This is a genomic window from Micromonospora sp. NPDC047134 (assembly GCF_040643455.1).
Classification (GTDB): domain Bacteria; phylum Actinomycetota; class Actinomycetes; order Mycobacteriales; family Micromonosporaceae; genus Micromonospora.
The window spans coordinates 1-55,948 of record NZ_JBEYUI010000021.1; the positions used below are offsets into that span (position 1 = coordinate 1).

Consider the following 55,948-nt stretch of genomic DNA (forward strand, 5'->3'; position numbering starts at 1 on the left):
ATGCTCGCCGACCGGCCTCGCGGCGACCGGCTGGGCCGTCAGCCCGCGCGCCGTGTTACCCCGAACACCGTGAACGTTTGTGGTCATGGCACTAGCCATGACAATCTGGATGCCCTCGTTCCGCAGGGCGTGCAGGGGGTCTGCGGATCCGCCGAACTGGAACGTCGCGACGATGTCGTTCACGCCGATGAGCACACCCAGCGCCAGCACCGCCATGGCGCCCAGGTGAAGCCCCTGCCAGAGCAGCACGGCGGTGGGCCGGGCCGCAGTGCTGCCGCCGTGCACCCGTAGGCCGCCCCGGATCAGTGCGGCCGCCTGCCGGATGCTGGGCCAGCGGCGGGTGGTCGGTTCGTCGCCGATCAACGTGTCGATCAGTTCGTCGGCACGCTCCCGGCGGTAACCGGCCGGATAGGCCCGCAGCAGCATTCGGTACCGCTTCTCCAGAACATCAGAACTCATGCTGGCCTGGTCCTCACGATAGAAGGTTGATCGGCACTTCCCAGCGGGAAGCCCCGGTGCGGCAGCCGATCCATGACCACCCGGGCGGCCCGGGCGAGCCGGTCGGCCTCCTCGGCGAGTACGCGGTAGCCCTCGTCGGTGAGCCGGTAGTAGCGACGGGCACGCCCGTTGACGATCTCTTCGCCGTCGGCGGTGATGAGTCCCTCGCCGAGCAGCCGGTCGATCACCGAGTACAGCGAACCGGCGGCGAGGGTCACCCGCTCGTCGGACAGCTCGGTCACCCGCTTGATCACGGCATAACCGTGAAGCGGGCCACCGAGCAGAGCCGCAAGGACGAAGTACGACGGTTCCCGCAGCGCGGGACGCGAGGTCGATCGCATAACCTGAATATACAAGCAAGATGAGTATCTAGCCAAGGTGACCATCCAGCGTGGTCACCTCACCTGATCGTCCTCAGCAGACGGCGTCACGAACGGCTGAGCACCTAGCGAGCCGGCGAAGCGCTGCGCCGAGGGCTCGTGGAGCAGTCCCGCGATGCCCGGCGCGACGCGGACGAAGACACCGAACGGCACCTGGATGACCGGCTCGGACATCACCTCACCGACCCGGTCCGCGAACGTGACCATCGGATCGTCCTGCAACGCCTTCAGCGAAAGCTGTACCTGTCCACGGGTGACGTCGAAGTCGAGCACCTCGCAGGTGACCTGCTGCCCGGCGTGCACCACGTCGCCAGGGTCGAAGAAGTACTCCCAGGTCAGCTCCGGAATCCGAATGAACCCAGTGCCGGGCGAGCCGGCCGGTCCCCTCGAGAGGCACGAAGACGCCGAAGTTGTGGATCTCGGAGATGATTCCACGCACCACTGTGCCGCGCTGTGGTCGCTCCTCAGACGCGACAGAACTGTCCTGCCCACTCGAAGATTACGGGATGTCGGCACGCTGACCAGCGGTCCGACCGGTCAGTTTGACGAACGGAGGGGCCTCAGGGATTTCGGTCAAGGACGCTCCGTCGTGCCATGCCTGCGCAGCTCGCACCACCTGGGCGAGTACCACCGTGTCGCCTTCGATCAAGGCCAGACGCTCAGATGAACCACCGTCGCTCCACGCGGCCGGCGGACACCTTCAACGCCTCACGATGCTCGACGATGGTCGGAACGCCGGCGCCATACAACGAATTCGACGCCGTAACCGGCGGCCACCGGTTCGGCGACAGCGGGCCGGCACGCCAGCGGTGTGTCACGATTCTGCCGTGGCAATCATCGAGGTTGTAATGGGTGACATCACGCGAGAGGACGTGGACGCCATCGTCACGGCGGCCAACGAGTCCCTGCTCGGCGGTGGTGGTGTCGACGGCGCGATCCACCGCGCTGCCGGGCCCCGTCTGGCCCGGGCCGGGGGTGCGATCGGCCCCTGCGATCCGGGCGATGCGATGGCTACCCCGGCCTTCGACCTCGACCCACCGGTGCGGCACGTCATCCATGCGGTTGGGCCGATCTGGGAGGGCGGCGGCCACGGTGAGGCCGACGTCCTGGCCTCCTGTTACCGCAGGAGCCTGCAGGTCGCCGACGAACTCGGCGCCCGCAGCGTCGCCTTCCCCGCAATCGCCACCGGCGTGTACGGCTTTCCTGCCGACCAGGCCGCCCGCATCGCCGTAGCAACGATCAGATCAACAGCGACAAACGTCCAACAGGTACGACTCGTCGCGTTCGACGAGGACGCCTGCGAGCATCTGCAAGCCGCGCTGACAGCCACGGGTTGATCCGTCCGGAACTGCCACGGGCAGCGTGACCTGTGCTGTGCTGCAAAGGCTCGCGTAGCCGCGATCTGGTGTGGGCTCAGATGCCGATTCGGATGCTCAGCTGGGCACCGAGCTGGCGAAATCCCAGCGCCTGCGCCACGCGACGCGATGGCTCCGGGCGAGCCCGCCACTGCGGTAACAGGCGGTTCGCCAAGCCGTCTGCGGCTGCCGCGGAGGCGACGGCACGCGCCAGTCCGCGCTCGCGATGATCCGGCCTGGTGAGGACGCACAGGTGAGCCGCCATACCCGGCCAGTGCCGGTAACCTGCCGCCGCGACGACGTGGTCGCCGCGGCGCACCACGAACGCCGCAGAGGTGATGTCGGCCAACCCGCACTCGTCGGCGTCGTCCACGGGAACGGAGGCCAGGAGCCTGACAAGATCGTCATGTGCACGAGGAACCACGTCCACGGTGTCGAGCCCGACCGGCTGGAAGTCACCGTCGTCGAGGTAGGCCAGGCTCGCCGGACCCAGCACCTCGGCGACCGGCAGTATGGCGCGGAGCCGGACCGGGTCGGTCAGTTCCTCGACGGGCACGCTGCGCAGCACCCCACGTACGGTCTCGGCCCGATTGTCTGCCGGCAGGGTGACGATCGCGGCGTCGCCCAAGGCGACGATTCCGACCCAGCCCGGCGGAGACAGCCGCGATTCAGCCGAGACGGCTACGTCGACGCCGCCGTCAGCGGGTAAGGCCATCGGAACACCGGCCAACTCACGCCACACCACCCGAGCCCGAGCGAGCAACACATCAGCGGCCACGAACGCATCCTCACGCCTGGTCCACCGCTCACGCCACCGAGTTCGCAGCTGTCAGCATCTACGATGCTCCACGATGATCCCGGGCGGGTACCTGCGTTGGCTTCCGGTCGTGGCGACTGCGGTGGCTCTCGTCATGGCCGGCCTGGTCGGTACGCGTCACCTCGTGACCTGTTACCGGAGGCGCGGTGTCCCCGCAGGGCTGGCGGTCCGGCGGGCATTGGCCACGACGGTCATGGTGGTCTGGACGCTGCCATGGCTGGTGGTGGTCCTCACCCCACTCGACGCGCCCCGAGAAGTGCGGCTGGTGCCGCTGCGCGACCTGGTGGAGATCCTCGCCGACCATCCGCTGACCGCGTTCTTCCAGATCGTCGGCAATCTGCTGGTGTTCGCGGCGGTGGGGTTCGGTCTGGGTCTGGGGTGGCAGGTCCGGCTCACACATGTGGTCATCGTGGCCGCAGGCATGTCGACCGCAGTGGAAGCACTGCAGTACGCCCTGGCACTCGGACGTGTCTCGTCGATCGACGACGTGCTGTTGAACACGACCGGTGCGGGCCTGGCCGTTCTCGCGGCGCGTCGGCTGCCCACTCCCGATCGCGTGCTGCCCGTACCGCCATCGGAGTAGGCTCCTCCCGGTCACCGGGCCGGTCACCGTACAGCGATCCGCGCGCTGGCGAGCTCACCTGATCGTCCGCGCTTGCGGTGCGGTGCTGAGTTCGTCTCGCGCTTCGATACGGAAGACGGCGCTCACTTATGGTCGAGCGCCTGCCATCCGGGCCACCGCCACCGGTCGACCTCAGGCCAGGTCGCCACGAGAGCGGCGGAGAGAACCCCGCCGAATGCCACCGTTCCCTCGTGGGATGCGTAGGCAATCCAATCGTGCTGCTCGTCGATCCAGCAACCCTCCGGTCCCGTGTACCGCGGGGCGACGATCTCGACATCCAGCAGGTAGTCGGCCCCATACTCGCCCAACTCGACTACCCGCGGTCGGCCCAACTCTCGCAGTACTCGGCGAACCTGATCAACGCCGTCGCCCTCCCACATCGACTCCTCAGCCAGCACCAGCACGTCGTGTGGAACCGAACTACCGAGCATCGGGTGCCACCAGCCGTTCTGCACCCCCCATCGCTGCTGCAGTGACGTCCGCCAGGCCGATGACTCCTCGCGCGTGAGCACGCGCCGATACGGGACCGGGTCGGTGCGGAATTCGGGCTGCGCCGCCCAATGCTGCACCTTCGCAGCGAACAGCCGGCGCTCATCGGTCACGGCCTGTGCTTCGACCTCGTCGTAGGGCGGCTCAGTGAGCGGGAAGTCCCCACCGTCGGCAGCCGCCAGCATCATGCTGACCAGTACGTCGACGGCGGGAAGCCGATCCGGGTCAATTCGCTCAACCGCCATGAGCATGGCTTCCACGACGTTGTAGCGGGGGAAGATCCGCTTCGCTTCGGTGGTGTAGTGGTACCCATCAGCGCGGCGGCCCCCGTCGGGCAGCCGACCGTACTCGCTCTGAAGTTCCTCGTATCGCGTCATCAGATACCGGCGTGACGCCCAGTGCAAGTTCGTGGGATCCACCCATACATTCTCTCCGGTCACTCCACGTCGCCGACCCTGCCAGCCTTGCTGCGTCGTGGTGCATTGCGATTCGTACGCGATCAACTCGTGTGGTGTCGATGGCCCGCGATGCTGGTCGGCGTGGAGGAGGTCGCGGTCGTCGTCGCCCCAGGCCAGGCACTCGGACACGAGGAATATCTCGACGACCTACTCGCCGACTACGGCACCGAGGTCGACCGGGGCGTCCCCTGATGCCGCCGGCAATGCGCGGTTTCCGACGACGCGGCAGTCGGTGCGTGTGTGACGAGTGGTGTGGTCTTCGAGGCGTCGGTCAGCGGGACTTCTTCGTTGCTCGTTTGCGGGGCGGGGTCAACAGGTCGGCGACTGTGGCGATGGCGGACGGCACGAGACGGTAGTACGCCCAGACGCCGCGCTTGTCACGCTCGAGCAGGCCGGCCTCGGTGAGGATCCGCAGGTGATGACTGACGGTCGGCTGGGAGAGCCCGAGAGGCTCGGTGAGGTCACTGACCGAGGCCTCTCCCTCTGGAGCCGACTGGATCAGGCTGAGCAGTCGCAGCCGGGCCGGGTCGGCGAACGCCTTCAGCACCCCCGCGAGGCGTTCGGCATCGGCACGGTCGATCGGCTCGCCGGCGAGGGGCGAGATGGCAGGCGGCGTAGTCTTCACAGTTCCCACGTCTCGCATCGTTGCAGCAAACCCCCCAATCAGCTGATGAACGAGGGCAGGATCACCCGGAGGTCGCGAGGCGGTTGTGCCACCGAAACGGGTCGTCCTCCAGCGCGGAGCGGTCCCAGTGCCCCCGGTCCGCTGCGGCCTTGTAGGTGGTGTGGAGGAACTCGGCGACCGCACGGTCCGGATCCGGTGCGGCGCGGGCGACCTCGTACGGCAGCAGGAACTGCTTGAAGTCGGGACTGAAGTACGCGCCTTCGGGGCCGATCGGCTGCTCGGCGAACCCGTCGGGTTCGGGATAGGCGTAGGAGTAGAAGGCACCTTCCTCGCCGCCTCCGGGCCAGAATCCGCAGCTGGAGAGCTCGCGGGAGTAGCCCTCGGCCATCACCCAGTCCGCGCAGTTCGGCATCCCCCCGGGGTGCGGCGGGGCCGACCGGCCGGAGAAACGGGTGCAGGCGAGGTCCATCCCGCCCCAGAAGAAGTGCACCGGGCTGACCTTGCCCACGAAGTAGGACCGGAATTCGCCGATCACTCGGTTCGCCTGGAGCAGTTGTCGCCAGAACAGGGTGGCCGCCTCGCCGTCGTAGGAGGCGTGCTCGTAGTCCTCGGCGAAGGGGATCGCCGGGTCGACCTCGTTGGGGCGCGGCCGGATCGGCGCCTCGATCCCGAGTTGCTGGAGCATGTCCATGATCCGGGCGTAGAACTCGGCGACCGGCATCGGCCGAAGCGGGAGGCTCCGCGCGTCACCGCTGCTGGTCCGCACGTCGAGCTGGTGACCGAGGAAATCGAACTCGATCTCGAAGGCCCCCGTGCGGTACGGGATGGTCGAGGTCGTCAGCCCGCGCGGGCTGACGTACAGGGTGACCTGCCACCAGTGGTTGAGCATCGGAGCGTGTGCCATGCGGATCTTGCCCACGATCTGGGTCCACATGTGCAGGGTGTCGCGGGTGTCGGTCCAGCCCGAGACCCGCAGGCTCGGCCAGCTCGTCGGTGCCGGGCTTGTCATCGCTACTCACATCCTTGGCGCTGTAACGCGAGGGTGGCTGGTCGTCGTAATCGTGCCCTGCGGGTCGGCACCTACATAGCACCATCGATTCACTGACCGGCCGTGTTGCCCCTTCCAGGCCAGACCCCGGGTAGCGGGACTGCAGCCGGGCGCGTCATGCTCGTCCGGTGATCGTCATCGACGCAGCCTCACCGACGCCGCCGTACGAGCAGCTCCGGGCCCAGCTCGCCCGGCAGATCCAGGACCGCTCGCTGGCCGTCGGCACGAAACTGCCGACGATCCGCAGGCTCGCGGCCGATCTGGGCCTGGCCGCGAACACGGTCGCTCGGGCGTACCGGGAACTGGAGGAGGCCGGGTTGATCGAGACCCACGGGCGGGCCGGCTCGTTCGTCTCGGCTGCCGGCGAGCAGGCCCTCGACCGGGCCCGCAGCGCCGCCCGCGACTACGCGGCGGTCATCACCAGTGTCGGTATCGACCCCGCCGAGGCCGTCCGGATCGTCGAGGCGGCACTGGGCGTGGGACCGTCTCGTTCCTCGTCACCCCACTAGTTCTTGAGCAGCGAAACCCTCGGTCTCCCGCAGAGCCAGCCCCACTCAGCGGCAGGAGATCACGCGGCGGAGATCCTCGCCGCGCTACAGGAGGCGGACTTCCCGGCCCAGGAGGGCACGCTCTATCCGCTGCTGAGCAAGCTCCGGCGAGACGGACTCGTACACCACGAGTGGCGTGAGTCGCCGACGGGACCACCCCGGAAGTACTTCTCCCTCACCGACGCCGGCAGAACCCAGCTCACCGCATTCCGGGAGTACTGGAACGAGCTGACCCGCGCGATCAACACCATTGGACGGTGACCCCATGAGCGATCCGGTATCCATCCGCCTCACCGGGCATGCAGTGGCCTTTCCCGCCACCGCCGGAGCACGCGACGCCCTGCGGCAGTACCTCGATGATGCGCGGCACGCGCTGCGCTCCGACCCGGACGCCGACGAGATCGTCCGAGATCTCGAGTCCGCGATCGGCGACCGGTTGAGCACCCTCGCGGAATCAGGCGACAACCCGGTGACCGGTACGCAGATGGCCGCGATCCTGGCCGACCTCGGGCCGGTCAGCCCGGTACGCCCCGCCCCGCCTCCCGCCGAGGGAGGATCACGCGGGCGGTTCTGGTGCCGGATCCACGAGGGCAAATGGTTCGGCGGTGTCTGCGTCGGCGTCGCGGCGTACGGCGAGTTCCGCGTCGACTGGGTACGAACGGTCGTGCTGCTGCTGAGCATGGTCACCGGTGGTCTACTCGCCGTGGTGTACCTGGTCCTGCTGCTCGTGCTCCCCGTCGTCCCCACGGTCGCCGACTACGAACGCCAACGGGATACGCCCCGCAATGACGTGCGGCTACGCCGATGAGTCGATGGCGACGGTCGCGACTGGTGAGTCGTAGAGGTCTGGTCGGCGTCAGTCATCCTGCCCACTTCAACCGACATCTCTCACCATGGGCCGCCCTATATTCGCCTGGCACCCTACCGGGGGTGGGATGGCGTCAGTGCGAGAACGGCTCCAGGCAGCCGAATTCGACCGCCGAGCCGGTGACCTCGACCATGACTCGGTCAGGCCGTACGTCCCCGATCACACAGCCCACGGTTCCGAACCGCACCGCGTACACCGCACCCGGTGGTGGGGTTTCCTGCCCGGTGGGCGGTCGCATGGTGGTGACCTGGATCGCGTCTGGCTGAATGCCCAGATCGAGCAGCGCTCGCTGGGTGGACGCCGGCGCGAAGTCCCCGGCGGCGCGTAGCGCCTCAAGCGACGGCCGGATCCGCGCGGCGAGTTCCCGCCCGGCGCGCTCATCCGCAGCGGACAGTTCATGCCGCCGCTTCCAGCCGTTGTTGTCGCCATGGTTCGGGGGTGCGTCTGGCTGCCGACCGGTCGGCTCCGCCACCCCTGCGGGTGACGACGACGTTGCCGGCGAGGACGTCTCTGTGGGTATCGCCTGCGCGTCGCCGTCCCGGGTGCCCGGGGCCGCGCAGCCGAGCGCCAGCACGGCGAGCGAGACGGCAACCGCCGGCCCGGTGACCTTTCCTGCCCGCATATCCGACCCCCGTCGCACGTCGGTATCGAGAAGATCTGATGGTACGAGGTGCGGTCGCTCTCCCGGTGTCACCTGTCACGTGTCCCGGTGCGGTCCAGGATCGCCCCACGGTGGGCGGTCGTTCCGTCCTCGCTCAGCGATCGCCGATCATGCCGGTCAGGAGGGTCAGGATGTCGTCGGCGTCGGTGTGCCACTTGTCGGCGGTGAGTTGACCGCTGGCCTCCATCCCGATTATCCCGTGCACGCTGGTGAGCAGCAGCGCCCCGTAGCGATGGGCCTGGTCCTCACCGACCAGATCGCTCAGGACGGCCACGAACGGGCCTTGGCTTCGCGATGCCGCGCGCAGCACCTCGTCACTGGCGGGCGCCTGGTGCATCAGTCGATACAGATGTGGCTGCTCGCGGCCGACGGCAAGGAGCCCGGTGAGCATTTTCTGTAGCTTCTCCTCCGCCGGGGTCAGCGGATCGGCGGCCCATTCCACGGCCCGATCCGCCAACCGGTCCCATGCCTCGGCCGCGACCGCGGTCAGCAGGTCGCCCTTGTCGGAGAAGTGGCGGTAGGGCGCTCCGCGACTCACGCCGGCCCGCGCACCCACCGCCCGCAGCGTCACCGCCTCCGGTCCACCCTCGTCCAGCAGGCCGGCGGCCGCGTCGAGCAGGGAACGACGGGTGGCGGCAGCGGACTCCACGCGACTGATCACCACGCCATGCTATCTAGTTGACAATGTTCACCGGCCGGTTGACATTGTCAGCTCAGCCATCCACACTTCTCTCAGATGACAGCGTCAACAAGATGCGTCTCGATGGTGGAGGGATCTCATGGACGTATTTCTCACAGGTGGCTCCGGTTCTGCCGGCGGTGTGCTCATTCGCAGGCTCGTGGCCGACGGGCACACCGTGCACGCGCTCGCGAGGTCCGCCACTGCGGAGAAGGCGGTCGCGGCCGCCGGTGCGCGACCGGTACGCGGTGACCTGACAGGGGCCCTCCGAAGCCACGCCGGCGCGCCGGCGTGGCTGGACACCCTCCACGGAGTCGACGCGGTGGTCCACGCGGCGGCCTTCATGGAGTTCTGGGGGCCGGACGAACTGTTCGTCGAGCGCAATCTGCTGCCCACCCGCGCCCTGTACCAGGCCGCGGTGGCCGCAGGGGTGAAACGCTTCGTCCTGCTCTCGGCCGCCAGCGTCTCCACCGGCACCAGACACCTGAACATCGTTAACGAAACCTCCGACACCGGCCGGGCGAACATCGCTTACAGCCGAGTCAAGCTGCGCACCGAGCAGGAACTTCTCGCACTCCCCCACGCAGAGACCACGCTGGTGATCCTCCGACCGCCCTTCCTCTGGGGCCACGGCACGGCCGGCAACCTGCAAGGATTCGTCGACTCTGTCGAGGCCGGCCGGTTCGCCTGGATCGACGGCGGGCAGCACACGGTCGACTTCTGCCACTTCGACAACCTTGCCCACGCCGTCGCCTTGGCCATGACACGGGGAAACCACGGCCTCGTCTGCTATGTCACCGACGGCAACCCCCGGCCGGCCCGCACCTTCTTCACCCCCCTGCTCGCCACCCAGGGGCACGACGTGAGCAGCAGCCGCAGCTACCCCCGGGCGATCGCGTCGGCCATCGCCACGATCATGGAGACCGTCGCCAAGGCCCGCCGCAGTACCACGCCGCCACCGCTCACCCAATGGATCGTCACCTTCATGGGCCGCGACCGCGTCTACGACATCACGCGCGCCCGGACCCACCTGGAATACCAGCCGACGATCAGCGTCGACGAGGGCCTTCGTCGGATGGCGACTTTGGGACGGTAGCGGGACCGTCATGCCCGCAGAGCTGGGGTGGCCGACCGGCCCTGCCTGGTATTCAGTGGTCCGGGCATCAGCCGCTCGTTGAAGGCGCCAAGTCGCCCTCCCGCCGTCGGCAGCCGATCAGCGCACCCGGGGCAGTGGGTCGGTGGCCTCCCGCAGGAGATCGAACATGAGCCGGGCGGGTGGCTTCAACACCCCCTTGTTCGAGTAGTCCACCTCGCGGAACAGCAGTTGTCGTTGGCCGGTGCTGATCTCCCGGTCGAGCATCCGCCGCAGCGACCGCTCGACCCGAGCCGTGAGATCGTCTGCCGGCCGGTCGACCAGCAGCGCAAGCGCACGATGCAGAGCGGCCTCGGCGTCTTCAAGGTATAGGTGGTCTGAACCGGTCGGCAGGCGCTGCCTGGTCAGGTCGATGCCGTAGCGGAAGTCCACACCGACCAGGTCGACCCCGGAGAAGTCGTTGCCGTGGAACTTGTTGGACTCTCGCAGGGCAAGCGCGCGATATCCCGGCGGCTCCGCCCGTCCCTGCTTGGCAAGGAACGCCAAGTCGCTCGTAAACCGCTCGGCGGAGCCGGGCGGTGGGGCGCCCCAGAAGGTCGTCGACCTGATCCTGCCGCTAAAGAGGCAGTCGACGAGTTCCAAGTAGCCCGCGGTCAGATCTCGGATCTCCGAGTTCCGGAAGGTGCAGCCGATAAACCGCGAATATCCGGCCGTGCCGGTGAGCACCGCGCCGTCGAAGGAGCACTCGACGTACTGCGACAGATCCATGCCGGAGCCCAGCGCCACGTCCTGGAATCGGAGTCCGTCGAAGCGGCACCGCACGAAGCGGGCACCAACACCGACCAATCCAGTTAATCCATCGGCGGAATAGTCGACTCCGATGACCTCCTCGTGCTCAATGATCAACCGGTTGCCCTGCTCACCTGCCACGATTCATCCATGCCACTTCATCGGTACGTCGCCGGGGCACGGCGCGGCCGGTCTCGCGTAGGCGCTCGTCGGTCAAGACTCCACCTCGGTTTCGTCCGTGTCAGGGCCGTCGGGGCGTCGCGGTGTGGGTCGCAGGCGTATTCGGGTGATGGCCTGGCCTGTCACCTCCACCACCTCGGCGGTCAGACCCGGCAGCTCGACCACTTCGCCGGGCGTCCTGGGAATGTGACCGAGGTGTGCCAGGACAAGTCCCGCCACCGTCGTGTAGTCGCCGGACTCGATAGTGTCCTCGTCCAGGTCGACACCCACGTCCGGTAGGTCGTGCAGCGGGAAACCACCCGTCAACAGCAGCGCCCCGTCCACCTCCCGTACGACCGCCTGCACGTCCCGGTCGGTTTCGTCGTAGATCTCCCCGACGATCTCCTCGACCAGGTCCTCCATCGTCACGATGCCGTCGATAGCGCCACGCTCGTCCACCACAAGGGCGAACTGCTGCCGCTGCGATCGCATCTCCCGAATCGCCTCGGTGACCCGCAGCGTCTCCGGCAGATACAGCGGCGCGCTGACGTACTCGGCGACCGAGCCCTCCTGGTCGAGCAGGTCACGCATGTGCACCACACCGACGGTCTCGTCCAGACCGGCGCGGCCCACGACCGGCGCGCGGGTCTGCCCCGACCGGCCCAACTCCCGCAACGCCTGCGGCGCGGTCAGTGACTCGGACAGGGTGACCACCTCGCGGCGCGGGACGAGGATCTCCCGCAGGATCCGCTCGGCCACCTCGAACGCCCCCGAGATGATCATGCGGTGTTCGGGGGTGAGGTTACGCTGCGAGGCCACGATGTCCCGCAGTTCCTCGGTGGTGACCTCCTGACGGCGGGCCCGTGGGTCCCCGCCGGTCAACCGCACCACCGCGTCGCTGGCCTTACTCAACAGCCACACCGCCGGACGGGAGAACGCCGACAACGCGTCCAACGGACGGGCGACGAGCAGAGCCCACCCCTCCGCCCGCTGCATCGCGATCCGCTTCGGCGCCAGCTCACCCAGCACCAAGGTGACGAAGGTCAGCACGATGGTGACCAGCACGATCGCTACCGGCTCCGCCGCCGATCCCAGGAACCCCAGCGGTCCCACCAGCGGCGCCGCCAGTGACACCGCCGCAGCCGCCGAGGCCAGGAACCCGGCCAGGGTGATGCCGATCTGAATGGTGGCCAGGAATCGGTTGGGATCCCGCGCCAGTCTCGCCAGCACCCGCCCCGCCCGGGAGGTGCGCTCCAGGCGCTGCAGCTGGCTCTCCCGCAGCGACACCAACGCCATCTCGCTGCCCGCGAACACCGCGTTCACCAGGACCAACACCAACACCAACACGACCCGTACGCCATAGCCATCCACGGCCCGTTCGACGCCTCCTTGACCGGACACCGTCCGGAGCCTCGACCGCGGCGGCGGGTCGATACACGGTGCCGACTCCCCCATGTTGCGGGTTCAGCGGGCAGGCTTGCGCCCGTTCTCCCTACGCCACTGCCTCCGGATTGCTATGTCACGGAGAGGACACCTTGCAAGCCGTCCTAGGACAATAGGTCATGACGTGGGGCGACTTCCCTCGGCAGGGAGAGCAATATGCTTCGCCGGCTCGATAAGGCTGCCCAGCTCGCGCAGCAGCTCCACGCCTAGAGGGGGCAGCCGAAAGCCGCTTCGGCCCCGCGTGGACATCGGCCGGACGGCCGCATCGCCGGCGCTACCCTAAGCTGCCGTCCAGGCAAGAATTCCCCCTGGCGGAGGCGCTCACCGCTCTCCGCTGCCGAATGCGCCGGCCTTGATGCCTTCAATAAATCCGATCCACTGACCGGCGCTGAACATGAGCACCGATCCCTGCTGGTCTTTGCTGTCGCGGACCTGCGCAGCGTGGTCTGCGTACCGGGCCTCAACGCATGCGCCGTTGCCGCCGCTGCGACTGCTGGTTCGCCACTGGTTGTCGAGCGCCTTCATGGCGTCCCCTCGTCCCGAATCCCCTTGATCATCGCGGTCGAGGCCGTAGGCGACAGGGCTGCTGCTCGAAGACTGCCGAACACCCGCGCACACCTGTCAACGTCCTCACCTTCAGCGTAGAGGTCGCCGGTCAAGCCCTCGATGTACACCACCCCTGGCCCCTCGTCGAAACTGAGGATGTGGAAGCTCGACACCATTGAGGCGTAAGCCCCTTCTCGGAAGGGGATGACCTGGATGCTCACATTCCATCGCTTCTGCGCGTCGAGCAGCGCCGAGAGTTGATCTCGCATCACGTCGGGTCCACCGATCTGCCGACGCAGCACCGCCTCATCGATCACCGCAACCAGACGCAGCTTCTCCTCGGTGAGCAGCTTCTGCCTTTCCACACGCACCGTCACCCGCTCCTCTGTTGCCTGCGGTGTGGGCTGAGATGCGTCAGCGCTGATGATCGCTCGGGCGTAGTCAACCGTCTGCAACAGGCCCGGCACGACTAGAGTTTCAAAGTTCTCGACCACGGACGCTGCGGACTCAAGACCGATGTACTGCCGATAGGAGTTGGGCAGGTCGCCGTACTTCGCCCACCAGCCGCGCTGCTTGCCCGCTTGAGCCATCGATCGCAACGTCTCGCGCAGCTCGGCATCGGCCACCCCGTACCGGTCGAGTAGCGCGTTCAACGCTGGGCCCTTCAAGCCGACCCTGCCCTGCTCGATCCTCCGCAGGGTGCTCGGCGATACCTCGATGAGTGCGGCTGCCTGCTCGGTGGTCACGCCAGCCTTCTCGCGCGCCTGCTTGAGCTGCGCACCGAGCTGGAACCGAACGAAAGTTGGGCTCTCCACGCTCGCGATTCTCCATCTTCCCGTGAGGTTGGCACCGACCATACGCGCCGACGCTTCCTGGCACCATGTCATTGACTCGGTAAATCTGCGCGCGCAAAATGGGTGCGCATACGCTCGATGCCAGCGCGCAGAGCATGGAAAAGCCCTCACATCGGTCATCCGACCAAAGACGCTCCGATGTGAGGGCTTGCCAGAACCCGAAGGGATCTGAGATGCACCGTACTTCCCCCTGCACCGCGTTAAACGACCGGTGCTGGCGGTTACTGCGACACACCGCACGCCCCGCTGTGTCACTGCTGGTCGTCACCCGCCCGCCCGCCGACTCCGCATGGTCACGAGTCCCCGCGGACTCAGACCCGGCTTCGGCCCCAATGGAAGGTGAGCGGCCGTGACTGTGGAGGTGATGATGATGGTGTTCAGCGGAATACTGCTGGGCTTCCTGGCGGGGTTGTTCGCGTTCAAGGTGAAGTCGCGGTGGTGTCCGCGTTGTGGGGAGCACACCCACACCATGCCGCCCGCCGGGGGCAGCCGATGACCTACCGGCGGGATCACAACTCCGTACCCCTCGGGCGACGGGTGGCCGAGTTACGGACGCATCGGGGTATGACCCAGCAGGCCTTCGCCGATCGGCTCGGCAAGTCGAAAAGCTGGGTCGACAAGGTCGAACGCGGCGTACGCCGACTCGACCGGTACTCCGTCATCCGCGACATCGCCGAGGTGCTGCGCCTCGACCCGGAGATGCTGCTCGGCCCTCGCCAGCCGGCAGCCGTCACCCCCACCCAGACCGGCATCGACACGGTACGCGCCGCCCTCGCCCGCTACCACCGGCCCCGATGCACCGTCACCGCGCAGCAGGCCGGCGACCAGGTCGCGTACGCCTGGATGGCTTATCAGCACGCCCGCTACCCGCAACTGCTCGGTGCCCTGCCCGACCTGCTCGGTGCCCTGCCCGACCTGCTCGATGCCGCCGGTGGCACCCCGGGCCTGCTCGCCTCCGCCTACCGGCTCACCGCAAACGTGCTGATCAAGCTCGACCACCCCGACCTTGCCTGGCTCGCCGCCGACCGGGCCGTCGCCGCCGACGACGATCCCACCCGTACCGCCGCCGCGACCATCGCGGTCGCCCAGGCCCTGCGTGCTCTCGGCCATCACCATCTGGCGCTCACCGCCGCCCTGGCAGCGGCGGACCCCGCAGACGACGACACCGTACGCGGAACTCTCCACCTCCAGGCCGGGTTGGCCGCCGCCGAACACGGCGACCGTCGCAACGCCCACGATCTGCTCGACCATGCCGCCGCCCTCGCCGATCGTCACACCGGCGACACCGACCCGCACCACACCGGCTTCGGGGCGGCTGCCGTCCAGACGGCCCGGTCCCTGGCCGCCCATCGCATCGGCGACACCGCCGAAGCGATCCTGCGCCACGAACACGTCATCCGCAGCGACGGCTGGCGACGCCTGCCGCCCGAGCACCGGGCCGCCCACCTGGTCGACGCCACCCGCACCTACCTCGATACCGGCCGACCCAGTCGGGCCGGACGCGCGCTGCTCGACGCCGACCGCACCGCGCCCGCCGAGGTCCGCAGCCGCCCGGTCGGTCGTACCCTGCTCACCGAGATCATTCGGGGCGGACCGGCGGCAGCGGACGTGGCCCGACTGGCCACGGTCGTCGGCCTGACCCGCTGATCCGACGCGTCAAGCCTCGGGGTGTCCGGTCAGCGAGGGTGTCGGGAGCGGGCCAGGGCCAGCCCACCGAGGGCCAGGCTGGTCAGCCCCACCACCAGGGCTACGACGCCCCCGACAATTCCGTAGCCGGTGCCGGGCCCGCCCTCGGCGGCGGCCACCACGTATCCACCGAGGATCACGCCGATCAGCCCTGCCACCAGGGCGATGGTGGCCCCGGTACGGCCGGTGCCGGTGCCGATGGGACTGCGGGGGCGGGCCAGGGTCAGCCCACCGACGACGACACCGGCCAGCGCCGCCAGTGCTCCCACGAGGCCCACGAGCCGCCCGGTGGTCAGGCCGTACGCATCGAGTGCGGCCCCTGGTCCGTCGGCGGCTGCCGGTCCGCCGAGCCCGGTCCCGCCCAGCAGTACGACAAGGGCGATGCCTCCGACCAGGACGGCAGCGCCGACCGTCAGCACCCGTCGGATTCCTGAAGACTTCATTTCTTCTCCCCTCTTCGCCGACCCTGATGGCGATGATCGTCGCGTCGGTGCCTCGGTGATCGCCTCCGGCGGCGGACGGCAGCGGCTACGCAGTCGGGCGTAGCCGAGCCCGGTGTCGCCACGCCTGTCGTCGTAGGCGGTCGCGCACCTGGACGGAGCATTGTCGATGTCTGGGAGCGGTAGGTTCACGGAATGGAACGCCGAGCCGGGTCGCGGCCCCTGCGCGTGGTGACCTACGACGTGGTGCTCGCGCTCTTCGTCACCGTGATGCAGGTGCAGGGCACGGTCGCCAAGGTCGCCGTCGAGGGCGCGACTCGGCCGCTCACCGACGTCGGAAACCTCGGTTACGCGCTGTTGGTGGTCAGTGGCCTGGTTCTGGTCGTCCGCCGCCGGTGGCCGGTCGCGGTGTTCGTCACCACGGCCCTCGCCAGCCTGGTGTACTACGGTCTCGGCTTCCCGGACGCGCCCGGTTGGCTGGGGTTGTTCGTCGCCCTGTACACGTTGGCCGCCTACGGTGACGGGCGTCGGTCACTGGTGATCGCCGGTGTGGGTATCACGGTGCTCGCCGTGGGGTGGTTGGTCGCGGCGGCGGACATCGAGCCGCGGGCCGCCATCGGGTGGGTGTTCTTCCGCATCGGCGCATCGGTGATGAGCGCGGCGCTCGGCGAATCCGTCCGGTCCCGGCGCGTCATCGCCGCCGACGCCCAGCGGCGTGCGGAACTGGCCGAACGCAGCCGTGAGGAGGCGACGCGGGCACGGGTCGACGCCGAGCGGCTGCGGATCGCCCGGGAGGTGCACGACACCGTGGCGCACGCCATCGCCGTCATCAACGTCCAGTCCGGGGTCTCCGCGCACGTGTGGGACAAGCGACCGGAACAGGCCCGGGAGGCGTTGCGGGCCATCGAGCAGACCAGTGCCCGGGCCTTGCGGGAGATGCGGACCATTCTCGGCGTACTCCGGGATGATCACGACGGTCGGGTGCCGCAGGCGGGCCTGGAGCAGGTCGGCGAGCTTACCGCCAGGGCGCGCGAGGCCGGACTCGACGTCACGGTCGAGGCGGCCTCGCCCGTGACGTCGTTGCCGACTGCGGTGGGCAGCGCCGCCTACCGCATCGTTCAGGAGGCGATCACCAATGTGGTCCGGCATGTCGGTTCGACCCGGGTGACGGTCGCGCTGACCCCGGGGGTCGACGTACTGGAGATCCGGGTGACCGACGACGGCCCCGGCAGCCGGTCCGGCGTCGCGGATCGACCGGCCGGCGACGCCACGGACACCCCCGCCGGACCTGGCTGCGGAATCGTGGGCATGCGCGAACGCTGTCAGCTGCTCGGCGGAGAACTCCGCGCCGGGCCGACCCCGCGCGGAGGTTTCGAGGTCCGGGCCCGGCTGCCCCTAGCGCCGGACAGGGCACGCCGGTGAACCCGGCCGCTGCCGCACGGCCGATCAGGGTGCTGGTCGCCGACGACGAGCGGCTGGTGCGATCCGGGTTCACGCTGCTGCTCGACGTCGAGGACGACATCACTGTGGTCGCGGAGGCGACGAACGGCGTCGAAGCCGTCGAGAGTGCCCGCTCCGCCCGCCCCGACGTCGTCCTCATGGACATCCGCATGCCGAGGATGGACGGCATCCAGGCCACGGCTCAGATCACCCGGATGCGCGGGCTGGAGCGGGTCCGGATTCTCATCCTCACCACCTACGACACCGACGCCAACGTCTTCGAAGCGCTGCAGGCCGGTGCCAGCGGCTTCCTGCTCAAGGACGCCGGACCGGCCGAACTCCTGCACGCCATCCGGGTGGTCGCCGCGGGAGAGGCCCTGCTGGCGCCGCGGATCACCAGACGGCTGATCAGTCAGTTCACGGCACGGCGTACGGCAGCCGCCGCCGGCCAGGAGCGGTTGGCGGTGCTCACCGAACGCGAGCGGCAGGTGCTGGCCCTGGTGGGGCAGGGCCTCAACAACGACGAGATCGGCGGCGAACTGTTCCTCAGCCCGGCCACCGCGCGGACCCATGTCAGCCGTGCGATGGCGAAGCTGGGCGCGCGTGACCGGGCCCAACTGGTGGTCATCGCCTATCAGACCGGACTGGTCAGCCCTGACCCGTGACACTGCGGCACACCCTGCCTCTCGCCCGCTACCACCACTGCGGATGGTCTTGGCGGTAGGGTCCGGGCGTGGATCGGAGGCTGCGGTGAGCTGGGTCGCCAACGTCGCCCCTGGAGGACGAGTTCTGGCCCGTCTAGCGGCAGGGGACCACCTAAGGCCGCAGAGTGTTCCTGATCCGGGCGGCTCCACCGCTGTTGATCGGTGTCTGCGTCGTGGGGAGGCGTACCGTGAAGCGGGCTCCCCGGCCCGGATGGCCCTCGGCCTCGATTCCGCCGTGGTGGCTGGTGACGACCTCCTGGAGCAGGGCCAGTCCCAGGCCGAAGCGGCGGTCTCCGGAGCCCGGGCCGCGGTGGAAGCGGTCGAAGATCCGTCGGGCGTCCGCCTGGTCGAACCCTTCCCCGGTGTCGGCGATCACGATCTCGGCGCAGTTCTCGGCGGCCCGCAGGGTCACGTCGATGCGGCCTCCGGCGGGGGTGTGGGCCAGGGCGTTCGCCAGCAGTTCGCTGACGACCCGACGCAGGGCCGACTCGACACCGGGCACCGGCAGTGGGCCGTCGGGGGTATCCAGGGTGAGGGTGAGCTGGCGTTCGGCGGCGCGTTCGGTCTCGGCGGCGACCGTGGTGGCGACCAGCGAGGTGAGATCGACCGGCGGATCTGGTGCCCGGTTGGTGGGAGTGGCGGCCAGCCGGGCGGAGAGCAGCAGGTCGTCGACGATCTCGCCGAGTCGCCGGGTGGTGCCGATGAGTCGTTCCAGATCCTCCAGGTTGGTGGCGGTGCCGTCGTAGCGGGCCCGTTGGGCGATCAACTGGGCTCGGGTGTGCACCTGGGCGATCGGGGTTCGCAGTTCGTGGCTGGCGTCCGCGACGAAGCGGCGTTGGCGGGTCAGGGCCTCCGCTAGCGGTGCGACGGCTCGACGGCTGACGAGCACACCGGTCAGCACGGCGGCGAGCAGCCCGACCGTCGCCGCCAGGCTGAAGGCGAGCAGCAGGTGCCAGCGGTCGGACAGTTGGAACCGGGCGTCGAAGACCGCCTGGACCACTGTGTCGCCTCGGGCCTCGGTGCGTACGTGGTAGGTCGTGTCGTTGCGCGTGACCGTGGTGACCTCGGTGGTGCGGGTGGCCGCCACGGTTTCCAGCGCGCCGCTGAGGGGGAAGCCCGGGGGCGGCGGGTTGGTGCCGGTGCGCACGGTGGTGCCGTCGTACTGGAAGATCCAACTGCAGGCGGGTGGGCCGGCGATCGTGCCGTGTTCCGTGCCCCACTCAAGCTCACGTTGGATCTGCGCCTCCTGGCTACGGACCAGGACGGCGTACGAGATGCCGCCGGCCAGCAGCAGCAGGGCACCGATGAGCAGGCCGATGAGCAGGCCGATGCGTAATCGGGCCCGTCGGACGATCGTCTGTTCGGCCGCCTCCATCACAGGGTTCCCAGGCGGTAGCCGAAGCCGTGCACGGTGCGGACCACCGCCCGGCCGAGTTTGCGTCGGAGGTAGTAGACGTAGGTGTCCACGATCGACGCCGAGGCGGTCTCGGCGAAGACCCGGCGGCGTAGCGTGGCCCGTGGATGTACGGTGTTCGGCCGGGCCGCCAGTACCCGCAGCAGCTCGAACTCGCGGGCGGACAACGCCACCCGGGTACGGTCGGCCAGTACGACCTCGCGCGACACCAGGTCGAGTAGCCCGGCGCCGATGCGGAGCACCTCGGTCGACTCGGGGGTACGCCGACACAGGGCCCGGACCCGGGCGCTCAGTTCATCGAGGTCGAAGGGTTTGACCAGGTAGTCGTCGGCGCCCGCGTCCAGTCCGGTGATCCGGTCGTCGACCGTGCCGAGCGCGGTGAGCATCAGGGTCCGGGCCGGGATCGCCCGGGCCCGTAGCCGGGCGATCAGGTCGAGACCGTCGAGGGCGGGCAGCATCCGGTCGATGAGCATCACGTCGTAGGTACGGGTCAGCCCGAGATGCAGCCCGCGCTGGCCGTCGGAGGCCCGGTCGACGTGGTGGCCTTCGTGGCCCAGTGTCTCGGTGAGTAACTCCGCGAGTTCCTCGTCGTCCTCGACCAGCAGCAGCCGGTTCGACTCTATGCCCTGCATTCGTTCACGATTGCATAGATCTACGTCGATGCAGTGAACGATACTTGTCTTATCAACTATTTGAATTTATCAGGGCGGGCGTACGTGCGGTACCGGGTCGTCGCGCCTCCCGGCGTTCGATCCAGCTCAGGGTCGGGGTCGTCATCAGGGTGGTGACCAGCGCGACCAGGACCAGCACGGTGAACAGGGCCGGGTTCACGATGCCCGCCTCCAGCCCGACGTTGAGCGCGATGAGCTGCATCAGGCCGCGGGCGTTCATCAGCGCGCCGACCCGCAGCGCGACACCCGAGGGCTCCCGGCGGAGCCGGGCCGCCGCCCAGCAGGCACCGAACTTGCCGACGATCGCCGCCGTCACGCAGGCCACCGTGAAGAGCAGCACCGGCAGGGAGGAGAGCAGCCCGAACTCCGTACGCAAACCGGAGTAGGTGAAGAACAGCGGCAGGAACAGGGTCGCCGCGACCGGGGTCAGGGTGTCCACCACCCTGTCGGTGTTCTCGGTGCGGGGCATCACCACGCCGACCGCGAAGGCGCCGAAGACCGCGTACAGCCCGATCTCATCGGTGTACCAGGCGACCAGGAAGAGCAGGGCGACCGTGCCGAGCAGCCGGGCCCGGTCGTTGAGGCCGCGGTGGGTCATCAGCGCGGTGGCGACCCCACGCCCGCCTAGCCAGAGCAGCAGTCCGAAGATCAGCGCTCCGCCGGCGGTGACGATCGCGGGACCGGCCCGGCCGGAGGCGAAGGCCAGCACGACGGCCAGCATGATCCAGGCGACCATGTCGTCGATCGCGCCACTGGCCAGGGAGAGGGTGCCGTGCCGGGTGCCGGCGTCCCCGCGTTCGGTGATGATCCGGGCCAGCATCGGGAAGGCGGTGATGGCCAGGGCGACCCCGACGAACGCGGCCGAGACCCCGAGGGAGGTGCCGTCGGCCCGGATCGGCACGGCGTCGGCTGTCACCAGGACCAGCAGCACCCCCAGCAGCAGCGGCGCGGTTACCCCGGCCAGTGAGATCACTCCGGCGGTACCGGCCAGCCCGGTGACCCGGTGGGTGCTGAACGCGTACCCGGCCTGGAACATGAACAGCACCAGGCCGACCTGGCCCACGACATAGAGGATCGGCAGCAGGGGGGCCGGGAACAGGGCGTTCTGCACCTCCGGCAGGACCAGCCCGAGCAGCGACGGGCCGAGTAGTACCCCGGCCAGCATCTCGCTGACCACGGCGGGTTGGCCCGCCTTGCCGAGCAGCCAGGCGACCCCTTTGCAGAAAATCAGGATCACGGTGACCGCGATGAAGAACCGTGGCGCCAGCTCCGTTGGGGTCATCGGACCGCCTCCTCGAAGTAGGTGGTGCACAACCGCTTCCGTCGGGCGTCGACGACCATCCAGGTGCCGAACGCCAGTTGCCGGACACTGCGACCCACGTCGGCCCACCGGTCCCGCTGCCGCATGGCGGCCAGCCGAAGCCACCCCGGCCCGGGGAATCCGACCGGGGTCAGATAAGCCGGACCCCGGCTGGGCAGCGACCGGGTGTGTGCGGCCGAGGAGGCCAGGACGTGCCGGCGCAGCACCTCACGGGTCGCGGCGCGCATCATCACCGGCGCGACACCACGGGCCGGACAGGCCCGGTTGGCGGTGACCCCGTACGGGATGAAGTGCACCTCGCCGCGCTTGAGCCTGCGCCACCGGTCGGGGTCGAATCGGTCGTCTCCGGCGGCTCCGCCCCGGTGGAACGCCAGGTAGTTGAAGAGCAGTACCGTTCCGGCGGGCAGCGACACCCCGGTGGGCAGGGTGATCGGTGCCGAGGTGATCCGGTGCGCGATGCCGAAGAGCGGATGCACCCGCAGGGTCTCGTCGATCACCCGGTCCAGGGCGTCGTCATCGTCGAGTCCCCGCTGGATCTCGGGATGGGTGGCCAGGGCCAGCAGCACATGGGCCATCGCCTCGGACATCTGCACGACCGCCGTGGTGAAGAAGGCGCCGTGCAGGTACCAGGCCGTTTCCTGGGTGGTGAACGGCGGTGGCAGGGTCACCGGGCAGGTGCCGGCCTGGATCCGGTCGTGCAGATACCTGGTCAGCCGGTCGCGTCGCCGCATGTGCCGCAGGCTGGTGCACTTCAGTGCACTGGCCACATCGGCGGCGTTGGCCACGATCAACGCCCGGGCGTGCAGGGGACATCTCTCGCCGAAGACGAGTTCGTAGTAGACCTCGGCCCAGATCGGCATCATCAGATCACGCAGCCGTACGTGGCTGATCCGGTCGGTCGGTAACCGGTCGAGCACCCGCCGGGTGGCGGCGGTCGCCAGGTCGTCGCAGCGCTGACGGCGTACGGCTAGCACCCGCCGGGTGGTGGCGGCCACGGTGCGGTAGCGCTCGCCCGGCTCCAGATGCTCCTGGTGCATGTGGGGTCCGGGGGCCAGCCAGTACCAGAACAGGTCCGACAACCCGGCCCCCCGGCTGCGGCCGTCCGCCGCCGGATCCGAGTAGACCCGCTCGAAATGCTCCATGCCGACGGTGGGGCCCGGTACGGCAACGCCTTCGCCGCCGTTGACTGTGACGAACACCCACTCCCGCAGCCGGACCACCGTGGGGGGCAGCCAGTACGGGATCGTCCAGGCCCCACCGATCCCGGCCAGGAGAGTCAGGGCGGTCCGGGCGCTCATCGGCATGCCTCCGTGGCGACCAGGTCACCGCGCAGGTCAGCCGGCCCGGCGGCACCGACCAGCGCCATTGCCCGGTCCAGGTCGGCGTGGAGCAGGTCCAGCACCTGGCGTACCCCGGCGGCACCGCCGACCGCCAGCCCCCAGAGCACCGGGCGGCCGATCAGTACGGCGGTCGCGCCGAGCGCCAGCGCCACCAGGATGTCGGTGCCCCGACGGATGCCGCCGTCGAGCAGCACCGGCAGCCGCCCCGCCACGGCCTCGACGACTGCGGGCAAGGCGTCCAGGGTGGCCAGGGTCCCGTCGAGTTGCCGGCCCCCGTGGTTGGAGACCAGCACACCGTCGACGCCGTGCGAGACGGCCAGGGCCGCATCCGCGGGATGCAGCACTCCCTTCAGCAGGATCGGCAGCGCGGTGACCTCGCGCAGCCAGCCGATCCGTGCCCAGTCCAGCCCGGCGTCCATCTCGATGTCGCGCACCCGGCCGCTGGCGTCGCGCATGTTCTCGCAGGCCAACCCGGGCGGCAGGTCGAGGAAACGGTGCCGCAGGTCGCGATCCCGCCGACCGAACACGGGCGAGTCGACCGTGACGACCAGGGCGGTGCAGCCGGCGGCCTCCGCCCGCCGCACCACGGCGGCGGTGAAGTCGAGGTCCGGCTGCGGGTAGAGCTGGAACCACAGCGGCCCGCCGGCGGCGGCGATCTCCTCGACCGGCCGGGTGGCCGCCATGCTGACCACCATGATCGTGCCGGCCTCGGCGGCGGCGTGTGCGGTGGCCACCTCGCCTGCGGGGTGGGCCAGCCGGTGGAAGGCGGTCGGCGCGATCAGCACCGGCATGGAGATCCGACTGCCGAGCAGCGAGATCCGCAGGTCCCGGCGGCCCACCCCGCGCAGGACGCGGGGCACCACACAGCGCCGGGCGAAGGCCGCCTCGTTGGCGCGGACCGTACGCTCCTGCTCGGCCCCACCGGCGAAGAAGTCCCAGTGCACCGGGTCCAGGCGACGCCGCGCGTCATCGGCCAACTCGGCCAGGTTCAGCGCTGCGCCCTCCAGCAGCGGCATCTCAACCCTCGACACTGCTCAGGCAGCGGTCGAGGAAGGCGACCAGCGGTGCGACATGGATCTCCGGCCGGTCCCACCGGTTCTCCAGGTTCTCCGCCAGGTGGTGGGTGGCGACGACCTGACCCGCCCGGTGGTGGCGGACGACCGGATGCAGGTACGCGGCGTCGTGGGCCTGGCCGACGACATCCTGCGCGACCCGGCTGACGGTGACGTCGAACGGATCCACCTGGTCATGCTCGGGGCCGTACTCCAGCGTGACGACGAAGGCGTGCGGGTAGTCGTGGTCGGCGGTGCGCAGGCCGGTGTGGGTGACGTATTCGACCGGCACCTCCTCGTGGTAGCGCGCGTCGGATCCGGCCACGGTCACCACATCGGCGAGGAAGCCGAACTGCTGCCACAGGGCGGAGGTGCGGTTGACCCGCCCGATGATGGCGTCCGCGATCAACTCAGGGGTGGCGTCCAGCTTCTCCGCCGGCCACGGGGTGTCATGGTGGCGGGCGTGGAGAACCCGGTGCAGGGCCCGCACGGCGTACCGGAAGCCGTGGATGAACCCGCTGGTGGAGCGTTTGAAGTCCCGCTCCTGGGTGATGGTGCCGGCGAAGTAGAGGCCGGGCACGTTCACCGATTCCCACTGCGGGGTCTGCGCCGGAAAGCGGTCCCTGATCGCTAGTGCCGGGCGGCAGGTGTCGTCGAAGATCGAGGCGTCGAAGGCGAACCCGGTGCAGGCCAGCACCCGGTCGTAGAACAGCTCCTTGACCACCTCGTCCGCGCGGGAGAACGAGAAGGTCACCTTGAAACCGGTGCCGTCGCGCTCGATGCGTTTGACGTCGCCGTCCAGGATCGCGTTGGCCGACTTCAGCTGGTACGTGTCCAGGAAGTTGTTGTTCACCGCCCGCAGGTGCCCCACGTAGTGGGTCCGCCAGGCCATCCGGATCGAACTGGGTCCCGCGATGTGGATCAGGGTGGTGGTCTCCATCAGGTTGTCCGCGGTCTCGAAGGCGGAGTTCCCCTTGCCTATGATCAGCACCTTCTGGTCGAGATAGTCGCGCGGGTCGACGGACATCTCCGCGTACTGTTCGGCCAGTTCCAGCCCGGGAATCGGCGGCCGGTACGGCTGGGAGACCCCGGTGGCGACGATGAGCCGGCGCGCCCGGAAGACCTCCTCCCCCGCCCGGACCTCGAACACTGCGTCGGTCTTGCGGACCGAGGTCACCCGGGAGTTGTACCGAACCCGCACCCCCGTCTTGGCGGCGAAGTCCGCCAGGTAGCGGACCATCACCTCGGCGTCCGGGAAGTACCGTTCGGTGTAGCTGGTGAACCGCAGCGCCGGGTCGTCGCTGAGCAGCGAGTTCCAGTCCAGCCGCAGGTTCAGCTCGGGGTCCTCCGAGCCGGTGTGCGGCTTGTTGATGGAGATCAGTTGCCGGTGGCGGGGAAAGGTGGCGAAGAAGGCCCCCGGGATCTCCGCCTGTTCCAGGACCAGATAGTCACGCCGCCCCTCGGCCTCCAGCAGAGCGGCCAGTTGCAGGCCGGCCGGCCCGGCCCCGACGATCAGGTAGTCAAGCGTCATTGCGCCCACCCCTCAAGAAAGACGAACGGAGAAATCCGCGACGACCTCGGCGGCACGCCGCACGTCATCGCTCAACGGCCGGTCCGGATCGATCACCGGTACGGCCGCAGCCAACGCGGTCAGGATCTCGGCGCAACCGGACGCGGTCGGCGTACGCGCACCGACGTGTGCGGCCTGGCGCAGCCCCACCGCCAGCGACCCGACGATGAGGTGCAGCAGCCGGGCCTGGTCCAGCGCCCGCAGCGCGGCCTGGGTGCCGAGCGGAATGACATCCTGGTTGTGCAGGTTGGTCGGCAGGCTCTGCATGCTCGCGGGCATGGCGTCCCGGCGGATCTCGGCGATCAGAGCGGTCGCCGCCAGTTGCACGCCCTGCAGCCCGTGCTGCTGGCCCGGACCGGCGGCCAGCATCGGCGGCAGACCACCGTTGCGGTTCGGGTCGACCAGCAGATCCAGTTGCCGTTCGGCCAGGTTGCCCACCTGGGCCACGACCATCGACAGCAGGTCGGCGGCGAACGCCGCCGGCTGTCCGAAGAAGTTCCCGCCGTGTACGACGAGATCCTCGTCGGGAAAGAACAAGGGATTGTCGGTGACCCCGACGAGGTCGGCCGCGATGACCGAGTCGACGTAGCGCAGGGCGTCCTCGGCCGCGCCGAGCAGCTGCGGTGAACAGCGGATGCTGTACGGCTCCTGAAGTGGGCGTCTGCCGGACGGCACCAGCCCGGCGCTGACCCGCCGCATGTGGACGCCCACAGCGATCGCCCCCGGATGGCCGTACGCCTGCAGCAGCCGGGCATCGAGAAACTGCGGGTCACTGCCCAGCAGGTCGGCCAGCAGGCAGGTGAGCACCTGGACACTGCGGTGCGCGGAGCGGACCTCCTCCAGCGCGAGTGCCGTCGCCGCCGTGGTCAGGGAGGTGCCGTTGACCAGGGCCAAGGCGTCCCTGCCGTCCAGCGGCAGCGGTTCCAGACCGGCCCGGGCGAGCGCCTCGGCCGCGGGCAGCCGTACCCCGTCCAGATAGGCGTGACCCCGACCCCGTAACGCCTGGGCGGCCGCCCCGAGCGGGATCAGGTCACCGCTGGCCCCGACCGAACCCAGCCGGGGCACCGCGGGCACGAAGGTGGTCGCCAGCATCGCCGCCAGCGCGTCGATGACGTGCGGGGACACCCCCGACGCGCCCCGGGCCAGCGACCCGGCCCGCAGCAGCAGGGTCGCCCGGACCACCTCGGCATCCAGTTCCGGGCCCTGACCGGCACCGAGGTGGGCGAGGGTGTTGTCGGCCTGGTCCCGCAGGTCGGCGCGGCCCGCGTACCCCACCAGGGCACCGAAACCGGTGGTGGCGCCGTACACCGCGCGGTCGTCGCCGAGCACCTCGGACAGGAAGGTACGGCCGGCCGCGACCCGGTCCCGAAGGTGCGGCCCGACCACGATGGTGATGGGGTCGCGGGCGGCGCGCAGATCGGCGATCCGCAGCGGGACCGCGAGGTCCACCTTTGTCGTCATGCGAACGCACCCTAGAGACGAATTCTCAGAACCCTCTGAAATCGGATCGCTAAATTGCGCCGCATGACGCTCGATTACCTGATCATTGGAGCCGGACCGGCCGGGCTACAGCTCGCTCACCTGCTCGAGCGCGACGGCCGTGACCATCTGGTCCTGGAGGCCGGCCCGGCACCGGGCACCTTCTTCACCACCTATCCCCGGCACCGACAACTCATCTCCATCAACAAGGTCTGGACCGGTTCCGACGATCCGGAGTTCAACCTGCGCGCCGACTGGAACTCGCTACTCAGCGACGATCCGGCCCTGCTGTTCAAGAACTACAGCGGGCGGTACTTCCCGGACGCCGCGGACCTGGTGCGCTACCTGGCCGACTTCGCCCGCGACCTGCCGGTCAGGTACGACACCCGGGTCACCCGGATCGCGCGCGACGGCGACCTGTTCACCGTCGATGCCGGGGACGACACCCTCACCGCCCGCCGGGTGGTCGTCGCCACCGGCGTGTCCCAGCTGTACGTCCCGTCGATCGAGGGCGCCGAGCTCGCCGAACGGTACGACACCGTCAGCGTCGACCCGGAGGACTTCACCAACCAGCGGGTCCTCATCATCGGCAAGGGCAACTCGGCCTTCGAGACCGCCGACGCCCTCATCGAGACGGCCGCGGTCATCCATGTCGCCGGTCCACACTCGATCAAGCTGGCGTGGCAGTCGCACTACGTCGGGCACCTGCGGGCGGTCAACAACAACTTCCTCGACACGTACCAGCTCAAGTCGCAGAACGCGGTCCTCGACGGCACCGTCGAGCGGATCGCCCGACGCGACGACGGCGGCTACCGGATCGACTTCCGGTACGCCCGCAGCGTCGAGGCGATCCGGCAGATCGACTACGACCGGGTCATTCTCTGCACCGGATTCCGCTTCGACGCCGGCATCTTCGACCCCTCCGCCCGGCCACGGCTGGTCATCAACGACCGCTTCCCCGAGCAGACCTCGGCGTACGAGGCGGTCAACGTACCCGGCCTGTACTTCGCCGGCACCCTAACCCAGCAACGCGACTTCAAGCGCTCCACCAGCGGATTCATCCACGGCTTCCGGTACGGGGTGCGGGCCCTGCACCGGATTCTCCACGCCCGCCACCACGACACCCCCTGGCCGGCCGCGACCCTGGAGGCCACCCCGGAGGCGATCGCCGACGCGGTCATCGCCCGGATCAACCGCACCTCGGCGCTGTGGCAGCAGTTCGCCGTCCTCGGCGATGTCGTCGTCATCTCCGACGAGAACACCGCGCGCTATCACGAGGAGGTACCGGTCGGGTACCTGCACGACGGCGGCCTGGGTCCGCAACCCTTCGCCTTCGTGATCACCCTGGAGTACGGACCGGACCATGACCAGGTCGACCCCTTCGACATCACCGTGCCCCGGATCGCCGAGAACGACGCCGCGCACGCCCACGACGCCAGCTACCTGCACCCGGTCGTACGGGTCCACCGCGACGGCAAGATCGTCGCAGTGCACCACCTGGCGGAGAACCTCGAGAACCACTGGAACCTGCCGGAGGTGCACCACCAGCCGCTGGTGCTCTTCATCAAAGGCGTACTCTCCGATGCCGGTTGACCTCTGGCCGCAGCCGGTGTTGGACCTGCTCGCCGTCGGTGACGACCGGCCGGTCTTCGAAGACGGCGACCGGACCGTCACCGCGGCCCAGATGCACCGTCTGGTCCGTCGCATCGCCGCCGGGCTGCGGGCCGCCGGGGCCGGCCCCGGCGTCGGGGTGGCCCTGCGGCTCGGCGTCACCGCGGAGGCCTTCGCGGCGACCATCGCTGCCTTCGCGGTCGGCGCCCGGGTCTCCGGGATCCGCCCCGACCTGACCCCGGCCCACCGCAGCGGGCAAACCGGCGAGAACGCCCTGCTGGTCGACGACGCCCGGGTCGCCACCCTGGCCCGCACCCCCGACGACGGGGACCCGTTGATCGCCGCCGGACACCCCCACGAGATCGCCCGGATCGTCTGGACCAGCGGCAGCACCGGCAACCCCAAGGGCTGCGCCCAGACGTACGCGGCGATGAGCGCGGCCTGGGCACCGTACCCGGACCGGTGGCCCCCGCCGATCGCCGACCTGGCCCCCCGCCTGGCGCGGTATCTGGTCATCGGTTCGCTCAGCAGCCAGGTGATGCTGGAGTACGCCATCCTCACCCTGGCCGCGGGCGGCACCCTGGTCGCGGCCCGGCCCCCCGGTTTCCCCGGCATGATCGCCCGATATCGGGCGACCGCGAGCGTGATCACCGTGGGCAAGCTGTACCAACTCGTGCACGACCAGCGCACCGATCCGGTCGACCTGAGCAGCCTGCGGGCCCTGGTGGTCTCCGGCTCCCCACTGGCACCGGGCCGACTCGCCGAGGCCCTCGAGGTACTCGGCCCGGTGATCTTCCACGGCTACGGCCAGACCGAAACCGGCATGATCACGATGGTGACGCCGACCGAGATGCTGGCCTCCCCCGCCGCACTCGCCTCGGTCGGCCGCCCACCCCCGGTCACCGAACTGTCCATCCGGGACCCCGACGGCCAACCCGCCGCCGAGGGAGAACTCTTCGTGCGGACACCCGCCCAGGCCACCGCCTACTGGACGGACCCGGTCGAAACCGCCGAGGTCTTCGTCGACGGCTGGGTGCGCACCCGTGACCTGGCCCGACTGGACAGCGACGGCTACCTGCACCTGCTCGGCCGGACCCGGGAGGTCATCATCGTGCAGGCCAACCTGGTGTACGCCGGCCCCATCGAACGAGTTCTCGCCGCTGACCCCACGGTCGCCGAGGCCTACGTCGTCGGCCGTCCCGATGACGCCACCGGAGAAGCGGTGCACGCCTACGTGGTGCCGGCCGCCGGTCACACACCGGACGCCGGACGGCTGCGCGCCCTGGTGGCGGCGGCCCTGGGAGAGCCGTCGGCTCCGCAGACGATCCAGTCGATCGATCGAGTCCCGTTGGGACCCAGCGGTAAGCCGGACAAGCGCGCCCTGGCACGCATGACGCTCAGGTGACCGTGCCCCCACTGTCGCCTCGACCTGCTCACGTCCGGTCAGACGAAAGTGAACAAGCGTGCCTGCGACAGCCGCCGCGCGGGCACCGGCGCGGCGACGAGCCGGTGCATGGCCACCCGGAACCCGGCATCGGCGGGCCCGGTGAAAGCCACCGGCAACACGTCACGCCTGTCACCAAGCCATTCCCTCGCCACCCGGCCATCGTGGCGCACCCCCGGCAACACCGTCGACCACGATCTCGGTGGCGCCCGAACAACATCTGCCGTCTCCAGATCCTTGCCAGTGGCCGCCAGACTGGGTGAATGCGCCGCGGCCATGAACCCGAGGAATTTCCGCTCCGCCAGGCTGCACTGGACCTGGTCGAGGACAGCCCCGAGGGGCGCTCTCTCAGAAGGAAACTCGACGCCTTCGACGAACTCGATGAACCGGCGAAGAAGAAGGCTGCCCAGGACATCCGCGAAGACATCGCCGACATCGTCGCCCGTGCGATCACGGAAGAGCACCACCGCACTCTGATGCTGGATGCCCTCGTCACCTTCCGGAACGACCCCAACCTCTCCCCCTCCGATCCTGCGGAGATAGCGGACCGGCACCCAGTTGTGGCCCAGACCCTGGACATCGCGCAGGACATCCTCGTGGAACTGGGGAAGGAGATGTTGATCGAGGCGTTGTTCCCCGGCGCGCATCTGCTCCTCCCACCCCACGACTTCGTCGAAAGCCTCTTCACGGCCGTGGAGATGCTCGAGGTCGCGGAAGACCCGGCGGAGTCGCTGTGGTGGTGAGGTGGCCGCACACGCTAAATCGGTTGTCACCGATGGCGCGTTTTGCGAGGTTGAGGGCGTGATCGCCGACGCCGTACCCGTGCCGGTTCGCCGCCTCGTTGACGCGGCGCTGGTACGGCGGCTGGTGGCGAGCCAGTTCCCGCAGTGGGCCGATCTGCCCGTTCGGCCAGTGCCGCGCGGCTGGGACAACCAGACCTTCCGGTTGGGTGAGCGACTGTCGGTACGACTGCCCACCGCCCAGGAGTACGCCCTGGCGGTCGACAAGGAACACCGATGGCTGCCGGTGCTCGCGCCGCAACTGCCGCTGCCGGTGCCCAGGCCGGTGACGCGCGGAGTCCCCGCCCACGGGTACCGCTTCGACTGGTCGGTCTACGAGTGGATCGACGGGGAACCCGACAACCTCGACAGCATCGGCGACCTGACCGGGTTCGCGAAAGATCTGGCCGCGTTCCTCGTCGCGCTGCGCCGCGTCGATCCGACCAGGGGGCCGCAGCCCGGACTTCACAACTGGTTTCGTGGCGGGCCGCTGCGCGTCTACGACCCTCAGGTCCGCCGGGCGGTCGAGAAACTGGACCACCGGATACCCCGCGACATCATCACCGAGATCTGGCAGTCGGCACTCACGGCGACCTGGGACGGCCGACCGGTGTGGTTCCACGGCGACGTGGCCCCGGGCAACCTCCTGATCCTCAACGGCGCGCTCGCCGCCGTCATCGACTTCGGCACCTGCGGGGTGGGCGACCCGGCCTGCGATGCGGCGATCGCCTGGACCCTGCTGTCCGGTCCGAGCCGCGAGGCCTTCCGCGCCCGGCTCGATGTCGATGCGGCGACCTGGGCCCGCGGACGGGCCTGGGCCCTGTGGAAGACCCTGATCGCGTACGCCGGCGCACTGCACGACGACCGGGCCGTGACCGCAGCGGCCCACCGCGTCATCGACGACATCGTCTCCGAGTACGCGACGCCAGGGCGCTGACCCGAGCGCCGGTGCAGGTTCTCCCCACCCCACCGGAGGTGCAGACCGCGCACACAGCACCCCCGCAGCGCCGGCGGCTACGGCCCTGGCTGCGGATCCGAACAGTCAGATGAGTCCCTGAACGAGCATGGCTTCGGCGACCCGGAGGAAGCCGTTGATGTTCGCCCCGGCCATGTAGTTGCCGGGCATCCCGTACTCCTCCGCGGTCTCAAAGCAGCGGGCGTGGATGTCCTGCATGATCTGCTGGAGCCGCTGCTCGGAGTAGCTGAACGTCCAGGAGTCGCGGCTGGCATTCTGCTGCATCTCCAAGGCGCTGGCGGCCACGCCGCCGGCATTGGCGGCCTTGCCCGGGGCGAAACGTACTCCGGCCTCGGTGAAGACCCGGATGCCGTCGGGCGTCGTCGGCATGTTCGCGCCCTCCACCACCGCGATGCAGCCGTTAGCGACAAGGGCGGCGGCGTCCGCGCCACTTACCTCGTTCTGCGTGGCGCAGGGTAGGGCGACCTCGCAGGGCACCTCCCACACCCTGCGCCCGGGGACGAAGGTCGCGTGTTGTCGAACCTCGGCGTAGTCGCTGATCCGGCCGCGCTGCACCTCCTTGATCTGCTTGAGCACCTCGACGTCGATGCCCTTCTCGTCCACCACGTAACCGGAGGAGTCCGCGCACGCCACCGCCACACCACCGAGCTGCTGGACCTTCTCGATGGCGTAGATCGCCACATTGCCGGAGCCGGAGACCACCACCCGCTTGCCGTCGAGCCCGCCTCCGGCGGCCCGCAACATCTCCTCGGCGAAGAACACGCAGCCGTACCCGGTGGCCTCCCGACGCACCTGGGCGCCGCCGTACGCGAGCCCCTTGCCGGTCAGCACCCCGGACTCGTACCGGTTGGTGACGCGCTTGTACTGGCCGAACAGGTAACCGATCTCGCGTGCGCCCACCCCGATGTCACCGGCCGGCACGTCGGTGTACTCGCCGATGTGCCGGTACAGCTCGGTCATGAAGCTCTGGCAGAAGCGCATCACCTCGCGATCCGAGCGACCCTTGGGATCGAAGTCCGCGCCGCCCTTGCCCCCACCGATCGGCATACCGGTCAAAGCATTCTTGAAGATCTGCTCGAAGCCGAGGAACTTCACGATGCCCAGATACACCGACGGATGGAACCGCAGGCCACCCTTGTACGGGCCCAGGGCACTGTTGTACTCCACCCGGAACCCGCGGTTGACGTGCACCTCGCCACGGTCGTCCTCCCACGGCACCCGGAAGATCACCTGCCGCTCCGGTTCGCAGATCCGCTCGATGATCTTCGCCTTGGCGTACTCCGGGTGCCGGACGAGCGCTGGACGAATGCTGTCCAGCACCTCGCGGACCGCTTGGTGGAACTCCTCCTCGCCGGGGTTGCGTCGGATCACACCGGTCAGAACGGCCTCGAACTTCTCATGCGTCCACAAATAGCCCTCCAGGCATGCTTCATATACGAATTTCGCGCCAAAGACATCGAACGGGCCAGCGCGGCAGTCGTCCACACGTCGTAGGCCCTGGTCTCGGTGACAGCATATGGGCGTCGAGATCCACAGCGACGCGCATGCCCCTGCATCCTGGCATGTAGAACAGCACCCGACCAGCAGGTCCGCCGGACGATCGAGACACTGGACCACCGAATACCCCGCGACATCATGTGCGGGAAGCGCCCGGCACGACGCAGCAGCAGGCTGACACCGCGGCCGACCCGAGCATGATCACCTCGATCATCAGGACGTCATCGCGGTGTGACGCCGGGGCGTGACCATTGCGCGGTGGGGCGGCCGTTGAGACGCCAGGGGTGCCCGGTGACCCGCGGCCAGTCTTCAGGGGAGTTTTCCCAGTTCTCCTGCCGGCCGTACACCGTGAGGTCCAGGGCGTGGTAGGTGGTCATCAACGCCTCGACGCCCCGCCCGGTGGTCCAGTAGGTCTCGTAGACCTTGTCGCCGTCGCGCAGGTAGCACGCGATGAACCCGAAGCCGCGACCGTCGGCCAGAGCCGGGTCGGAGTCTTTCGCCGAATACCAGGGGAACCGGTAGCCCATGAACTCCGCGAACGGGGCACTTTCGTCGTAGGGACCCTGGCAGAACACGGCGTAGGTGACGTCCCGAGCGTGCAGGTAGTCCAGCATCTGCATGTGACAGGTCGAGAAGGTGCACCCCTCACACTGCTGCTCGTACGGTGTGCCGTCGTGCCACATGTGGAAGTAGGCGATGAGCATCCGGCGGCCCTCGAACACCTTTACCAGCGGGGTGTCCCCGCCAGGGCCCCGCACCGTCACCGTCGGCATCAAGGTCATCGGCAGTTGACGACGAGCGGCGGCGATCGCGTCTCCTTCGCGGGTATGGGCCTTCTCCCGGGCCAGCAGTTCGTCGCGCTCGCGCAGCCAGGTCTCCCGGTCGACGACCGGGGGCGCGGCGGCGCTGGACGCGGGGGTTGCCGTCATGGCTGTCTCCTTCGTGCAGTGGGGATCGGTCGCAGGTACAGACGACCGAGTCGGCGATCGTCATCGGTGACCGATGACGGATGGGCCCGCGGTCGTCAGTACGGTGGTGCGGACCACTCAGCCCCGGAGAAATCACATGTCCGACTCGCCTGATGAGCAGGCGGTCTGGCTGGAGCGCGCCTTCGACGAGCACCGGCGTGAGCTGCACGTGCACTGCTACCGCCTCGCCGGGAACGTCCCCGACGCGGACGACCTGGTGCAGGAGACCTTCCTGCGTGCCTGGCGGGCTCGCGACCGCTTCGAGGGTCGGGCGTCGGCGCGCACCTGGTTCTACCGGATCGCCACGAACGTCTTCCTCGACAGCCGCAAGGCGGCCGGTCACCGGACGGTGCCGTACGGTGATCCGCTGGAGTGGTCCACCGAGCTCGGTCCCTATCCCGACGCCCTGCTGGCCGACGATCCGCAGACCGGTCTCGCCGCCCGGGAGACCGTCGAGCTGGCCGTGATCGCAGCGCTCATGTACCTGCCGCCGCGGCAGCGGGCGGCCTTCGTGCTGCGCGACGTCCACGGCTGGACGCCGCAGGAGATCGCCGCCGCGCTCGACACCGCCGTAGCGGCCGTCAACAGCCTCCTCCAGCGGGCCCGTCACACCCTCCGGCGGCACGCTCCGTCGGACCCGAAGGACTGGCGCCGCCCGCAGCTCACCAGTGAGGACGAGGAGATCCTGCGCCGCTACGCCAACGCGAAGGACCCGGAGACGTTCCGGGCACTGCTCGCCGAGGACGTACGGATCACGATGCCGCCCGAGCCGCCGGTCGTCGGGATCGACGCGGCCGCGGAGTTCCTCGGCCGACCGCTCGACTGGCGTACGTTCCCCACCTCGGCCAACGGGCGCCCGGCACTGATCAACTACCTCCGCCGACCCGGCGGCCCGCGCTACGAGGCGCTGGTCGTCGACGTACTCCGGATCGAGAACGGGAAGATCGTAGCGAGCAACGCCTTCATCGGTGCCCGTCACGTCGCCGCCTTCGGCATGCCCGCCACGCTCGAGCCCTAGACGAGTAGGTCTCAAGCTGAGTGGCCGAGTCTGCGCTGGTAGTGGAATCGTCGGGCGCAGGCTTGGAATGTTCGTCGCCAGATTGACCAGCGCAGGGTGTGCTCTGGCGGTAGCGCCACGGCCGATCTCTGGCCTCTGCCGGTCTGGAACAGCTCCTCGATGCTCCAGGGGGAGCCGGCCACGGTCACGAGGATGTGTAGCGGCCGCCGGTACCCACCGGCGATCACGGCTGGGCATTCAACGTTCGGCTCACTGCCTCGGCCACCGCTTCGCCGTATGTCAGGGCGAGGTCGCGGCACAGGGTAGAGGCCGTCAGGGCGTACTCTTGGCCGCCCGGTTCGGTGATCGCGTACGCCGCGAGCTGGCACCCCAACGCCGCGGCCGTCTGGCTTGGCAGTCCACGCACGACGCCCGCGGCAAATCCGGCCCGGAACGCGTCCCCGCCACCGGTCGGGTCAACCACCCCCGCCACCGAGGCGGCCGGAACGTGTGCCTGAGCGCCGGCTGCCCGTATCAGCACACCGTCAGCGCCGCGGGTCGTCACCACCACGCCGCCCATCCCGTCGAGGTCGGCCTCCTCGATGTCCAGCTTGGTTCTCAGGAGTTCGTATTCGTACTCATTGGTGATCAGGTAGGCCGCCCCGGTCAGGAACTCGGCGATGTCCGTGCCGCTCATGGTGGCGAGTTGCTGCGAGGGATCGGCGATGAACGGGACGCCCCGGTCGCGGCAGGCACTGGCGTGGCGGCGCATGGCGACTGGGTCGTCCGGGCCGACGAGGACTAGGGCGACCGGGGCAGCGCCGAGCACCGCGCGGAGATCGATCGCGGCCGCCTCGGTCATCGCGCCAGGGTAGAAGGAGGCGATCTGGCACAGATCATCGTCGGTGGTACAGACGAACCGGGCTGTGTACGCGCTCTCACTGACCAGCACTGAGCCGCAGTCCACGCCGTGCCGTTCCAGCCACTGGCGGTAGTCGGCGAAGTCCGGGCCAACCGCGCCGACCAGTTCGGGGCGCAGGCCGAGCAGGCCCAATCCGTACGCGATATTGGCGGCCACCCCGCCGCGCCGTACGGTCAGCTCGTCGACGAGGAAGGAGAGTGACACCGTGTGGAGTTGGTCCGCGATGAGCTGGTCGGCGAAGCGACCCGGGAAGCTCATCAGGTGATCGGTGGCGATGGAGCCGGTCACGACGACGCGGGACACGGCGGTCATCCGGCCGCGTTCTTGAGGTCCTGGGCGCGGTCGGTGTTCTCCCACAGCAGCTCCGGCAGTTCGCGGCCGAAGTGGCCGTACGCCGCGGTCTGCTGATAGATCGGACGCAGCAGGTCCAGATCCCGGATGATCGCCGCCGGACGCAGATCGAACACCTCGTGGATGGCCTTCTCGATCCGCTCCACCGGTACGTGCTCCGTACCGAACGTCTCCACGAACAACGACACCGGGTGCGCCTTACCGATCGCATACGCAACCTGCGTTTCACACCGCTCCGCCAACCCCGCCGCGACCACGTTCTTCGCCACCCAACGCATCGCGTACGCCGCTGAGCGGTCGACCTTCGAGGGGTCCTTGCCGGAGAAGGCGCCACCGCCGTGCCGGGCGTACCCGCCGTAGGTGTCGACGATGATCTTCCGCCCGGTCAGGCCGGCATCACCCATCGGGCCACCGATCTCGAAACGACCGGTCGGGTTGACCAGCAGCCGGTAGTCCGCAGTGTCGAGATTCAGACCTTCCAGCACCGGATGGATCACGTAGTCGCGCACGTCGGGAGTCAGCAGCGCCTCAAGTGAGACACCAGCGGCGTGCTGCGAGGACACCACCACCGTGTCGAGCCGCACGGGCCGCAGCCCGTCGTACTCGATGGTGACCTGGGTCTTGCCGTCCGGCCGCAGGTACGGAATCGTGCCGTCCTTACGCGCGGTCGACAGCCTCCAGGCCAGCCGGTGCGCCAGCGCGATCGGCAACGGCATCAGCTCCGGGGTCTCCGAGCAGGCGAAGCCGAACATCATGCCCTGGTCGCCGGCACCCTGGGCGTCGAGCGCATGCTCGGAGTTGCCCTCGCGCAGCTCGACCGCATTGTCCACGCCCTGGGCGATGTCGGGCGACTGCGAGCCGATCGAGACGCTGACGCCGCACGAGACGCCGTCGAAGCCCTTCTTGGACGAGTCGTAACCGATGGCCAGGATCGTCTCGCGCACGATGCTCGGAATGTCCGCGTACGCCTTGGTGGTCACCTCACCGGCCACGTGAACCTGGCCGGTCGTGATCAGGGTCTCCACCGCGACGCGGCTACGGGGGTCCTGCGCCAGCAGGGCGTCGAGAATGCCATCGCTGATCTGGTCGGCGATCTTGTCCGGGTGGCCTTCCGTGACCGACTCGGAGGTGAACAGACGTCCCATGGCTTCTCCTCGCTTCAGTCCTGCAGGCATCATCACTCGCACCGCTCGAGCAACGATGGAGCCCCAGGGGCGCCCGGTAGCGGACGTCGAGCGGTCTTCTAGGACCGCTCTTTAGCGTTCGGGACGATCCGCGACGTCGTTACCGAGACGGCCGTGTGCCGGTGCCTGCTGGCCGCGACCACCACCGCAGGGGGCCTGGCATGGAGATTCTGTACACCGCCGAAGCCACCGCGACCGGGGCCGGCAGGGAAGGCGAGGTCCGCACCTCGGACGGCGTCCTGCACGAGCGGCTGGAACTCCCGGTGAGGATGGGCGGCTCTGGTGGGCTGGCCGTCAATCCCGAGCAGCTCTTCGCCGCGGGATACGCGGCCTGCTTCCACAACGCGGTGCTCTGGTCCGCTCGCTCGGAGCGTATAGAGCCGTACGGCTCCTCGGTGACCGCCCGGGTCGGCATCGGCCGTCAGGGGCCAGGCTTCGGCCTGACCGTCGCCCTCCGAGTCGATCTGCCGGGCGTAGCCCGTGCCGTGGCGGAACGGATCGTCGCCTCCGCGCACCGTGGTTGCCCCTACTCCCGCGCGATCCAGGGCAACGTCGACGTCGACCTCGTCCTCATCGAGCACGACCACCAATCACTGTGACAGCCAAGAATCGGGTACGCCTGTGAACGAAGTGACACGCCGCGGGTTCCTCAGCGCCTCAGCGGCGGCCGGTGGGATGGCTGTCGGTGGGTTATGGCAGCCCGGGTCGGCTGCGGCCGGCGGGTGCGCGCCGTCGTTCGGGCCGGTGACGGTCCGGACCCGGGACCCGCGATACCAGGAGCTGACGACCCGTGCGTACAACGGACGCTTCGTGGGCCGCCCGGACGAGGTTCGCCTGGTCGGCTCGGCCGATCAGATCGTGCGGGCCGTCACCGACGCCGTACGGACCGGGAAACGTCTGGCGGTCCGCAGTGGCGGGCACTGCTTCGAGAACATCCCGGACGCCCCGGACGTTCGGATGGTCATCGATCTGTCGGAGATGAACGAGGTCTCGTTCGACCCCGTGCGGCGGGCGTTCGTCGTCGAAGCGGGCGCGACCCTGGGCCAGATCTACCGGAAGCTGTTCCTCGGCTGGGGGGTGACTCTGCCCGGGGGGACCTGCCCGACCGTGGGCGCGGGAGGCCACGTTGTCGGCGGCGGTTACGGCGCCCTGTCACACCGGTACGGCTCCGTCGTAGACCACCTCTACGCCGTCGAGGTGGTCGTGGTCGACCGCTCGGGCCAGGCGCGGAAAGTGGTGGCGACGCGCGAACCGGACGACCCGCACCGCGATCTGTGGTGGGCTCACACCGGTGGCGGTGGCGGTAACTTCGGCATCGTCAGCCGCTACTGGTTCCGTTCGCCGCAGGCGCGGGGCAGTGATCCCGCACGCCTGCTGCCGAAGCCTCCGGTGACCCTGCGCCAGGCCAGCGTCTCGTGGCAGTGGGCGGACATCGACGAGGCGGCGTTCGCCCGGCTCATTCACAACTACACGACCTGGCATCGCGAGCATCCCGGCGCGGACCTGCACGCCGGGCTGAGCCTCCTGCACAGGGCAGCGGGCGAGATCCGGCTGGATGTCCAGCTCGATGAGGAGCAGCCGGGCGCCGAGCAGCTGATGGCCGGGTACATCGCCGCCATCGGCGCGGGGGTGCCCGCGACCCCGGCCACACAGGTCTTCACGTGGCCTTGGCTGCGGGCCACCACCTCGCTTTATCCGGGGCTCAGCGGGTACCGGATCAAGTCGAAGTCGGCGCTGCTGCGCCGGCCCTGGACAGACCAGCAGATCGCTGTGGTGCACCGGTACCTGCAGCAGGGCGGCGCCGAGCACTACCCTTCCGGCGCCTACCTCAGCACCTTCGGAGGGCAGATCAACGCGGTGCCGGCGAACGCCACCGCGATGGTCCATCGCGACGCGGCGTTCAGCTCGTTCTTCGAGACTGCCTGGTCGCTGCCGGAGGAGGACGAGCACCACCTCTCCTGGATCCGCGGCCTCTACCGCGACGTACACGCCGACACGGGTGGGGTGCCGGTCCCGGGCCCGGCCTACAGCGGAACGTTCGTCAACTACCTGGACGCGGACCTCGCGGATCCGGTCTGGAACACCTCCGGCACTCCTTGGCACGCGCTCTACTACCGCGAAAACTACCCGCGCCTGCAGCAGGTGAAGGCACGGTGGGATCCCCGCGGCGTCTTCCGGCACCTGCTGTCCGTCCGGCCGGCATGACGCGGCCTCAATCACTCAGCGAGGGACCTTCCATGGCCAGTGACACCACGCTCTATCTCGATCTCTTGAAGAAGGTCCTGACCAACGTCATCTACCGAGACGCCGCGCAGGAGGCCTCCTGGTTCTACCAGGGCCCCGGGTACCACGAGCACAGTCGGGTCAACGGCGAGGACTGGCCGTCCGTGGCGCACACCATGATCGGGCTCAAGCGGCTGGACAACCTCCAGTCCTGCATCGAACGGGTGCTGGCCGACGGCGTCGCCGGCGACCTGATCGAGACCGGGGTGTGGCGCGGCGGCGCCTCCATCTTCGCGCGTGCGGTGCTGCACGCTCACGAGGTCAAGGATCGCCGGGTGTGGGTGGCCGACTCCTTCGAGGGCATGCCGGTCACCGATGAGAGCAGCCATCCCGACGACCGCGACCTAGCGCTGCATCAGTACAACAGCCAGCTCGCCGTCTCGCTCGACGAGGTAAAGCGCAACTTCGAGAGTTACGGGCTGCTCGACGAGCAGGTCGTGTTCCTGAAGGGCTGGTTCCGCGACACCCTGCCGACGGCGCCGATCGACCAACTCGCGGTGCTGAGGCTCGACGGCGACCTGTACGAGTCCACCCGGGACACCCTGGTGAACCTATACCCGAAGCTGTCGCCCGGCGGCTTCGTCATCATCGACGACTACGTCATCCCCGCCTGCCGGCTCGCGACGACGGAGTTCCGCGACCAGCACGGCATCACCGCCGAGCTGGTGACCATCGACGACAGCAGCGTGTACTGGCGCCGGGAAAGCTGAGACACCGGCGGCTCCGGCCGTGGTCGTCCGGATCGAAGAGCCGCACGTGCACGGCGCCGTTGCCCATCGACGCCTTCAGCCCGCCCGGCGTCCCCTCAACACTCCTCCGCATCGGGGCCACCATCACCCATCTGGCCTGTGGCTTCGCGGTCAGCGTCACGACAGCATGGCGGTACGTCCGGCCATCCTCGTCCTGCACCACGTTCAGAGCGACTGAAGCCCACGATAAAAAGGGGCTCATTCTTCGCCAGCGGAACGTGCATGGAAAATTGGTCCTCTCCGACGCTTGACAGAACGCAAGGAATGCTGTCAAGCGTTCGATCACTCCGCAGGTCAGACGAGGAGCGAGCAACTGCCTTCGCTATTGACGCAGACATACCGTGAATAGCGAGAGATCATGAAGACCGGGACAGGTCGCGACGCTACCGACCCGGTTCCGACGCGAGCGTTGCCGGACGTCCGCCACACGATCGGCCGCCCACCGAGCGAACGTGCGTCCGGGTCGACCGGTTACCGCGCGTACCGCCGCGAATAAGGTCCGCGGTGATCTCCGGCCACCCTCGCGCAACATGTTCGCCCGCAGCTGTGCCGGGCAGTTCCTCGATCCGGTCTGCCTGCCGATGGCGTCACCCATCGCCCGGACCTGGTTCCGCTGGACCGCCTTCTCCACCGTGACGTACGGCCGGCCCGACAACGACAGCACCCCGGCCCTCTTCGCCAGGTCGGCGACCTCCTCGGTGACGGCGCACAACTCGGGCTGCGGATCGGCCACGGGTGTGCGGATCGCAGGCGTCGAGGAGGTGGCCCCGCGCATGGCTTCAGCGACGCGAAAGCGTGCCACGAACTTAAGAACCGGACACGACCACCGCATTTGACAAATCAGCGTTCATGCTGTCAGCGATTTGCACCCCAGAAGCAGTCAGCCGACCTACATGAACGCGATATCCACTCCGCATTAGAAGAACGGGTATCATTGCCACGACTCCCGTATATTTGGTAGCGTTTCTCCGCATCGACACCAACCCTGATGGGGATGCTTGCTGTGTTTCGCCTGGAGGGAGCGCCCGAGCGGACTGAACCATCGACATCGGCACCAGCGGCGGTGATCAGGGCGGCAGGTTGATCGGGACGGGCACTTCGGAGCAGATCACGACCGGCCGAAGCCACACGGCCACTACCTAAGTACCGCGCTCACCCGCTGATGCGGGCGGCGAGCACATTATTCCGAGATCCTGGGAGGAATTGTGACGATTCTAGTGACCGGCGCCACCGGCAACGTCGGCAAGGAGGTGGTCAAGCACCTCCTTGCGGCCGGGGCTCAGGTCCGCGCGCTGACCCGCGATCCGGACAAGGCTTCGTTCCCGCCGGAAGTCGAAGTCGTACAAGGTGATCTGTTGGAGCCGGAAACCATCCGGCCGGCGTTGGCCGGTGTCACGGCAATGCACCTGTTCGCCGTGCCGGAGACTGCGGCACAGGTCGTCGAGTTGGCGAAACAAGCCGGTGTCCGGCGGATCGTGGTGCTGTCCTCGGACGCTGTGACCGACAAGCACGATGACGGGTACCACCTGGTCGTCGAGAAGGCGGTGGAGAACTCCGGCCTGGAATGGACTCACGTGCGGCCTGGCGAGTTCGCGTTGAACAAGCGTGACAGCTGGTCGGAGCCGATCCGCCAGGGCCACGTCCGGCTGGCCTTCCCGGACGCCAAGGGCATGCCGGTACACGAGACCGACATCGGCGCGGTGGCCGCGGCGGCGCTGGTAAACGACGGTCACGCCGGCAAGATCTACCGGCCGACCGCGCCCGAGGCCACCACCCAACGCGAGCAGGTCATGGCGATCGCCAACGCCGTCGGCAAAGAAGTCACGATCGAGGTGATCACCCCCGAGCAGGAGAAGGAGGAGATGCTGCAGGTCGGCTGGCCGGTCGAGGTGATCGACTACCTTCACTCGTACTTCAAGACGTGGACGGATCACCCGCCTGAGGCGCGGCCGGACGTGGCCGAGGCGACCGGCAAGCGGGCGCACACACTCGCCGAGTGGGCTGCTGACCACGCCGACGACTTCAGGTAGGACAGCCTCGGTTATCGGGCCAGGTTCTCGAGTGTGTTGACCAGTTCCGCCATGGACGGCCGCTGCCGGCTCTCGGTCCGCAGTACGGCGGCACTCTCCCGGTAGCCGGCCACGTTCACCAGTCCCTCGACCATTGTCAGGAGGACGTCCCGCTCGGCCTCGTCGCCGGGCAGGTGGACGGCCGCTCCCGTGGCAGCCAGCCGGGATCCGGTCGTCGCCTGCTCGGTGGCGAAGGTGACCGCCAGTTGCGGCACGCCGGCCGCGACGGCTGTCATCGCGCTGCCAGATCCGCCATGGTGCACGACTGCGGCACAGCTCGGCAGCAGGGCGTGCAGCGGAAGGCGTTGGGCCACCCGCACATTGGATGGCGTCGCGCCGACCGTGGCCGCGTCCTGGGCGGTGGCCGTGACGACGACGTCGAAGCCGGTGCCGGCGAGCGCGTCGACCAGGTTCGGCAGCAGGTGGGTCGCCGGGCCGCAGACCGTGGACAACGCGGTCGACCACGTGATGCACACTCGAGGAGCGGGCGGCGGCTCCAGCAACCACGCCGGGGCCATCGCACTCCCGTTGTAGGGCACGAACCGTACGGGCAGGCGCTTGGCCCGAGTCGGCGGTTCGAGCGATGACGGGCACGGGTCGATAACGTACTCGATCATATCCGGCCCGAAGTCGACACCGTAACGCTCGAACGAGCCACTGAAGTCGGCCGGCAGCGGACGGACGTGCGCGGGCTCCTCGGTGCCGATCGGCCCCCACAGGCAGACGGCTGCGGGAATGTCGAGCACCCGGCCGATGAGTAGGGCCTCCAGGCTGGCGGGGTCCTGCAGCACGACGTCGGGACGCCACCGGCGTGCGTAGTCGACAGCAGCGTCGAAGCTGAGTGCCGTCCGCCTCGCCAACTCCGGCTCGACACGCCGCCGGTAGTCCGCGACGTCGAAGCCGGCGAGGCTGTCCAGCGGCTCGCCGGTGAGTGGGTGCAGCGGCAACCACGGATAGCGCCACGGTCCGTCGACCGCCTCCTGGTAGTGCTGGAGCCGATTGCGTACCTCGACGGTCATTCCGTCGAGAACAGGGACCGGGGTGAGCCCTGCTCTGCACAGCGGATCCACCTGGGACTGTGCGCACAAGACTCGAACGTCGTGCCCGAGCGCCTGCAGGGCCCAGCCGATCGGAACCATCGCTGCATACTGAGTGGGCCACGACGATACCGCAAAAAGCACGCGCATCGATTGCTCACATTCCTGGTAGGTCAGTACGTCCTCTTACCCCAAGGCTCTTCGCTGCGTCGGCCAGTGCGGACCGGTCGAGATCACCCGGCCCCGGGCGGCCCGGCAACAGCGACACCACCGTGCTGCGGCCGGCCCGTACCGCCGGATGACGTCTGGCCAGCTGAGCCAGTCCCTGGCCGGGTCCGGTCTCCACGAGGACGACGTCGCGTTCGGCCAGCATCGCGTTCAGCGCGGGCCAGAACCAGATCGCTGCGGCCGGTTGGCGGGCCCAGTAGTTCGGGTCGGCCACGTCCTCATGCGTCAACGGAACCGCTGTGTAACAGGAATAGAGGGTGATCCGCGGCGGGGAGACCGGCAACTTGGCGATCGCTTCGGCCGCTCCCGCGGTGGCCGGCTCGAGCACCGGACTGTGGAACGGACTGAGCGAAGGAACCCGTCGACACGTGAAGTTCTGCGCCACCAGGGACTTCTCCACCAACGCGAGTGCCGGGTCCGGGCCGGCGAGCACGATCTGCCTCGGCGCGTTGACAGCACCGATGACGACGTCGCCGTCGAGGAAGGCCGTGACGTCCTCCCGCCGCGCAGCGACAGCGAGCATGCCGCCCGGCGGGCCGTCGGCCAGCCGGTGTATCCGGTCGAGCACGAGCCGGACCGCGTCACTCAGGCTGAACACGCCGGCCAGCGTGGCCCCGGCCACTTCACCGATGCTGTGCCCCAACAACGCTTCCGGCCGTAGACCCCAGTCGAGTACGACCTGCCCCAACGCGTAGTCGATAGCGAACAACAGGGGCTGTGAGCGGGTGACGTGGTCGAGGTCGACGAGTGGGTGCGGCGCGAGCCAGTCGGCCAGCAGGCGGGCGCCTTCCTCTCCCATCTCGGCGAACACCTCGTCCATAGCCGCGGTGAACACCGGGTCAGTCCGATACAGGCCGGTGGCCATGCCGGCGTGCTGGGATCCCTGGCCTGGCAACAACAACGCGATCGGTCGGCCCATCGGCCTCCTTCCCTTCCTCACCCGGCCCACGCCGGGCGGTCGAGTACCTCGACCACTGCGCACGAGAAGCTGTACCCGGCACCGACGCTCACCAGCATGCACGTGTGGCCCGTATCGAGCACGCCGCTGGTCACCAGATGGTCGAGGCCGGCGATAGGGTCGCCCGCGCCGAGGTGGCCGACAGCACGACTCCACGGCCAGGTGGTCCTCGCTGGGTCGATGCCGAAACTGCTGAAGAACGCTACCTTCAGCCGCCTGCGACCCACGTGCGGCAACACGATCCGGTCGATGTCGCCGAGTTCGAGATCTGCGGCGGCCAGGGCTTGCTTGATCACGCGTTCCTGAGCGGAACTCACCAACGAGACCGCGTAGGACACGCTGGTCCTGGCGAGAAAGGCACGCTTGCACACCTCGTAGTCGACCTGTGGCCGGTGCTCGAACGGCGTTCGCCCGAAGGGGTCGTCACCGCGGTTCATACCTTCCAGCTCCGGCACGGACAGGGTGACCAGGCTGCGTAGCCGCGCGAACCCGCCACGGCGGGACAGCACCAACGCCGTTCCGCCATCGGCGTACACGGTGCCGGGATCGCTGTGCCAGCGGTCGAAACCGGGCTGGCAGAACTTATCTCCCGTGGTGATCAGGGCCGAGGAGCGCCCAGGATCGACGGCGAGGTAGGCGGAAGCCAGCTCCATCGCGGCCATCCCGCCGTTGGACATTTGGCGGACCTCCATGGCCGGGCAGTTGTTCCCCACCGCCTCCCGTTGCACGTAGGATGCTGGCGCCCACAGATCGTGGCCCTGGTAGAAAAAGCTGGCGTGCAATACCAGGTCGATGTCGGCGGCCGTTGAGCGGGCACGGGCCAACGCCGTCCTAGCCGCGCGGACGGCCATCTCCGGCGCGGACTCCTCGCCGGCCACCGCGACCGAGACCACGTCGGTGACCCGAGCCAGCGCTGCATCGAACCTGCCGGCGGCGACCACCTGCCCGGTGGGCACCCTCGGCGGCAACCACGTCCCCGTGCTGTCGATGTAGGGGAGTTCCACCGTCAGCTGCGGCCGACTTGCTGAACCGCGGCCACGAACTGGTTGAGCGTGCGCACCTCGGACAGTGCGTCGTCGGACAGTTCGACGCGGTACGTGCGCTTCACGATTGCGGCGGCCTCCATCAGTGCCAGGGAGTCGTACCCGAGGAGTTGGAGGTCCACATCCCCGATGTCGTCGCCGACGTCGACCGACGCCTCCTCGCCAGCGCATTCACGCATGATTTCGATCATTTCGGACAACGTGAGCTCGCTCATCCGTCTTCCCTTCTCCGGTTGCTGACGACCAGTGCGCTATTGAACCCCCCGTGCCCCCTGGCGAGTACTAGTGCGGCCGAGCCGGCGAACGGCCTCGGTCTTTCCCCGAGGACGACGTCGATGTCGTAGCAAGGTGTGACTCTCGTGGTCGGCGGGATGACTCCGTCACGCAGCGCCAGCAACGCCAGCACGACGTCGAGTGGGGCACCGCCGGAGTAGAGGCGACCGATCATGGTCTTGGGCGCGGTCACCGGCACGCCGTGTGGACCGAACATCTCGACGAGCACCTCCGCCTCGACACGGTCGAGCGGGGCGACGCCAGCCGCGTCGGCGAAAACCACCGCGATGTCGGCGGTGTCCAGCCCAGCGTCATCGAGCGCGACCTCGATCGCACGCCGGAGGTTGGGCGGCCGCCCAGAACCCGGCCGAGGGTCGAAGGTTGAGCCGTAGCCGGCTATCTCACCGTATATCCGCGCGTCACGCGCCCGTGCCCGCCGCTCGTCCTCGACCACGAGGATCGCTCCACCCTCACCCGGCACCTGTCCGTTGGCGTCCTTGTCGAACGGGAGGTACACACGGGCCGGCTCCTCCCGCGTGGACAGCTGGCCGCCGGCAACCTGAGCGGTCAGGCCGTACGGGCACAGCGTGGAGTCCATGCCACCGGTGAGCACCAGCGGGGTCCCGCTGCGGACCACCCGCCTGGCGTGGGCGATGGCGACGAGGCCACCCGCCTGTTCCGCCACGAACACCCCGGTGGGACCACGCATGTCGTGCCGGATAGAGATCTGACCGGTGTTGACCGCGTAGAACCACGCGAAGGACAAGTAGGCACTCACGTGGTCCGGCCCGTCACGCCACAGGTTCTGCAGCTCGCGCTGGCCGAGTTCGAGGCCGCCTGCCGCGCTGGCCGTGATCACCCCCATCTCCAGCGGGGACAACCGTGTGGTGTCGACGGCGGAGTCGGCGATCGCCCAGTCGGCGGCGGCGAGGGCGAACTGAGTCATCCGGTCGGTCTGCGGGATCAGCCTGCTCGGAATGTGCTTGCTCACGTCGAAGTCGAGTACCTCACCAGCCAGCTTGCTGGGATACGAGCCGGGGTCGAAGCGCCTGAACGGCCGGATCGCGTCCTCGCCACGCAGGGTCGCCGACCAGAAGGCTTCCGTGCCGAGCCCGTTGGGTGCCACGACCCCCAAACCGGTGACCACCGCTGCGGTCATCGAACTCTCGCATCCGTCAGCACCATCGCGCTCTGGAACCCGCCGAACCCGCTGGCCACCGTCAGCACGGTGGCCAGGTCCTGTTCGCGGCTGACCAACGGCACGTAGTCCAGGTCCAGCTCGGGGTCGGGATGGTGCAGGTTGGCGGTCGGCGGCACCACGCCGTGCTCGATCGCCAGCGCGCACGCGGCCACCTCGATCGCACCGACGGCGCCGAGCGAGTGGCCGATCACCGACTTGATCGAGCTCACCGGCACGGCATAAGCGTGCTCGCCGAGGCTGCGTTTGAAGGCAGCGGTTTCGTGCACGTCGTTCTGCCGGGTGGCCGTACCGTGCGCGTTGACGTAGTCGACGGCGGTCGGGTCGAGTTTGGCTCTGTCCAGCGCCGAGGTGATCGCGGCCGCCATCTCTCGCCCGTCCGGGCGCAGGCCGGTCATGTGGTGAGCGTTCCCGTGACAGGCGTAACCGCTGACCTCGCCGTAGACGTGTGCGCCACGTGCGCGCGCGTGCTCGAGCTCCTCCAGCACGAGGACGGCAGCCCCTTCGCCGAGCACGAACCCGTTGCGGGTCCGGTCGAATGGACGCGAGGCACTCCCCGCGTCGTCGTTGCGTGGCGACGTCGCCTTGATCGCGTCGAAACAGGCGACTGTGATGGGGGTGATCGGCGCCTCCGCACCGCCGGTGACCATGACGTCGACCGTGCCCTCCCGGATCAGCTGCCAGGCGTAACCGACGGCGTCGACTCCGGACGTGCACCCCGCCGAGACGATCGAGTTGGGCCCTTCCGCACCGACCAGCCACGCGACCTCGGCCGCCAGCGAGCTGGGGACGTAGTAGTCGTAGAGGTTGGGTGACGCGCGGCGGTGGTCGACCAACCACTGCCTTCCTTCGTCGCTGACCGCGCGATACTCCTGCTCTAGGCGCTGCGAACAGCCCACCGCGTTGCCGATGCTTACCCCGACCCGGTGCGCGTTGTCTGGCACGCACTCGAAGTTGCTGTCCGCCAGTGCCTCCCTGGTCGCGACGACAGCCAACTGGCCCACTCGGTCCAGCCGCTCGATGTCGTCCTCGGTGAGGCCTTCCTTACGCGGGTCGAAGTCACACTCTGCCGCGACCCTCGAGCGGAACGGCGTGGAGTCGAACGCCGTGATCAGCCTGGTCGCAGGCACACCGGACACGATGCGCTCCCACATCGCCTTTGTCCCGACATCGCCGGGGGCGACAACACCTATCCCGGTGATGGCGACACGACGTTCTCCCATGGCTGGCTCCCAGATCGTGCGCATCGATTGCTGAACTCACGATGGGCCGTCGCTCTAGAAATGGGCTAGAGGGATAACCGGACATCTGGTCGCCCTTGACCGTGGTCTGCGGTGATCGTGTCCGGCACGGTCCGGAAACCGTTGAAGTGCCGCTGTCAGAGCGTCTCTGGAGCGGACCCCGGTTGCTTTCCGAGCACGCCGGCCGACCATCTGGAAAGCCGATACTCACCGGCTAACGGAGGTAGCTGTGACCCGGGTGGCAGATCTCTCTGCATGTGGTGTCCCCGGAGGCGCTCTCCCCCGCGCTTCTACTCCACTGGTACCGCATCCGCATGACCGTCAGTAGGAACGGTTCGCGACCGGTCTGGGCCATGTCGACCGGTCCATGACCTGTGCTACCTCATCGGGCCCATCCCGGGCGAAATCGCTGGAGGGAAACATGCTAAGACGAATGCTCGTTGCCACAGCCGTAGCGCTCGGGGCCGCGCTGGTTGTGCCGGCGCCGGCAGTCGCCGCCGCTGAACAAGACAACAAGACGCCGCTCTCACTGTACGAGATCGTCGAAAAGCGCTCCGCTGACGCCCGCGCGATGCGCGCCTCAGTGGCTGTCAGCGAGAACACCCTGTACGCGTTGACGCCCAAACGTGACGCGATCTGGATGTTCGACGGTCAGAGCTGGTCGCAGATCGGCGGCCCAGCGGCCGAAATCCACGCCGGCGGCGGTTACGTCTACGCGACGAGCCCGACGACCGGCAAACTCTCCTGGTACGACCACGCGACGGCCACGTGGCTCGAGATCGGGGGCCCCTACGATCAGTACGCCGTGGACGACGTCGGAATCATCCAGGGGCTCGACAGCACCGGCATCTTCGAGTGGTGGGGCGGCGACGACTGGCGCAAGATCGGTGGCCCGGCGTCCTCGATCAGGTCCGGCGGCGTCGGCCTGCTCATCGCAACGAGCCTCACGACCAATGAACCCTACATCTACACGGGCCTGCCCTTCCTACCCTGGAACAGGATCGGTGGCCCCGGCGACGACTTCGTCATCACCAACGTCGGTTACGTCTACGGACAGAACAAGAGCGGGATCTACGCGTGGCGCGGCAACCTCGACTGGATCAAGGTGGGCGGCCCCGCCAAGAAGATGTACACCGGTGGGTACATGGTCGCCACGAGTCCGCACAACGGTGACGTCTACCGCTTCTTCGACGCCGAACTCCACTGGGAATACGCGGGAGGCCCTGGCGATCTGTTCTCCGTCGCCAACGACGGCACCCTGTACGGCCTGAACAAGAGCGGCATCTGGCGCAAGGTCCCTGGAGGCAGCGGCTGGACCAAGGTGGGCGGCCCTGCCGCCACCTTCGCCGTATAAGTCTCCGGCGATCCGAAGCCCCGGTGGTAGCCAACCGCCGGGGCTTCCCCATCAGCCCTACTCGATGAAATGCCCGATCACGAGGCAGCGAGACGGTGCCGGCGGCCCCGGGAAGACGGGCATCGGCAGCACACCGAGCGAGCCCCGGTCCATCACGTGGACGCTGCCGCCGGTACAGCCGCCGCACGAGAAGCTGCACACCGAACCGAACTCGTAGCGACCGCCGGACGGTCAGGAGCGCGAACTCTCGATCGGCACGGAGGCGGCGCCCTCGCGCCGCAACGCCTCGATCCGCGCCGTGGAGTAGCCCAGCTCACGCAACACAGCTTCCGTGTGCTCCCCCAGCTCGGGCACCGGGCCCATAGGCAGCTCAACTCCCGCGACCGTGAACGGCGGGAGCAACCCGCGCACGGCCCCTGAGGGCGTGTCCACCTGCCGCCAGCGGTCCCGCGCGGCCAGCTGCGGATGCGCCAGCACGTCCCCGATGTCGTTGACCCGACCGGTCGCGACTCCGACGGCGTCAAGGCACGCGACGAGCCGGTCGGCGGGCAGCCGCACGGTGTGCGCGGCGACCAGGGCGTCCACCGTCTCGCGGTGGTGCACACGCGCGACGTTCGTCGCCCACTCCGGATCGGTTGCCAGGTCGGGCCTGCCGAGAAAGTCCTCGGCGAACCGCGCCCACTCCCGGTCGTTCTGAACCCCGATCACGACGTCGACACCGTCCTGAGCGGGAAACGCGCCGTAGGGCACCACGCTGGGATGGGCAAGGCCCATCCTGGGCGGGGACTGCCCGGTCCCCTGGGTGTGGTAGAGCTGGTAGCCCATCCACTCGACGGTCGCCTCAAGCATCGAGATCTCGATGCCGGCGCCCTGCCCACTCACCGCCCGGCCCACCAGCGCGGCCAGGGTCGCGGTGAGTGCGTACATGCCCGCCGCGATGTCGGAGGCCGGCAGCCCCGCCTTCGTCCTGCTGTTCTCGGCGCCGGTGGCGGAGACCAGCCCGGCCTCGCACTGGATGAGCATGTCGTAGGCGCGCCGGTCCCGGTAGGGGCCGCTGACGCCGTACCCGGACATGTCGACCGTCACCAGTCGGGAGTGCCTGGCCCGCAGGTCGGCGGCGCCGAGGCCGAGCCGGCTGGCCGAACCCGGCGCGAGGTTCTGCAGGAACACGTCGGCCGTGGCGACGAGATCTGCGACGACCTGGCGGCCGCCGGGTGACTTCAGGTCCAGCGCCACCGACTCCTTGCCCCGGTTGAGCCAGACGAAGTGACTCGCCATTCCGTTGACGCTGGTGTCGTAGCCACGCGCGAAGTCACCGCCGTCCGGCCGCTCCACCTTGAGCACGCGGGCACCGAGGTCGGCGAGATGGCGCGTTGCGAGCGGCGCGGCCACCGCCTGTTCCAGCGCAACGACCGTGACGCCGGACAGTGGCAGGTCCACGCTGCCGGGTCGTTCGCTCTTCGGCACGGCAGGTCACCTCGTCTCTGGATCGAGCGCGACCGGGAGCGTGCTCATCCCGTACTTGTTGGGGTGGCGGTCCACGGTGAACCGGTCCGAGTCGGCTGAGACGGCCGGATCGCGGTTGCCGTCCACCTCGACGTCCTCGGTCGCTATCCGGCTTCCGTGCGGCGACGGGTCGGTCCAGCGCAGCGCCTCGTCGGCCGCGGTCGGCGGATCAGCCTCGCCCGCCTTGAGCGCCCGCCCAGGCACGGGGTGCTCGATCAACGTGGGAAGGCCACTGGCGATCGCGTGCCTGCCCGTCTCGTCGCCGCCGATGATCAGGCCGCAGCAGTTGGCCGGTACGTCGCGGTCGGTGAGCGGCGCGCCGCCGACCTGGCAGTTGGTGAAGCGGTCCTTGTCGCGGTAGACAACCATCGCCTCGGCATTGCGTGTGATCAGCCAGGACCCGGGCTGGTCTGTACGCTCCGGTCGCCGATGCAGTGCGGGCCGCGCACGCAGGTGGGGCCACAACGGTGCCGAGTCCCGCTTGGCGTGCAGCCGGGGGTCGGCGGGGTCTGACGAGTCGAGCTCTTCGGAGCTGACGGCGGTGCGGGTCATGGTCCGGGCCTTTCGCGACGGTAAGTGGGACAGCGCGGTGTAGATGTCGCCCGGCGGTCGCGGCCAGCACGGGTTCCCGAGCGGTGCCCACGCGGTCAACCCGATCTCGGTCGCGCGCCGCGGGCCGCGTTCGGCCAGGGCGGCAGCACCGGCGTGTTCCCCGACGACAATCACGACCTCCGCACCGACCACACCCTCTCTCTCCCGAGCATCGTGATCGCCAGGCTGGCCCACCGATTACCCATCCCCCAAGCTCTGGGCTCGAGCCGCCGTTTCAATCTCGTGAGGCCGCCGCCAGGCCATGTAACGGGCAGCGGTGGTGCGGGCATCCCCACCTTGACAGTCGCACCCCTTGCCCGAAAGAGAGATCGTTACGAGTGGCGAGCGCGATCCTGGCGGCCGCACCGAGCCGTAGGGACACCGATCCAATGGTCAGGACTTGCGCTGCGCGACCCAGAGGCCGTCCCGGACCGGCACGATCACACCGGCGAAGTCGGGGTCGTGGGCCAGTACGTCGTTCATGCGCCGCACGCCTGCCAGCTCGTTGGAGGGCTCGTCGACGTCGCCCGCGACGACACCGCCACCGCAGAAGGCGTTGTCGATCATGAGAATGCCGTTCACCTCGAGGTGCGACTTGGTGAGCCGCAGCAGCTCGGTCGCGAGCTTGGGGTCATTGCCAAAGTACCGGTGCTTCATGACGTCCTGGAAGATCAGGTCGTAGACGCCGAGGCTCGGCAGCAGCTCGAACAGGTCGCCGACGATGATCTCGACCCGGTCGGCGAACCCGGCGCGGTCGATGAATTCCGCCGCGCGTGCCGCACGCTCCGGGTCCAGCTCAATGCTGGTGACCTTGCCGCCTTCAGGCAGTGCGTGCGCGAGCCACAGTGCCGAGTAGCCGATCGCCGTGCCCAACTCGAGCACCCTCATAGCCCGCTCGCCGCACAGCGTGGCGAGCATCTGGACGATCGTGCCCTCCAGCCGGCCGATGATCGGGATGCCCTCACTCTCCGCAATTGTCTCGATTTCCGTCATGACGGCCTCGAGGCGTGGGGGCAGCTTCGCCGCACGCACCAGAGTGGTGGCGAAGACCTCCCTTGGGTCGGTGCTGTCCTGCGGGACGATGGGCAGCGAAGTGTCAATCATGGGCTCATCTCTTCCTACTAGTGCGTGTCGTCGTCTTTGGAATCAGTGGAAACGTACGAGTCAGTGATTCGGCCCCGCGCTCTCCGGGAGTTGGCGCACCTGGAGCTTGTCCAGCACGGCAGGCAAGGCCTCGGGAACCAGGGACGCGGTCCGCCAGGCGACGATCCCGTCAGGCCGGATGAGGCTGGCCCCGGACTCACCGATCCCGTAGCGGGTAACGAGATGCCTGTCAGGGTCGGTTTCCTCGAAGTCGGTGCCGACCACGACGGTGTCGACCCGGGCGTCCGCCCCCCGCCATCTCTCGTCCGCGGCGATCAACATCCACTCACCGAACATGTCTACTGTGGACATTCGGGATCCAGCGCGGGTGATCCAGACGTGGGGCGCCCGGAATCCCGGACGCCCACTGGGGCGCAACGGATCCTCGACGGTGGCTGGATCCGTGTCGTCGATCAGGACGGCTCCCGACCGGTACCGGAACCCGAGAAGCACCTCGGAGTAACCGACGCCGGCTGGAGTCTTGTCGATCAGGTGCGGCGCCATCCGGTTCGCGTAAACAGACATCGACTCGTCAACCACCAGGTGCGCCACCAACTTGCGTTCCGGTTCGTAGCTGTCCAACAACCCGGGGTCCGCCGTGCCCTTCACCACCGCGGCCAGCTTCCAGGCGATGTCGTAGCCGTCGCCGATCGCGGTGTTGCCGCCGAGCCCGCCGGTCGGAGGCGTGACCTTCGCGGAGTCCCCGACGAGGAAGACGCGGCCGTCCCGCCAGCGGTCAGCGATGTAGGCGGCCATCTCCCACTGCTGGATGTTCAGCAGCTTCGGCTCAAGGTCCGGCATGTTGACCGCGAGCCGGATCAGCTCGACACAGCGGGCCGGCGGGAAGTCCTCGGGCGACTCGCTCCGGTCGGGCGAGTACTCGACAAAAAACGTGTGCCGGTTCGGTTTGTCAGTCGGACCGAAGGTCCCGGTGAACGCCGGGTTCTGCAGGTAGTACCACCCGACCGAGCCCGGCGGCAGCACGGCGGACAGATCGGCCTCGAAAATGACCCCGACGAAGTGCGACAACACCCCCTGCCCATACCGGGAGATGCCGAGTCGCTCACGAACGGGGCTGTCCGGACCGTCCGCGGCAACCAGGTAATCCGCGTGCACGACGGACTCCTTGCCGGTCGTCACGTCACGCACCACAGCGTTGACACCCGACGGGCCCTGCTCGAACGACACCAGCTCCGTGCGGTACCGGGCGACAGCGCCGTACTTCTCCGCCTGGGCCAGCAGAATCGGCTCCAGCTGGTCCTGTGCGAGAAAACCCCAGCCCTGCGGTGTACACGGCGCGGTCGCGGCAATCATGTCGTCGACGCTCTCGGCAAAGGTGTGCAACACCTTGCCGCCGACGCTTTCTGCGACCCTGATAGTGAAGTCGCCGTGCTGGCCGCGAAGGTCATTGGCCTGCTTGACCTGGTCGAGCACACCGCCGATTCGCAGCAGCTCCATGGTGCGCGGGTTCTGTCCGGCCGCCTTCGGATAGATCGAGGTGCCCGGGTGCTTCTCTACGATCAGGGTGCGAACCCCTCGCTTCGCGAGGAACATCGCCGCCGACAGCCCACCGAGTCCCGCACCGACGACGAGAACCTCCGCCGTGTCCGTCATGTCTCCTCCTGGCTAGTCAGTACGCCGACGAACAGTCCGCGGCCCGCGTGAAGTCCCTCGATGTAGTCGACAGTGAAACCAGCGGCGGCGAAGGCGGTCTCGTACTGCTGGCGGGTGAACAGGGTGATCCGGTGGTTCTCGACGAAGTGCCGGGCACCTGCCGCCGCGTCCGCCACGACGTAGTGCACGTTCATCCGGGACGCGCTGCCTTCCAACTTCGAGTGCGACACCCGGGAGATCGTCGTGCCGTCCACCTCGATCACCGTGCCGGAGACGTAGCCGTCGACGTAGTTCTCCAAGAACCACCATGGATCGACGGCGACGACGCCGCCAGGGGCCAGGTGCTTGGCGAACTGGGTCAGCGTGGTGCTCAGCTCCCCGGTGTCGGCCAGGTAGCCGATCGATCCGAACATGCAGCTGATCGCATCGAAAGTCCTGCCGAGCGCGAACTCACGCATGTCGCCGAGGTGCAGCACCGCCTGCGGCACGGCGGCCTTGGCGATTCGCAAGAACGGCTCGGAGATCTCCAATCCCTCGACATGGTCGAAGAGGGTGGCGAACGCCCGCAGATGTGACCCGGTGCCACAGGCGATGTCCAGTAGCGACGAGGCGGCCGGTTTGCGAGCCCTTACCTGCCTCGCCACCTCCTCCGCCTCCGCGAGGTAATTCTTGCCTCGGCCACGGTGGATGAGTTCGAACACCTCGGCGAGCTCGGCTCCGTACATAGGAAATCCTCCTACCGGAAGTACGATGCGTGGTCGGCCACCCACTCGGCGAAGGTGCGCGCGGGTACGCCGGTGACCTGTTGGACCGCCGTGGTGACGGGATCGGGGTTGGTGACGGCGATGGCGAAGTAGCCGAGGATCATCCGCACCGAGTCCTC

General features: G+C 68.7%; 58 protein-coding genes and 1 pseudogene (1 of these 59 cut by a window edge). 21 read left to right on the plus strand and 38 right to left on the minus strand.

Translation table 11 applies throughout. The features are described from left to right. The 3 genes and pseudogenes from ABZ795_RS22485 to ABZ795_RS22495 form a co-directional block, all read right to left on the minus strand. Window positions 1-459, minus strand: a pseudogene (locus ABZ795_RS22485) (hypothetical protein); the annotation flags it as partial. After that, entirely contained in the window at window positions 456-839 is a 384-nt protein-coding gene (locus ABZ795_RS22490; protein WP_357531755.1) for a helix-turn-helix transcriptional regulator, read from the minus strand. The gene ABZ795_RS22490 and the pseudogene ABZ795_RS22485, both read right to left, overlap by 4 nt. A 54-nt stretch (window positions 840-893) precedes the next feature. Continuing rightward, window positions 894-1,394 carry a S1 RNA-binding domain-containing protein gene (locus tag ABZ795_RS22495; RefSeq protein WP_357531756.1) on the minus strand — a complete coding sequence of 167 codons (501 nt, stop codon included), beginning with the start codon at window positions 1,392-1,394 and terminating at the stop codon, window positions 894-896. Window positions 1,395-1,705: 311 nt separating this feature from the next. Here ABZ795_RS22495 and ABZ795_RS22500 point away from each other — a divergent pair, with 311 nt between their 5' ends. Beyond that, window positions 1,706-2,215 carry an O-acetyl-ADP-ribose deacetylase gene (locus ABZ795_RS22500; protein WP_357531757.1) on the plus strand — a complete coding sequence of 170 codons (510 nt, stop codon included), beginning with the start codon at window positions 1,706-1,708 and terminating at the stop codon, window positions 2,213-2,215. Between the two features lie 76 nt (window positions 2,216-2,291). Here ABZ795_RS22500 and ABZ795_RS22505 read toward each other — a convergent pair whose 3' ends face one another. Continuing rightward, the gene (locus tag ABZ795_RS22505) at window positions 2,292-3,011 is read right to left on the minus strand and encodes a GNAT family N-acetyltransferase (protein WP_357531758.1); all 720 of its coding nucleotides are present in this window, start codon (window positions 3,009-3,011) and stop codon (window positions 2,292-2,294) included. Window positions 3,012-3,144: 133 nt separating this feature from the next. Between ABZ795_RS22505 and ABZ795_RS22510 the strand changes: the two genes are divergently transcribed. Next, window positions 3,145-3,633 (plus strand): VanZ family protein, encoded by a 489-nt coding sequence (locus ABZ795_RS22510; RefSeq protein ID WP_357531759.1) that lies wholly within the window; start codon window positions 3,145-3,147, stop codon window positions 3,631-3,633. A 122-nt stretch (window positions 3,634-3,755) separates the two neighbouring features. On the opposite strand, the gene ABZ795_RS22515 is transcribed toward ABZ795_RS22510, so the two are convergent. The 3 genes from ABZ795_RS22515 to ABZ795_RS22525 form a co-directional block, all read right to left on the minus strand. Next, window positions 3,756-4,580: a hypothetical protein gene (locus ABZ795_RS22515; protein ID WP_357531760.1), complete on the minus strand. Its 825-nt coding sequence runs from the start codon at window positions 4,578-4,580 to the stop codon at window positions 3,756-3,758. A gap of 310 nt (window positions 4,581-4,890) precedes the next feature. Beyond that, a complete protein-coding gene (locus ABZ795_RS22520; protein ID WP_327026530.1) occupies window positions 4,891-5,262 on the minus strand; it encodes a metalloregulator ArsR/SmtB family transcription factor in 372 nt (123 codons plus the stop codon). Window positions 5,263-5,305: 43 nt separating this feature from the next. Continuing rightward, window positions 5,306-6,253: a DUF5996 family protein gene (locus ABZ795_RS22525; RefSeq protein ID WP_357531761.1), complete on the minus strand. Its 948-nt coding sequence runs from the start codon at window positions 6,251-6,253 to the stop codon at window positions 5,306-5,308. A 167-nt stretch (window positions 6,254-6,420) separates the two neighbouring features. Between ABZ795_RS22525 and ABZ795_RS22530 the strand changes: the two genes are divergently transcribed. From ABZ795_RS22530 to ABZ795_RS22540, 3 genes are read left to right on the plus strand one after another with little or no spacing between them, the layout of a single operon-like run. Beyond that, window positions 6,421-6,801 (plus strand): GntR family transcriptional regulator, encoded by a 381-nt coding sequence (locus ABZ795_RS22530; protein WP_327026532.1) that lies wholly within the window; start codon window positions 6,421-6,423, stop codon window positions 6,799-6,801. Between the two features lie 3 nt (window positions 6,802-6,804). Further along, window positions 6,805-7,101, plus strand: a complete 297-nt coding sequence (locus ABZ795_RS22535) for a PadR family transcriptional regulator (protein ID WP_357531762.1) — start codon at window positions 6,805-6,807, stop codon at window positions 7,099-7,101. Between the two features lie 4 nt (window positions 7,102-7,105). After that, window positions 7,106-7,648: a PspC domain-containing protein gene (locus ABZ795_RS22540; RefSeq protein ID WP_357531763.1), complete on the plus strand. Its 543-nt coding sequence runs from the start codon at window positions 7,106-7,108 to the stop codon at window positions 7,646-7,648. Between the two features lie 133 nt (window positions 7,649-7,781). Here ABZ795_RS22540 and ABZ795_RS22545 read toward each other — a convergent pair whose 3' ends face one another. After that, window positions 7,782-8,330, minus strand: coding sequence for a hypothetical protein (locus ABZ795_RS22545; RefSeq protein WP_357531764.1), 549 nt, complete (start codon window positions 8,328-8,330; stop codon window positions 7,782-7,784). Between the two features lie 133 nt (window positions 8,331-8,463). Further along, entirely contained in the window at window positions 8,464-9,030 is a 567-nt protein-coding gene (locus ABZ795_RS22550; RefSeq protein ID WP_357531765.1) for a TetR/AcrR family transcriptional regulator, read from the minus strand. A gap of 118 nt (window positions 9,031-9,148) precedes the next feature. Between ABZ795_RS22550 and ABZ795_RS22555 the strand changes: the two genes are divergently transcribed. Continuing rightward, window positions 9,149-10,144, plus strand: coding sequence for an NAD(P)-dependent oxidoreductase (locus ABZ795_RS22555; protein WP_357531766.1), 996 nt, complete (start codon window positions 9,149-9,151; stop codon window positions 10,142-10,144). A 117-nt stretch (window positions 10,145-10,261) separates the two neighbouring features. Here ABZ795_RS22555 and ABZ795_RS22560 read toward each other — a convergent pair whose 3' ends face one another. The 4 genes from ABZ795_RS22560 to ABZ795_RS22575 form a co-directional block, all read right to left on the minus strand. Further along, the gene (locus ABZ795_RS22560; RefSeq protein ID WP_357531767.1) at window positions 10,262-11,071 is read right to left on the minus strand and encodes a hypothetical protein; all 810 of its coding nucleotides are present in this window, start codon (window positions 11,069-11,071) and stop codon (window positions 10,262-10,264) included. A 72-nt stretch (window positions 11,072-11,143) separates the two neighbouring features. Then, window positions 11,144-12,460: a hemolysin family protein gene (locus ABZ795_RS22565; RefSeq protein ID WP_357531768.1), complete on the minus strand. Its 1,317-nt coding sequence runs from the start codon at window positions 12,458-12,460 to the stop codon at window positions 11,144-11,146. 393 nt (window positions 12,461-12,853) lie between these two features. Then, on the minus strand, window positions 12,854-13,057 hold the full coding sequence (locus ABZ795_RS22570) for a DUF397 domain-containing protein (RefSeq protein ID WP_327026540.1): 204 nt from the start codon (window positions 13,055-13,057) through the stop codon (window positions 12,854-12,856). After that, entirely contained in the window at window positions 13,054-13,893 is an 840-nt protein-coding gene (locus ABZ795_RS22575; protein ID WP_357531769.1) for a helix-turn-helix transcriptional regulator, read from the minus strand. The genes ABZ795_RS22570 and ABZ795_RS22575 overlap by 4 nt, the downstream gene beginning before the upstream one ends. A gap of 388 nt (window positions 13,894-14,281) precedes the next feature. Here ABZ795_RS22575 and ABZ795_RS22580 point away from each other — a divergent pair, with 388 nt between their 5' ends. Continuing rightward, window positions 14,282-14,428: a hypothetical protein gene (locus tag ABZ795_RS22580; RefSeq protein WP_357531770.1), complete on the plus strand. Its 147-nt coding sequence runs from the start codon at window positions 14,282-14,284 to the stop codon at window positions 14,426-14,428. After that, window positions 14,425-15,579 (plus strand): helix-turn-helix domain-containing protein, encoded by a 1,155-nt coding sequence (locus ABZ795_RS22585; RefSeq protein WP_357531771.1) that lies wholly within the window; start codon window positions 14,425-14,427, stop codon window positions 15,577-15,579. Before ABZ795_RS22580 ends, ABZ795_RS22585 begins: the two co-directional genes overlap by 4 nt. A 29-nt stretch (window positions 15,580-15,608) precedes the next feature. On the opposite strand, the gene ABZ795_RS22590 is transcribed toward ABZ795_RS22585, so the two are convergent. Beyond that, window positions 15,609-16,061: a DUF6223 family protein gene (locus ABZ795_RS22590; protein WP_357531772.1), complete on the minus strand. Its 453-nt coding sequence runs from the start codon at window positions 16,059-16,061 to the stop codon at window positions 15,609-15,611. A 192-nt stretch (window positions 16,062-16,253) separates the two neighbouring features. Between ABZ795_RS22590 and ABZ795_RS22595 the strand changes: the two genes are divergently transcribed. Together ABZ795_RS22595 and ABZ795_RS22600 are read left to right on the plus strand one after the other, a co-directional pair. Continuing rightward, entirely contained in the window at window positions 16,254-17,480 is a 1,227-nt protein-coding gene (locus ABZ795_RS22595; RefSeq protein ID WP_357531773.1) for a sensor histidine kinase, read from the plus strand. Further along, the gene (locus ABZ795_RS22600; protein ID WP_357531774.1) at window positions 17,477-18,163 is read left to right on the plus strand and encodes a response regulator transcription factor; all 687 of its coding nucleotides are present in this window, start codon (window positions 17,477-17,479) and stop codon (window positions 18,161-18,163) included. Before ABZ795_RS22595 ends, ABZ795_RS22600 begins: the two co-directional genes overlap by 4 nt. Window positions 18,164-18,314: 151 nt before the next feature. Here the strand turns inward: ABZ795_RS22600 and ABZ795_RS22605 are convergent, their stop codons facing one another. From ABZ795_RS22605 to ABZ795_RS22635, 7 genes are read right to left on the minus strand one after another with little or no spacing between them, the layout of a single operon-like run. Beyond that, window positions 18,315-19,577: a HAMP domain-containing sensor histidine kinase gene (locus ABZ795_RS22605; protein ID WP_357531775.1), complete on the minus strand. Its 1,263-nt coding sequence runs from the start codon at window positions 19,575-19,577 to the stop codon at window positions 18,315-18,317. Beyond that, on the minus strand, window positions 19,577-20,248 hold the full coding sequence (locus ABZ795_RS22610; RefSeq protein WP_357531776.1) for a response regulator transcription factor: 672 nt from the start codon (window positions 20,246-20,248) through the stop codon (window positions 19,577-19,579). Before ABZ795_RS22610 ends, ABZ795_RS22605 begins: the two co-directional genes overlap by 1 nt. Before the next feature lie 52 nt (window positions 20,249-20,300). Continuing rightward, entirely contained in the window at window positions 20,301-21,569 is a 1,269-nt protein-coding gene (locus tag ABZ795_RS22615; RefSeq protein WP_327026549.1) for a cation:proton antiporter, read from the minus strand. Then, window positions 21,566-22,906, minus strand: a complete 1,341-nt coding sequence (locus tag ABZ795_RS22620) for a cytochrome P450 (protein ID WP_357531777.1) — start codon at window positions 22,904-22,906, stop codon at window positions 21,566-21,568. Before ABZ795_RS22620 ends, ABZ795_RS22615 begins: the two co-directional genes overlap by 4 nt. Next, window positions 22,903-23,964 carry an alpha-hydroxy acid oxidase gene (locus tag ABZ795_RS22625; RefSeq protein ID WP_357531778.1) on the minus strand — a complete coding sequence of 354 codons (1,062 nt, stop codon included), beginning with the start codon at window positions 23,962-23,964 and terminating at the stop codon, window positions 22,903-22,905. The genes ABZ795_RS22620 and ABZ795_RS22625 overlap by 4 nt, the downstream gene beginning before the upstream one ends. 1 nt (window position 23,965) lies before the next feature. Next, entirely contained in the window at window positions 23,966-25,531 is a 1,566-nt protein-coding gene (locus tag ABZ795_RS22630) for an NAD(P)-binding domain-containing protein (protein ID WP_357531779.1), read from the minus strand. Between the two features lie 12 nt (window positions 25,532-25,543). Then, window positions 25,544-27,031: an aromatic amino acid ammonia-lyase gene (locus tag ABZ795_RS22635; RefSeq protein ID WP_357531780.1), complete on the minus strand. Its 1,488-nt coding sequence runs from the start codon at window positions 27,029-27,031 to the stop codon at window positions 25,544-25,546. A 63-nt stretch (window positions 27,032-27,094) separates the two neighbouring features. On the opposite strand from ABZ795_RS22635, the gene ABZ795_RS22640 reads away from it, so the two are divergent. Both ABZ795_RS22640 and ABZ795_RS22645 read left to right on the plus strand, forming a co-directional pair. Further along, on the plus strand, window positions 27,095-28,642 hold the full coding sequence (locus ABZ795_RS22640; RefSeq protein WP_357531781.1) for an NAD(P)-binding domain-containing protein: 1,548 nt from the start codon (window positions 27,095-27,097) through the stop codon (window positions 28,640-28,642). Continuing rightward, window positions 28,632-30,065 (plus strand): fatty acid--CoA ligase family protein, encoded by a 1,434-nt coding sequence (locus tag ABZ795_RS22645; protein WP_357531782.1) that lies wholly within the window; start codon window positions 28,632-28,634, stop codon window positions 30,063-30,065. The genes ABZ795_RS22640 and ABZ795_RS22645 overlap by 11 nt, the downstream gene beginning before the upstream one ends. Window positions 30,066-30,103: 38 nt before the next feature. Here ABZ795_RS22645 and ABZ795_RS22650 read toward each other — a convergent pair whose 3' ends face one another. Then, the gene (locus ABZ795_RS22650) at window positions 30,104-30,259 is read right to left on the minus strand and encodes a hypothetical protein (RefSeq protein WP_357531783.1); all 156 of its coding nucleotides are present in this window, start codon (window positions 30,257-30,259) and stop codon (window positions 30,104-30,106) included. Window positions 30,260-30,367: 108 nt separating this feature from the next. Here ABZ795_RS22650 and ABZ795_RS22655 point away from each other — a divergent pair, with 108 nt between their 5' ends. Together ABZ795_RS22655 and ABZ795_RS22660 are read left to right on the plus strand one after the other, a co-directional pair. Then, entirely contained in the window at window positions 30,368-30,847 is a 480-nt protein-coding gene (locus tag ABZ795_RS22655) for a hypothetical protein (RefSeq protein WP_327026557.1), read from the plus strand. Window positions 30,848-30,905: 58 nt separating this feature from the next. Further along, window positions 30,906-31,820, plus strand: a complete 915-nt coding sequence (locus ABZ795_RS22660; RefSeq protein WP_357531784.1) for an aminoglycoside phosphotransferase family protein — start codon at window positions 30,906-30,908, stop codon at window positions 31,818-31,820. Window positions 31,821-31,925: 105 nt separating this feature from the next. Here ABZ795_RS22660 and gdhA read toward each other — a convergent pair whose 3' ends face one another. Together gdhA and ABZ795_RS22670 are read right to left on the minus strand one after the other, a co-directional pair. Further along, a complete protein-coding gene (gdhA, locus tag ABZ795_RS22665; protein WP_327026559.1) occupies window positions 31,926-33,269 on the minus strand; it encodes an NADP-specific glutamate dehydrogenase in 1,344 nt (447 codons plus the stop codon). Window positions 33,270-33,577: 308 nt separating this feature from the next. Next, window positions 33,578-34,285 carry a DUF899 family protein gene (locus ABZ795_RS22670; RefSeq protein WP_357531785.1) on the minus strand — a complete coding sequence of 236 codons (708 nt, stop codon included), beginning with the start codon at window positions 34,283-34,285 and terminating at the stop codon, window positions 33,578-33,580. 136 nt (window positions 34,286-34,421) lie between these two features. Here ABZ795_RS22670 and ABZ795_RS22675 point away from each other — a divergent pair, with 136 nt between their 5' ends. Continuing rightward, the gene (locus ABZ795_RS22675) at window positions 34,422-35,342 is read left to right on the plus strand and encodes an RNA polymerase subunit sigma-70 (protein WP_357531786.1); all 921 of its coding nucleotides are present in this window, start codon (window positions 34,422-34,424) and stop codon (window positions 35,340-35,342) included. Window positions 35,343-35,565: 223 nt separating this feature from the next. Here ABZ795_RS22675 and ABZ795_RS22680 read toward each other — a convergent pair whose 3' ends face one another. After that, on the minus strand, window positions 35,566-36,555 hold the full coding sequence (locus ABZ795_RS22680; RefSeq protein WP_327026562.1) for a carbohydrate kinase family protein: 990 nt from the start codon (window positions 36,553-36,555) through the stop codon (window positions 35,566-35,568). Continuing rightward, entirely contained in the window at window positions 36,552-37,739 is a 1,188-nt protein-coding gene (metK, locus tag ABZ795_RS22685; protein WP_327026563.1) for a methionine adenosyltransferase, read from the minus strand. Before metK ends, ABZ795_RS22680 begins: the two co-directional genes overlap by 4 nt. A gap of 200 nt (window positions 37,740-37,939) precedes the next feature. On the opposite strand from metK, the gene ABZ795_RS22690 reads away from it, so the two are divergent. From ABZ795_RS22690 to ABZ795_RS22710, 5 genes are all read left to right on the plus strand, one after another. Continuing rightward, complete coding sequence (locus ABZ795_RS22690) at window positions 37,940-38,377, plus strand: organic hydroperoxide resistance protein (protein ID WP_357531787.1); 438 nt, start codon at window positions 37,940-37,942, stop codon at window positions 38,375-38,377. A gap of 31 nt (window positions 38,378-38,408) precedes the next feature. Continuing rightward, window positions 38,409-39,983, plus strand: coding sequence for an FAD-binding protein (locus ABZ795_RS22695; RefSeq protein WP_327027154.1), 1,575 nt, complete (start codon window positions 38,409-38,411; stop codon window positions 39,981-39,983). A gap of 32 nt (window positions 39,984-40,015) precedes the next feature. After that, window positions 40,016-40,771 carry a TylF/MycF family methyltransferase gene (locus tag ABZ795_RS22700; protein ID WP_357531788.1) on the plus strand — a complete coding sequence of 252 codons (756 nt, stop codon included), beginning with the start codon at window positions 40,016-40,018 and terminating at the stop codon, window positions 40,769-40,771. A 569-nt stretch (window positions 40,772-41,340) separates the two neighbouring features. Continuing rightward, complete coding sequence (locus ABZ795_RS22705; protein WP_327026566.1) at window positions 41,341-41,646, plus strand: hypothetical protein; 306 nt, start codon at window positions 41,341-41,343, stop codon at window positions 41,644-41,646. A gap of 369 nt (window positions 41,647-42,015) precedes the next feature. Beyond that, window positions 42,016-42,840 (plus strand): NAD(P)H-binding protein, encoded by an 825-nt coding sequence (locus ABZ795_RS22710; protein ID WP_357531789.1) that lies wholly within the window; start codon window positions 42,016-42,018, stop codon window positions 42,838-42,840. A gap of 11 nt (window positions 42,841-42,851) precedes the next feature. Here ABZ795_RS22710 and ABZ795_RS22715 read toward each other — a convergent pair whose 3' ends face one another. From ABZ795_RS22715 to ABZ795_RS22740, 6 genes are all read right to left on the minus strand, one after another. Further along, a complete protein-coding gene (locus tag ABZ795_RS22715) occupies window positions 42,852-43,898 on the minus strand; it encodes a nucleotide disphospho-sugar-binding domain-containing protein (RefSeq protein ID WP_357531790.1) in 1,047 nt (348 codons plus the stop codon). Between the two features lie 175 nt (window positions 43,899-44,073). Then, window positions 44,074-45,063, minus strand: coding sequence for an acyltransferase domain-containing protein (locus ABZ795_RS22720; RefSeq protein ID WP_357531791.1), 990 nt, complete (start codon window positions 45,061-45,063; stop codon window positions 44,074-44,076). 17 nt (window positions 45,064-45,080) lie between these two features. Further along, the gene (locus ABZ795_RS22725) at window positions 45,081-46,106 is read right to left on the minus strand and encodes a ketoacyl-ACP synthase III family protein (protein WP_327026570.1); all 1,026 of its coding nucleotides are present in this window, start codon (window positions 46,104-46,106) and stop codon (window positions 45,081-45,083) included. Between the two features lie 2 nt (window positions 46,107-46,108). Continuing rightward, window positions 46,109-46,360 carry a phosphopantetheine-binding protein gene (locus ABZ795_RS22730; RefSeq protein ID WP_327026571.1) on the minus strand — a complete coding sequence of 84 codons (252 nt, stop codon included), beginning with the start codon at window positions 46,358-46,360 and terminating at the stop codon, window positions 46,109-46,111. Next, complete coding sequence (locus tag ABZ795_RS22735) at window positions 46,357-47,577, minus strand: ketosynthase chain-length factor (RefSeq protein WP_327026572.1); 1,221 nt, start codon at window positions 47,575-47,577, stop codon at window positions 46,357-46,359. The genes ABZ795_RS22730 and ABZ795_RS22735 overlap by 4 nt, the downstream gene beginning before the upstream one ends. After that, window positions 47,574-48,839 (minus strand): beta-ketoacyl-[acyl-carrier-protein] synthase family protein, encoded by a 1,266-nt coding sequence (locus ABZ795_RS22740; protein ID WP_327026573.1) that lies wholly within the window; start codon window positions 48,837-48,839, stop codon window positions 47,574-47,576. Before ABZ795_RS22740 ends, ABZ795_RS22735 begins: the two co-directional genes overlap by 4 nt. 451 nt (window positions 48,840-49,290) lie before the next feature. Between ABZ795_RS22740 and ABZ795_RS22745 the strand changes: the two genes are divergently transcribed. Then, the gene (locus tag ABZ795_RS22745; RefSeq protein WP_327026574.1) at window positions 49,291-50,211 is read left to right on the plus strand and encodes a hypothetical protein; all 921 of its coding nucleotides are present in this window, start codon (window positions 49,291-49,293) and stop codon (window positions 50,209-50,211) included. 231 nt (window positions 50,212-50,442) lie between these two features. On the opposite strand, the gene ABZ795_RS22750 is transcribed toward ABZ795_RS22745, so the two are convergent. The 6 genes from ABZ795_RS22750 to ABZ795_RS22775 form a co-directional block, all read right to left on the minus strand. Next, on the minus strand, window positions 50,443-51,678 hold the full coding sequence (locus ABZ795_RS22750) for a CaiB/BaiF CoA-transferase family protein (protein ID WP_357531792.1): 1,236 nt from the start codon (window positions 51,676-51,678) through the stop codon (window positions 50,443-50,445). A gap of 6 nt (window positions 51,679-51,684) precedes the next feature. Continuing rightward, window positions 51,685-52,461, minus strand: coding sequence for a hypothetical protein (locus ABZ795_RS22755; RefSeq protein ID WP_357531793.1), 777 nt, complete (start codon window positions 52,459-52,461; stop codon window positions 51,685-51,687). A gap of 240 nt (window positions 52,462-52,701) precedes the next feature. Then, window positions 52,702-53,412 carry an O-methyltransferase gene (locus ABZ795_RS22760; RefSeq protein WP_327026577.1) on the minus strand — a complete coding sequence of 237 codons (711 nt, stop codon included), beginning with the start codon at window positions 53,410-53,412 and terminating at the stop codon, window positions 52,702-52,704. A gap of 60 nt (window positions 53,413-53,472) precedes the next feature. Further along, a complete protein-coding gene (gene rdmE, locus ABZ795_RS22765) occupies window positions 53,473-55,065 on the minus strand; it encodes an aklavinone 12-hydroxylase RdmE (protein ID WP_357531794.1) in 1,593 nt (530 codons plus the stop codon). Continuing rightward, a complete protein-coding gene (locus tag ABZ795_RS22770) occupies window positions 55,062-55,790 on the minus strand; it encodes a class I SAM-dependent methyltransferase (protein WP_327026579.1) in 729 nt (242 codons plus the stop codon). Before ABZ795_RS22770 ends, rdmE begins: the two co-directional genes overlap by 4 nt. An 11-nt stretch (window positions 55,791-55,801) precedes the next feature. Then, window positions 55,802-55,948: the 3' portion of an NAD(P)H-binding protein gene (locus ABZ795_RS22775; protein WP_327026580.1), read on the minus strand. The gene runs 687 nt beyond the window's last position; only the last 147 of its 834 coding nucleotides appear in the window; the start codon falls outside the window, past its right edge; its stop codon occupies window positions 55,802-55,804.

Bases quoted from the DNA above. Each gene is read 5' to 3' on its own strand.
- ABZ795_RS22490 (WP_357531755.1), bottom strand. From the start codon at position 839: ATGCGATCGACCTCGCGTCCCGCGCTGCGGGAACCGTCGTACTTCGTC.
- ABZ795_RS22510 (WP_357531759.1), top strand. From the start codon at position 3,145: ATGGCCGGCCTGGTCGGTACGCGTCACCTCGTGACCTGTTACCGGAGG.
- ABZ795_RS22520 (WP_327026530.1), bottom strand. From the start codon at position 5,262: ATGCGAGACGTGGGAACTGTGAAGACTACGCCGCCTGCCATCTCGCCC.
- ABZ795_RS22525 (WP_357531761.1), bottom strand. From the start codon at position 6,253: ATGACAAGCCCGGCACCGACGAGCTGGCCGAGCCTGCGGGTCTCGGGC.
- ABZ795_RS22540 (WP_357531763.1), top strand. From the start codon at position 7,106: ATGAGCGATCCGGTATCCATCCGCCTCACCGGGCATGCAGTGGCCTTT.
- ABZ795_RS22545 (WP_357531764.1), bottom strand. From the start codon at position 8,330: ATGCGGGCAGGAAAGGTCACCGGGCCGGCGGTTGCCGTCTCGCTCGCC.
- ABZ795_RS22555 (WP_357531766.1), top strand. From the start codon at position 9,149: ATGGACGTATTTCTCACAGGTGGCTCCGGTTCTGCCGGCGGTGTGCTC.
- ABZ795_RS22570 (WP_327026540.1), bottom strand. From the start codon at position 13,057: ATGAAGGCGCTCGACAACCAGTGGCGAACCAGCAGTCGCAGCGGCGGC.
- ABZ795_RS22585 (WP_357531771.1), top strand. From the start codon at position 14,425: ATGACCTACCGGCGGGATCACAACTCCGTACCCCTCGGGCGACGGGTG.
- ABZ795_RS22590 (WP_357531772.1), bottom strand. From the start codon at position 16,061: ATGAAGTCTTCAGGAATCCGACGGGTGCTGACGGTCGGCGCTGCCGTC.
- ABZ795_RS22595 (WP_357531773.1), top strand. From the start codon at position 16,254: ATGGAACGCCGAGCCGGGTCGCGGCCCCTGCGCGTGGTGACCTACGAC.
- ABZ795_RS22605 (WP_357531775.1), bottom strand. From the start codon at position 19,577: ATGGAGGCGGCCGAACAGACGATCGTCCGACGGGCCCGATTACGCATC.
- ABZ795_RS22610 (WP_357531776.1), bottom strand. From the start codon at position 20,248: ATGCAGGGCATAGAGTCGAACCGGCTGCTGCTGGTCGAGGACGACGAG.
- ABZ795_RS22615 (WP_327026549.1), bottom strand. From the start codon at position 21,569: ATGACCCCAACGGAGCTGGCGCCACGGTTCTTCATCGCGGTCACCGTG.
- ABZ795_RS22620 (WP_357531777.1), bottom strand. From the start codon at position 22,906: ATGAGCGCCCGGACCGCCCTGACTCTCCTGGCCGGGATCGGTGGGGCC.
- ABZ795_RS22625 (WP_357531778.1), bottom strand. From the start codon at position 23,964: ATGCCGCTGCTGGAGGGCGCAGCGCTGAACCTGGCCGAGTTGGCCGAT.
- ABZ795_RS22630 (WP_357531779.1), bottom strand. From the start codon at position 25,531: ATGACGCTTGACTACCTGATCGTCGGGGCCGGGCCGGCCGGCCTGCAA.
- ABZ795_RS22635 (WP_357531780.1), bottom strand. From the start codon at position 27,031: ATGACGACAAAGGTGGACCTCGCGGTCCCGCTGCGGATCGCCGATCTG.
- ABZ795_RS22640 (WP_357531781.1), top strand. From the start codon at position 27,095: ATGACGCTCGATTACCTGATCATTGGAGCCGGACCGGCCGGGCTACAG.
- ABZ795_RS22645 (WP_357531782.1), top strand. From the start codon at position 28,632: ATGCCGGTTGACCTCTGGCCGCAGCCGGTGTTGGACCTGCTCGCCGTC.
- ABZ795_RS22655 (WP_327026557.1), top strand. From the start codon at position 30,368: ATGCGCCGCGGCCATGAACCCGAGGAATTTCCGCTCCGCCAGGCTGCA.
- ABZ795_RS22670 (WP_357531785.1), bottom strand. From the start codon at position 34,285: ATGACGGCAACCCCCGCGTCCAGCGCCGCCGCGCCCCCGGTCGTCGAC.
- ABZ795_RS22675 (WP_357531786.1), top strand. From the start codon at position 34,422: ATGTCCGACTCGCCTGATGAGCAGGCGGTCTGGCTGGAGCGCGCCTTC.
- ABZ795_RS22680 (WP_327026562.1), bottom strand. From the start codon at position 36,555: ATGACCGCCGTGTCCCGCGTCGTCGTGACCGGCTCCATCGCCACCGAT.
- metK (WP_327026563.1), bottom strand. From the start codon at position 37,739: ATGGGACGTCTGTTCACCTCCGAGTCGGTCACGGAAGGCCACCCGGAC.
- ABZ795_RS22690 (WP_357531787.1), top strand. From the start codon at position 37,940: ATGGAGATTCTGTACACCGCCGAAGCCACCGCGACCGGGGCCGGCAGG.
- ABZ795_RS22700 (WP_357531788.1), top strand. From the start codon at position 40,016: ATGGCCAGTGACACCACGCTCTATCTCGATCTCTTGAAGAAGGTCCTG.
- ABZ795_RS22705 (WP_327026566.1), top strand. From the start codon at position 41,341: ATGTTCGCCCGCAGCTGTGCCGGGCAGTTCCTCGATCCGGTCTGCCTG.
- ABZ795_RS22715 (WP_357531790.1), bottom strand. From the start codon at position 43,898: ATGACCGTCGAGGTACGCAATCGGCTCCAGCACTACCAGGAGGCGGTC.
- ABZ795_RS22720 (WP_357531791.1), bottom strand. From the start codon at position 45,063: ATGGGCCGACCGATCGCGTTGTTGTTGCCAGGCCAGGGATCCCAGCAC.
- ABZ795_RS22730 (WP_327026571.1), bottom strand. From the start codon at position 46,360: ATGAGCGAGCTCACGTTGTCCGAAATGATCGAAATCATGCGTGAATGC.
- ABZ795_RS22735 (WP_327026572.1), bottom strand. From the start codon at position 47,577: ATGACCGCAGCGGTGGTCACCGGTTTGGGGGTCGTGGCACCCAACGGG.
- ABZ795_RS22740 (WP_327026573.1), bottom strand. From the start codon at position 48,839: ATGGGAGAACGTCGTGTCGCCATCACCGGGATAGGTGTTGTCGCCCCC.
- ABZ795_RS22745 (WP_327026574.1), top strand. From the start codon at position 49,291: ATGCTCGTTGCCACAGCCGTAGCGCTCGGGGCCGCGCTGGTTGTGCCG.
- ABZ795_RS22760 (WP_327026577.1), bottom strand. From the start codon at position 53,412: ATGATTGACACTTCGCTGCCCATCGTCCCGCAGGACAGCACCGACCCA.
- rdmE (WP_357531794.1), bottom strand. From the start codon at position 55,065: ATGACGGACACGGCGGAGGTTCTCGTCGTCGGTGCGGGACTCGGTGGG.
- ABZ795_RS22770 (WP_327026579.1), bottom strand. From the start codon at position 55,790: ATGTACGGAGCCGAGCTCGCCGAGGTGTTCGAACTCATCCACCGTGGC.